General features: G+C 64.9%; 57 protein-coding genes, 2 pseudogenes and 1 riboswitch (1 of these 60 only partly in view). Of the genes and pseudogenes, 26 read left to right on the forward strand and 33 right to left on the reverse strand.

From position 1 onward, the window contains the following. Positions 1–80: 80 nt before the first annotated feature. The 7 genes from fliQ (at position 81) to CV770_RS11655 (ending at position 7911) form a co-directional block, all read left to right on the forward strand. Positions 81–344: a flagellar biosynthesis protein FliQ gene (fliQ, locus tag CV770_RS11625; protein ID WP_018321865.1), complete on the forward strand. Its 264-nt coding sequence runs from the start codon at positions 81–83 to the stop codon at positions 342–344. 17 nt (positions 345–361) lie between these two features. Beyond that, a complete protein-coding gene (fliR, locus tag CV770_RS11630; protein WP_018321866.1) occupies positions 362–1138 on the forward strand; it encodes a flagellar biosynthetic protein FliR in 777 nt (258 codons plus the stop codon). Positions 1139–1142: 4 nt separating this feature from the next. Next, positions 1143–2222 (forward strand): flagellar biosynthesis protein FlhB, encoded by a 1080-nt coding sequence (gene flhB / locus CV770_RS11635; protein ID WP_104462444.1) that lies wholly within the window; start codon positions 1143–1145, stop codon positions 2220–2222. Positions 2223–2377: 155 nt separating this feature from the next. Next, positions 2378–4957 carry a cell cycle histidine kinase CckA gene (cckA, locus tag CV770_RS11640; protein WP_104462445.1) on the forward strand — a complete coding sequence of 860 codons (2580 nt, stop codon included), beginning with the start codon at positions 2378–2380 and terminating at the stop codon, positions 4955–4957. Between the two features lie 204 nt (positions 4958–5161). After that, complete coding sequence (locus CV770_RS11645) at positions 5162–6169, forward strand: Tim44 domain-containing protein (RefSeq protein ID WP_104462446.1); 1008 nt, start codon at positions 5162–5164, stop codon at positions 6167–6169. 145 nt (positions 6170–6314) lie between these two features. Further along, entirely contained in the window at positions 6315–6998 is a 684-nt protein-coding gene (locus CV770_RS11650) for a lectin (RefSeq protein WP_104462447.1), read from the forward strand. 205 nt (positions 6999–7203) lie between these two features. Then, entirely contained in the window at positions 7204–7911 is a 708-nt protein-coding gene (locus CV770_RS11655) for a glutathione S-transferase (RefSeq protein WP_104462448.1), read from the forward strand. Between the two features lie 339 nt (positions 7912–8250). Here CV770_RS11655 and CV770_RS11660 read toward each other — a convergent pair whose 3' ends face one another. The 4 genes from CV770_RS11660 to CV770_RS11670 form a co-directional block, all read right to left on the reverse strand. Continuing rightward, the gene (locus CV770_RS11660; protein WP_091965454.1) at positions 8251–8925 is read right to left on the reverse strand and encodes a methyltransferase family protein; all 675 of its coding nucleotides are present in this window, start codon (positions 8923–8925) and stop codon (positions 8251–8253) included. A gap of 82 nt (positions 8926–9007) precedes the next feature. Next, positions 9008–10129 carry a helix-turn-helix transcriptional regulator gene (locus CV770_RS11665; RefSeq protein WP_104462449.1) on the reverse strand — a complete coding sequence of 374 codons (1122 nt, stop codon included), beginning with the start codon at positions 10127–10129 and terminating at the stop codon, positions 9008–9010. Positions 10130–10492: 363 nt separating this feature from the next. Then, a complete protein-coding gene (locus CV770_RS42540) occupies positions 10493–10666 on the reverse strand; it encodes a hypothetical protein (RefSeq protein WP_018321873.1) in 174 nt (57 codons plus the stop codon). Positions 10667–10979: 313 nt separating this feature from the next. Next, positions 10980–11453: a hypothetical protein gene (locus CV770_RS11670; RefSeq protein ID WP_091965456.1), complete on the reverse strand. Its 474-nt coding sequence runs from the start codon at positions 11451–11453 to the stop codon at positions 10980–10982. A gap of 213 nt (positions 11454–11666) precedes the next feature. Here CV770_RS11670 and CV770_RS11675 point away from each other — a divergent pair, with 213 nt between their 5' ends. Further along, on the forward strand, positions 11667–13322 hold the full coding sequence (locus CV770_RS11675) for a fumarate hydratase (protein ID WP_104462450.1): 1656 nt from the start codon (positions 11667–11669) through the stop codon (positions 13320–13322). A gap of 57 nt (positions 13323–13379) precedes the next feature. Here CV770_RS11675 and CV770_RS11680 read toward each other — a convergent pair whose 3' ends face one another. The 7 genes from CV770_RS11680 to CV770_RS11710 form a co-directional block, all read right to left on the reverse strand. Next, positions 13380–14429, reverse strand: a complete 1050-nt coding sequence (locus CV770_RS11680; protein WP_104462451.1) for a DUF3616 domain-containing protein — start codon at positions 14427–14429, stop codon at positions 13380–13382. An 85-nt stretch (positions 14430–14514) separates the two neighbouring features. Beyond that, positions 14515–15435, reverse strand: a complete 921-nt coding sequence (locus CV770_RS11685) for an SH3 domain-containing protein (RefSeq protein WP_104462452.1) — start codon at positions 15433–15435, stop codon at positions 14515–14517. Between the two features lie 14 nt (positions 15436–15449). Further along, positions 15450–15746 (reverse strand): hypothetical protein, encoded by a 297-nt coding sequence (locus CV770_RS11690; RefSeq protein ID WP_104462453.1) that lies wholly within the window; start codon positions 15744–15746, stop codon positions 15450–15452. Between the two features lie 190 nt (positions 15747–15936). Further along, complete coding sequence (locus CV770_RS11695; RefSeq protein ID WP_091965461.1) at positions 15937–16491, reverse strand: inner membrane-spanning protein YciB; 555 nt, start codon at positions 16489–16491, stop codon at positions 15937–15939. A 12-nt stretch (positions 16492–16503) separates the two neighbouring features. Next, positions 16504–17079 carry a hypothetical protein gene (locus CV770_RS11700; RefSeq protein WP_104462454.1) on the reverse strand — a complete coding sequence of 192 codons (576 nt, stop codon included), beginning with the start codon at positions 17077–17079 and terminating at the stop codon, positions 16504–16506. A gap of 76 nt (positions 17080–17155) precedes the next feature. Continuing rightward, positions 17156–17428, reverse strand: a complete 273-nt coding sequence (locus tag CV770_RS11705) for a hypothetical protein (protein ID WP_104462455.1) — start codon at positions 17426–17428, stop codon at positions 17156–17158. Between the two features lie 81 nt (positions 17429–17509). After that, a complete protein-coding gene (locus tag CV770_RS11710) occupies positions 17510–18907 on the reverse strand; it encodes a carotenoid oxygenase family protein (RefSeq protein ID WP_104462456.1) in 1398 nt (465 codons plus the stop codon). Between the two features lie 106 nt (positions 18908–19013). On the opposite strand from CV770_RS11710, the gene CV770_RS11715 reads away from it, so the two are divergent. Continuing rightward, on the forward strand, positions 19014–19742 hold the full coding sequence (locus tag CV770_RS11715; RefSeq protein WP_091965462.1) for a TetR/AcrR family transcriptional regulator: 729 nt from the start codon (positions 19014–19016) through the stop codon (positions 19740–19742). A 23-nt stretch (positions 19743–19765) separates the two neighbouring features. Here CV770_RS11715 and CV770_RS11720 read toward each other — a convergent pair whose 3' ends face one another. Then, complete coding sequence (locus tag CV770_RS11720; RefSeq protein WP_091965514.1) at positions 19766–20371, reverse strand: hypothetical protein; 606 nt, start codon at positions 20369–20371, stop codon at positions 19766–19768. Between the two features lie 162 nt (positions 20372–20533). On the opposite strand from CV770_RS11720, the gene CV770_RS11725 reads away from it, so the two are divergent. Next, positions 20534–21097 carry an SET domain-containing protein gene (locus CV770_RS11725; RefSeq protein ID WP_091965515.1) on the forward strand — a complete coding sequence of 188 codons (564 nt, stop codon included), beginning with the start codon at positions 20534–20536 and terminating at the stop codon, positions 21095–21097. 44 nt (positions 21098–21141) lie between these two features. Here the strand turns inward: CV770_RS11725 and CV770_RS11730 are convergent, their stop codons facing one another. Then, positions 21142–21540, reverse strand: coding sequence for a hypothetical protein (locus CV770_RS11730; protein ID WP_091965463.1), 399 nt, complete (start codon positions 21538–21540; stop codon positions 21142–21144). A 38-nt stretch (positions 21541–21578) separates the two neighbouring features. After that, the gene (locus CV770_RS11735) at positions 21579–21809 is read right to left on the reverse strand and encodes a hypothetical protein (protein ID WP_201759806.1); all 231 of its coding nucleotides are present in this window, start codon (positions 21807–21809) and stop codon (positions 21579–21581) included. A 101-nt stretch (positions 21810–21910) separates the two neighbouring features. On the opposite strand from CV770_RS11735, the gene CV770_RS11740 reads away from it, so the two are divergent. Next, positions 21911–22732, forward strand: a complete 822-nt coding sequence (locus CV770_RS11740; RefSeq protein ID WP_104462457.1) for a helix-turn-helix domain-containing protein — start codon at positions 21911–21913, stop codon at positions 22730–22732. Between the two features lie 40 nt (positions 22733–22772). Then, the gene (locus CV770_RS11745) at positions 22773–23597 is read left to right on the forward strand and encodes a helix-turn-helix domain-containing protein (RefSeq protein WP_091965466.1); all 825 of its coding nucleotides are present in this window, start codon (positions 22773–22775) and stop codon (positions 23595–23597) included. On the opposite strand, the gene CV770_RS11750 is transcribed toward CV770_RS11745, so the two are convergent. Continuing rightward, positions 23585–24385, reverse strand: a complete 801-nt coding sequence (locus CV770_RS11750; protein WP_091965467.1) for a thioesterase family protein — start codon at positions 24383–24385, stop codon at positions 23585–23587. The genes CV770_RS11745 and CV770_RS11750 overlap by 13 nt on opposite strands. Positions 24386–24555: 170 nt before the next feature. Here CV770_RS11750 and CV770_RS11755 point away from each other — a divergent pair, with 170 nt between their 5' ends. Continuing rightward, complete coding sequence (locus tag CV770_RS11755; protein ID WP_091965468.1) at positions 24556–25221, forward strand: DsbA family oxidoreductase; 666 nt, start codon at positions 24556–24558, stop codon at positions 25219–25221. Between the two features lie 8 nt (positions 25222–25229). Here the strand turns inward: CV770_RS11755 and CV770_RS11760 are convergent, their stop codons facing one another. The 3 genes and pseudogenes from CV770_RS11760 to CV770_RS44225 all read right to left on the reverse strand — a co-directional run. After that, positions 25230–26390 (reverse strand): GNAT family N-acetyltransferase, encoded by a 1161-nt coding sequence (locus tag CV770_RS11760; protein ID WP_091965469.1) that lies wholly within the window; start codon positions 26388–26390, stop codon positions 25230–25232. A 151-nt stretch (positions 26391–26541) separates the two neighbouring features. After that, positions 26542–27981: a cytochrome c oxidase accessory protein CcoG gene (ccoG, locus tag CV770_RS11765; protein ID WP_104462458.1), complete on the reverse strand. Its 1440-nt coding sequence runs from the start codon at positions 27979–27981 to the stop codon at positions 26542–26544. A gap of 31 nt (positions 27982–28012) precedes the next feature. Next, positions 28013–28141 (reverse strand): annotated as a pseudogene (locus tag CV770_RS44225) (transcriptional regulator); the annotation flags it as partial. A 6-nt stretch (positions 28142–28147) separates the two neighbouring features. Between CV770_RS44225 and CV770_RS11775 the strand changes: the two are divergent. Together CV770_RS11775 and CV770_RS11780 are read left to right on the forward strand one after the other, a co-directional pair. Further along, positions 28148–28576 (forward strand): YeeE/YedE family protein, encoded by a 429-nt coding sequence (locus tag CV770_RS11775; protein WP_104462459.1) that lies wholly within the window; start codon positions 28148–28150, stop codon positions 28574–28576. Positions 28577–28581: 5 nt separating this feature from the next. Further along, positions 28582–29048 (forward strand): annotated as a pseudogene (locus tag CV770_RS11780) (DUF6691 family protein). 228 nt (positions 29049–29276) lie between these two features. Here CV770_RS11780 and CV770_RS11785 read toward each other — a convergent pair. Both CV770_RS11785 and CV770_RS11790 read right to left on the reverse strand, forming a co-directional pair. Beyond that, positions 29277–29603 carry a hypothetical protein gene (locus CV770_RS11785; RefSeq protein ID WP_091965516.1) on the reverse strand — a complete coding sequence of 109 codons (327 nt, stop codon included), beginning with the start codon at positions 29601–29603 and terminating at the stop codon, positions 29277–29279. A gap of 113 nt (positions 29604–29716) precedes the next feature. Beyond that, positions 29717–30121: a hypothetical protein gene (locus CV770_RS11790; protein WP_104462460.1), complete on the reverse strand. Its 405-nt coding sequence runs from the start codon at positions 30119–30121 to the stop codon at positions 29717–29719. Between the two features lie 175 nt (positions 30122–30296). On the opposite strand from CV770_RS11790, the gene CV770_RS11795 reads away from it, so the two are divergent. Together CV770_RS11795 and CV770_RS11800 are read left to right on the forward strand one after the other, a co-directional pair. Then, the gene (locus tag CV770_RS11795; protein WP_104462461.1) at positions 30297–30521 is read left to right on the forward strand and encodes a hypothetical protein; all 225 of its coding nucleotides are present in this window, start codon (positions 30297–30299) and stop codon (positions 30519–30521) included. A gap of 13 nt (positions 30522–30534) precedes the next feature. Further along, on the forward strand, positions 30535–32571 hold the full coding sequence (locus CV770_RS11800; protein WP_245453743.1) for a pyrroloquinoline quinone-dependent dehydrogenase: 2037 nt from the start codon (positions 30535–30537) through the stop codon (positions 32569–32571). Positions 32572–32615: 44 nt separating this feature from the next. On the opposite strand, the gene CV770_RS11805 is transcribed toward CV770_RS11800, so the two are convergent. Continuing rightward, positions 32616–32858 carry a PilZ domain-containing protein gene (locus CV770_RS11805; protein WP_165637733.1) on the reverse strand — a complete coding sequence of 81 codons (243 nt, stop codon included), beginning with the start codon at positions 32856–32858 and terminating at the stop codon, positions 32616–32618. 182 nt (positions 32859–33040) lie between these two features. Between CV770_RS11805 and CV770_RS11810 the strand changes: the two genes are divergently transcribed. Beyond that, positions 33041–33334: an HdeA family protein gene (locus tag CV770_RS11810; protein WP_201759807.1), complete on the forward strand. Its 294-nt coding sequence runs from the start codon at positions 33041–33043 to the stop codon at positions 33332–33334. 130 nt (positions 33335–33464) lie between these two features. Here CV770_RS11810 and CV770_RS11815 read toward each other — a convergent pair whose 3' ends face one another. Next, positions 33465–33929, reverse strand: a complete 465-nt coding sequence (locus tag CV770_RS11815) for a PaaI family thioesterase (RefSeq protein ID WP_091965474.1) — start codon at positions 33927–33929, stop codon at positions 33465–33467. Between the two features lie 366 nt (positions 33930–34295). Between CV770_RS11815 and CV770_RS11825 the strand changes: the two genes are divergently transcribed. Both CV770_RS11825 and CV770_RS11830 read left to right on the forward strand, forming a co-directional pair. Beyond that, positions 34296–34592, forward strand: a complete 297-nt coding sequence (locus CV770_RS11825) for a hypothetical protein (protein WP_091965475.1) — start codon at positions 34296–34298, stop codon at positions 34590–34592. 104 nt (positions 34593–34696) lie between these two features. Then, on the forward strand, positions 34697–34951 hold the full coding sequence (locus CV770_RS11830; protein ID WP_091965476.1) for a hypothetical protein: 255 nt from the start codon (positions 34697–34699) through the stop codon (positions 34949–34951). A gap of 9 nt (positions 34952–34960) precedes the next feature. Here the strand turns inward: CV770_RS11830 and CV770_RS11835 are convergent, their stop codons facing one another. Beyond that, a complete protein-coding gene (locus CV770_RS11835) occupies positions 34961–35194 on the reverse strand; it encodes a DUF6894 family protein (protein ID WP_028142812.1) in 234 nt (77 codons plus the stop codon). Between the two features lie 158 nt (positions 35195–35352). Next, on the reverse strand, positions 35353–35550 hold the full coding sequence (locus CV770_RS11840) for a hypothetical protein (protein WP_104462505.1): 198 nt from the start codon (positions 35548–35550) through the stop codon (positions 35353–35355). A 355-nt stretch (positions 35551–35905) separates the two neighbouring features. Here CV770_RS11840 and CV770_RS11845 point away from each other — a divergent pair, with 355 nt between their 5' ends. Next, positions 35906–36163, forward strand: a complete 258-nt coding sequence (locus tag CV770_RS11845; RefSeq protein ID WP_104462463.1) for a DUF2798 domain-containing protein — start codon at positions 35906–35908, stop codon at positions 36161–36163. A gap of 665 nt (positions 36164–36828) precedes the next feature. Here the strand turns inward: CV770_RS11845 and CV770_RS42545 are convergent. Beyond that, positions 36829–36996, reverse strand: coding sequence for a hypothetical protein (locus CV770_RS42545; protein ID WP_018316626.1), 168 nt, complete (start codon positions 36994–36996; stop codon positions 36829–36831). A gap of 155 nt (positions 36997–37151) precedes the next feature. Further along, positions 37152–37352: a hypothetical protein gene (locus CV770_RS11850; protein WP_104462464.1), complete on the reverse strand. Its 201-nt coding sequence runs from the start codon at positions 37350–37352 to the stop codon at positions 37152–37154. Positions 37353–37650: 298 nt separating this feature from the next. On the opposite strand from CV770_RS11850, the gene recA reads away from it, so the two are divergent. Both recA and CV770_RS11860 read left to right on the forward strand, forming a co-directional pair. Then, a complete protein-coding gene (gene recA, locus CV770_RS11855) occupies positions 37651–38739 on the forward strand; it encodes a recombinase RecA (protein ID WP_091965478.1) in 1089 nt (362 codons plus the stop codon). Between the two features lie 113 nt (positions 38740–38852). Beyond that, the gene (locus tag CV770_RS11860; RefSeq protein WP_349627975.1) at positions 38853–39833 is read left to right on the forward strand and encodes a hypothetical protein; all 981 of its coding nucleotides are present in this window, start codon (positions 38853–38855) and stop codon (positions 39831–39833) included. Between the two features lie 116 nt (positions 39834–39949). Here CV770_RS11860 and gcvP read toward each other — a convergent pair whose 3' ends face one another. The 3 genes from gcvP to gcvT are packed head-to-tail and all read right to left on the reverse strand — an operon-like array spanning position 39950 to position 44362. Beyond that, entirely contained in the window at positions 39950–42817 is a 2868-nt protein-coding gene (gene gcvP, locus CV770_RS11865) for an aminomethyl-transferring glycine dehydrogenase (RefSeq protein ID WP_104462506.1), read from the reverse strand. Positions 42818–42834: 17 nt separating this feature from the next. Then, on the reverse strand, positions 42835–43203 hold the full coding sequence (gene gcvH, locus CV770_RS11870) for a glycine cleavage system protein GcvH (protein WP_104462466.1): 369 nt from the start codon (positions 43201–43203) through the stop codon (positions 42835–42837). A gap of 10 nt (positions 43204–43213) precedes the next feature. Then, entirely contained in the window at positions 43214–44362 is a 1149-nt protein-coding gene (gene gcvT, locus CV770_RS11875; protein ID WP_201759814.1) for a glycine cleavage system aminomethyltransferase GcvT, read from the reverse strand. 144 nt (positions 44363–44506) lie between these two features. Continuing rightward, a riboswitch (glycine riboswitch) is annotated at positions 44507–44597 on the reverse strand. Positions 44598–44832: 235 nt separating this feature from the next. On the opposite strand from gcvT, the gene alaS reads away from it, so the two are divergent. Both alaS and CV770_RS11885 read left to right on the forward strand, forming a co-directional pair. Continuing rightward, the gene (gene alaS / locus CV770_RS11880; protein WP_201759808.1) at positions 44833–47514 is read left to right on the forward strand and encodes an alanine--tRNA ligase; all 2682 of its coding nucleotides are present in this window, start codon (positions 44833–44835) and stop codon (positions 47512–47514) included. Positions 47515–47518: 4 nt separating this feature from the next. Continuing rightward, positions 47519–48745 carry a cyclic nucleotide-gated ion channel gene (locus CV770_RS11885; RefSeq protein WP_104462469.1) on the forward strand — a complete coding sequence of 409 codons (1227 nt, stop codon included), beginning with the start codon at positions 47519–47521 and terminating at the stop codon, positions 48743–48745. A gap of 4 nt (positions 48746–48749) precedes the next feature. Here the strand turns inward: CV770_RS11885 and CV770_RS11890 are convergent, their stop codons facing one another. Together CV770_RS11890 and CV770_RS11895 are read right to left on the reverse strand one after the other, a co-directional pair. Continuing rightward, positions 48750–49250 carry a DUF3455 domain-containing protein gene (locus CV770_RS11890; RefSeq protein WP_104462470.1) on the reverse strand — a complete coding sequence of 167 codons (501 nt, stop codon included), beginning with the start codon at positions 49248–49250 and terminating at the stop codon, positions 48750–48752. A 95-nt stretch (positions 49251–49345) separates the two neighbouring features. Then, positions 49346–50560 (reverse strand): NADP-dependent isocitrate dehydrogenase, encoded by a 1215-nt coding sequence (locus CV770_RS11895; protein ID WP_104462471.1) that lies wholly within the window; start codon positions 50558–50560, stop codon positions 49346–49348. Between the two features lie 348 nt (positions 50561–50908). On the opposite strand from CV770_RS11895, the gene CV770_RS11900 reads away from it, so the two are divergent. Further along, positions 50909–52108: a TrmJ/YjtD family RNA methyltransferase gene (locus CV770_RS11900; protein ID WP_104462472.1), complete on the forward strand. Its 1200-nt coding sequence runs from the start codon at positions 50909–50911 to the stop codon at positions 52106–52108. 194 nt (positions 52109–52302) lie between these two features. Here the strand turns inward: CV770_RS11900 and CV770_RS11905 are convergent, their stop codons facing one another. Together CV770_RS11905 and CV770_RS11910 are read right to left on the reverse strand one after the other, a co-directional pair. Further along, on the reverse strand, positions 52303–53991 hold the full coding sequence (locus tag CV770_RS11905) for an amidohydrolase (RefSeq protein ID WP_201759815.1): 1689 nt from the start codon (positions 53989–53991) through the stop codon (positions 52303–52305). A gap of 192 nt (positions 53992–54183) precedes the next feature. After that, a protein-coding gene (locus CV770_RS11910; RefSeq protein ID WP_104462473.1) for a hotdog fold domain-containing protein crosses the window boundary here: on the reverse strand, positions 54184–54831 show its 3' portion. The gene runs 108 nt beyond the window's last position; 648 of the gene's 756 nt are visible here — the last part of the coding sequence; its start codon lies beyond the right edge, outside the window; the stop codon is at positions 54184–54186.

Below are 54831 nucleotides of genomic sequence, written 5' to 3' on the forward strand. Positions count from 1 at the left end.
ACGATCGGGAGTATGGATTCCGGGCTCTCGCTACGCGAGCCCCGGAATGACGAAAAACAATTCACAGTGAGAAATCGAAAATGACCGGACCCGAGACCCTCGACGTTGCGCGCGATGCGATCTGGACGATCGTGATCGTGTCCTCCCCCCTGATGGTGGTCGGTCTGGTGGTCGGCGTCATCGTATCGCTGTTCCAGGCGCTGACGCAGATCCAGGAGCAGACGCTGATCTACGTGCCGAAGATCCTGGCCATCTTTGCCACGATGCTGCTGGCGCTGCCGTTCATGGCCGACGCGCTCCACGCCCACATGCTGCGGATCTCGTCGCGAATCATCGGCGGCTGAGGCAAGATGCGTCAATTATGCGCATCGACGTCTCGCTGCTGCCGGCGCTCGCCGCTTCCTTCATGCTCGCCTTCGCCCGGGTCGGCGCGATGGTGATGCTGTTGCCGGGGCTGGGCGAGACCAATATTCCAACGCGGATCAAGCTGTCGATCGCGCTGCTGCTCACGCTGATCATCCTGCCGCTGCATCGCAACGCCTACCAGGTCGACATGGGCTCGCTCGCGCCGCTCCTGGTCCTGATGCTGCATGAGATCGCGATCGGAATCGTGCTGGGCGCGACCGCGCGCGTGACGCTCTCGGCGCTCCAGGTTGCGGGGTCCGTTATCGCGCAGCAGATGGGACTCGGTTTCGTCACCTCGGTCGACCCGACGCAGGGCCAGCAGGGCGTGCTGGTCGGCAACTTCCTGACCATCCTCGGGGTAACGCTGCTGTTCGCCACCGACAGCCATCATCTGGTGATCGCGGCGCTGAACGACAGCTACACGATCTTCTCGCCGGGCGAGACCATATCAAGCGGCGATGTGGCCTCGCTCGCAACGCGCGCCTTTGCCGCCGCGTTCCGCCTGGGCCTGCAGCTCTCGGGGCCGTTTCTGGTGTTCGGCCTGGTCTTCAACATCGGCCTTGGCGTGCTGGCGCGGCTGATGCCGCAGATGCAGGTCTATTTCGTCGGCGTGCCGCTCTCGATCTTCGCGGGCTTCCTGGTGCTCGCGGTGGTGCTCACGGCGATGATGGGGACGTATCTGGATTACTTCATCGGTGTCATGCACCAGTTGATGCCGCTGAGGTCACGGTAGATCGATGTCAGAAGACAAGGACCCAGAGAGTCAAACAGAAGACCCGACGCAAAAGCGTCTGGACGACGCGCTCGAACGCGGCGACGTCGCCAAGAGCCAGGAGATCAACACCTGGTTCATGATGGCGGGCGGCACGCTCGTGGTCTCGACCTTCTCGGGGTCGGTGGGCAGTGGGCTGCTGACGCCGATGCGCAACCTGCTCGCCAATTCCTGGATGATCAAGACCGACGGCAAGGCTCTGCTCGCGCTGATGCAGCAGATCGAATTCGCCCTGCTTGCCGCGATCGGCGTGCCCCTGTTGATGCTGATGCTGGCGGCGATTGCCGGCAACATGCTGCAGCACCGCCTGGTCTGGTCGACCGAATCCCTGACGCCGAAGTTCAGCAAGATATCGCCCGGCGCCGGCTTCAAGCGCATCTTCGGCAAGCAGGCGGCGGCCAATTTTCTCAAGGGCATCGGCAAGCTGGTGCTGCTCGGCGTGGTCATGACCATGATCCTCTGGCCGGAGCGGCATCGCATGGAGGCGATGGTCAGGCTCGATCCGGCTGCCATGCTCGGCGCCAGCACCAGCATGACGATCCATCTGCTCGGTGCGGTGGTCGCGGCGCTCGCGATCGTCGCCATCGCCGATTACTTCTTCCAATACCGCAGCTGGTTCCAGCGGCAGAAGATGTCGCTTCAAGAGATCAAGGAAGAGTTCAAGCAGTCCGAAGGCGATCCGCACATCAAGGGCAAGATCAGGCAGTTGCGGCAGCAGCGCGCCAAGAAGCGCATGATGGCGGCGGTTCCCAAGGCCTCGGTGATCATCACCAACCCGACCCACTATTCGGTGGCGCTGTCCTACGAGCGCGGCATGACGGCTCCGATCTGCGTTGCCAAGGGCGTCGACAATCTCGCCTTCAAGATCCGGGAGATCGCACGCGAGCACGACATCCCGATCGTGGAGAACGTGCCGCTCGCCCGCGCGCTCTACGCCACCGTCGAGATCGACCAGGAAATCCCGACCGAGCACTACCATGCGGTCGCCGAAGTCATCGGCTACGTCATGCGGCTGAAGCGCGGATTCGGCGCCGGGCGAGGATAAAACACCCGAAAAGTACCGGAAATGGCCGTAATCTGGGAATCAGCGTACCTTTCGCCCCCGCTGCCCTTGCGCCTGCGGGTCCGATTCAGGCAGGGAGGACCCCACGCGCCCCGTAGCGCGTTGATTCTCTGCCGACAGGCTGCGCCAGCTCGAGAATGACCGCCGAGACCGACCACGACCTCACCCGCGAGCCCGTTGCGACGCACGAGCCGTCGCCGCGCTCGGGCAGCATTGCGCTGGTGCTGCTGGTGGCCGCCGGCCTCGTCGCCGTCGCCGTCGGGCTGATGACGCTCGGGCGGGCGCAGGCGCAGCCCTATATCCTCGGCATCCTCGCCGTGCTGGCCATGGTCGGCCTGTTCAACCTGTTCGCCTTCGCCGCCGGGATCATCCGCTTCGCCGACCGCAGTCTCGATGATCCGGTCGTAGGCCGCATCGCCGATCATGGGTTCGACGGCCTCGCCGTGACCGATCCGCGCGGCCACGTGGTCTATTCCAACGCCGCCTATCTGACGCTGACCTGCGCGACCGGTCCGCAGGACGTGCGCCCGGTCGAGCGTGTCTTCATCGGCAACCCCGACGTCTCCGAAGCCGTGTTCCGCCTGCTCAAGGCCGCGCGCGAAGGCAAGCGGCAGCAGGAAGAGGTCCGCATCTCCGGCCAGGACGGCAGCCAGGGCCGTTGGCTGCGCATGCGGGTGCGCCCGCTCGGCACCGGCAAGCGCGAGGCGAAATACGCGGTGTGGTCGATCGCCGACATCACCCGCGACCGCGAGCGCCAGGAGGACGTGTTCCAGGAGCTCCAGCACGCCATCGAATATCTCGATCACGCGCCGTGCGGCTTCTTCTCGGTCAATCCGGCCGGCGAGCTCGCTTATGTCAACGCGACGCTGGCGAACTGGCTCGACTACGACCTGGCCGAGATCGGCTCGGGCGGCCTCAAGCTGACCGACATCGTTTCCGGCGACGGCGCCTCGCTGCTCACCGCGATCGTGGCGGTGCCGGGCGAGGTGAAGACCGAGGTCTTCGACATCGACCTGCGGATGCGCACCGGCAAGACCATGCCGGTGCGGCTCTATCACAAGCTCGCCTTCGGCGCCGACGGCGCGCCGGGGCCGTCGCGCACGCTGGTGATCAGCCGCGCCCGCGACGAGCGCAGCGATCCCGACCGCGCGGCCGAAGTGCGCTTCATGCGCTTCTTCGACCATACGCCGATGGCGATCGCGACCGTCGATCGCGGCGGCAACGTGGTGCGCGCCAATGCGCGCTACGCAAAGCTCGGCCAGGCGCTCGGGCTCGACAGCGCCTCCAAGTCGATCTTCCGCGCGGTCAATGCGCGCGACCGGCACCTCCTGATCGCGGCCATCAACCAGGCCGCCGACGGCCAGGCCGACATCGCCCCGGTCGAGGTGGCGCTGGAAGGGACCAAGGAGCGCTGGGGCCAGTTCTTCGTCACGCCGGTCGATGCCGCCGAGAACGAGGCGGAAGCCGCCATCGTGCACATGCTCGAGACCACCGAGCGGCGCGCGCTGGAGAACCAGATCAATCAGTCGCAGAAGATGGAGACGGTCGGCCAGCTCGCCGGCGGCATCGCCCACGACTTCAACAACGTGCTCTCCGCCATCATGATGGCGAACGACTTCCTGCTGAACGCGCACAAGCCGACCGACCCGTCGTTCCAGGACATCATGCAGATCAAGCAGAACGCGACGCGGGCCGCGACCCTGGTGCGGCAGCTGCTGGCGTTCTCGCGGCGGCAGACGCTGCGGCCGCAGGTGCTCGATCTCGGCGACGCGCTGTCCGATCTCGCCATGCTGCTGCGCCGCCTGATCGGCGAGAAGGTCAAGCACGAGACCATCCACGGCCGCGATCTCTGGCCGGTCAAGGTCGACGTCTCCCAGTTCGAGCAGGTGATCGTCAATCTCGCGGTGAACGCGCGCGATGCCATGCCCGACGGTGGCAAGCTGATCATCCGCACCGCCAACGTCACCGCGGAAGAAGCGGCCAAGCTCGCCTACAAGGGCATGCCGGCCGCGGATTATGTCCGGATCGAGGTCGCCGATACCGGCACCGGCATTCCCGCCGACATCCGCGACAAGATTTTCGAGCCGTTCTTCTCGACCAAGGAAGTCGGCAAAGGTACGGGTCTTGGCCTTTCCACGGTCTACGGCATCGTCAAGCAGACCGGCGGCTTCATCTACGTCGATTCCGAGCCGGGCCAGGGCACCTCGTTCCACATCTTCCTGCCGCGTCACCATGCCGAGCCCGAAGCGCAGGTCGAGCAGCCGGCGGCTGTGGTGAGCGCGACCAGCGGCGCCGGGAAGGACGCCGCGGCGGCCGAGGCCAAGCCGCGCACCGATCTCACGGGGCAGGGCACCATCCTGCTGGTCGAGGACGAAGAGGGTCTGCGCGCGCTGAACGCACGCGGCCTGCGCTCGCGCGGCTACACTGTGGTCGAGGCCGAGAACGGCGTCGAGGCCATGGAAGTGCTGGAGGAGCAGAGCGGCGCGATCGATCTCGTCGTCTCAGACGTCGTCATGCCTGAGATGGACGGCCCGACGCTTTTGAAGGCGATGCGGGAGCAGAATCCTGACATCAAGTTCATCTTCGTGTCCGGCTATGCCGAGGACGCCTTCGAAAAGAGCCTGCCAGAAGGCCAGCAGTTCGACTTCCTGCCGAAGCCGTTCACGCTCAGCCAGCTCGTGGCGGCGGTCAAGGAGACGATGGCGAAGCAGGGGTGAGGGCTCCTCGCAATGACGAGGAAAGAGCGGAAATCTCATCCCAAAAACCGCCGGTATCCCGCGACCATGGTTCCCCGGCGCGCCCGGCCAAGCCCCCGCCAAATATGGGCTTTTGCCACATCCCCGCGACTGAGGGCCGCAGCCATAGGTTCCGAAACCGGCTTCACTTTTCGGGAAGTCTGCCCATCTTAGGCGGACGTCCCCATGCCGGGGATTTGGGAAACGCACATGAATTTCTCGCTACGCTCCCGCAGTCTCTTCAAGACGATCGCTGTCGTGCTGGCGCTTGCGCTGCCGACTGCGCTGGCGATCTCGTCTGCCGACGCGCGTGTCGGCGGCGGCGGCTCGTCGGGTTCGCGCGGTTCGCGCACCTATTCGGCCCCGCCCTCGACCACGACGGCGCCCGGCTCGGCCTCGCAGTTCAACCGCACCTACACCCAGCCGGGTGCAGGCATGAACTCGGCTGCCACCGCGCCCGCGCGCGGCGGCCTGTTCGGCCGCGCCGGCGGCTTCATGGGCGGCCTTGCGGCCGGCTTCCTCGGCGCCGGCCTGCTCGGCATGCTGTTCGGCGGCGGCCTGTTCGGCGGCCTCGGCGGCCTGTCTTCGATCCTGGGCCTGATCATCCAGATCGCGCTCGTGGTGCTGGTGGTGCGGCTGGCGATGTCCTGGTGGCAGCGCCGTCACACGCCGCAGGCGGCCTATGCCAATGCCGATGCGGGCGCAGGTTCCGGACCGCAGCCGAACCAGCGCGGCGGCCTTGGTGGTGGGCTTGGCGGCTTCGGCTTCGGCGCGAATGCCAATAACGCGCCGCTCGAGATCAAGCCGGACGATTACGAGGCGTTCGAGCGCCTGCTCGGCGATGTCCAGACCGCCTGGTCGAACGAGGACGTGGCCAAGCTGCACACGCTCGCGACGCCGGAGATGGTCTCCTATTTCGAGCAGGACCTCGCCCAGAACCGCGCGCGCAACGTCGTCAACAAGGTGACTGGCGTCAAGCTGCTGCAGGGCGACCTCGCGGAAGCCTGGCGCGAAGGCGAGACCGACTACGCCACGGTGGCGCTGCGCTTCGCGCTCACCGACAAGACGCTCGACCGCAACAGCGGCACGGTCGTCGCCGGCAGCGAGCAGCCGGGTGAAGTCACCGAAGTCTGGACCTTCGCCCGACGGCCCGGCAGCGGCTGGGAATTGTCGGCGATCCAGCAGACCAACTGATCGCAAAGCGATGGAGAACAAAGGGCGTCGTGCTCCGGCACGGCGCCCTTTTCTTTTGCGCCCCCTTTCACCGTGGCATCGGAATAAGTGGGGGCGCATCGGGTTGAAATCAGGCGGCCAACGACAAACACAACGGGAGGACAAGATGATCCGTATGAAGAGATCCGTGACGATTTCAGCGCTCGCTGCGGCCTCGCTTGCATTGCTTGCGGCGCCAGCCGTGCAGGCGCAGTCGGCCGACATGACGTTCTTCGTGACGTCCAATGGCCCGGGCAAGGGCGCCGATCTCGGCGGCCTGGAGGGAGCTGATGCGCAGTGCCAGAAGCTCGCCCAGACCGCCGGCGCCGGTGCGAAGACCTGGCGCGCCTATCTCTCGACGCAGGCCGCCGATGGCAAGCCGGTCGTCAACGCGCGCGATCGCATCGGCAAGGGACCGTGGCAGAATGCCAAGGGCGCGGTCATTGCCAAGGATGTTGCCGAGCTGCACGGCCCCGCCAACAACCTCACCAAGCAGACGGCGCTCAGCGAGAAGGGCGAGGGTGTCAACGGTATGGGTGACCAGCCGAACCGGCACGACGTCCTCACGGGATCGCAACCAGACGGCACCGCGTTTGCCGGTCCGGACGATCGCACGTGCAAGAACTGGACGTCGAGCACGCAAGGCACCGCGATGGTCGGCCATTTCGATCGCAAGGGCCTGCGCGATGACGAGCCGTCAAAATCCTGGAATAGCTCGCACCCCTCGCGCGGTCCCGATGGTGGCTGCTCGCAGGCCGATCTGAAGAGCACGGGCGGCGACGGGCTGCTGTATTGCTTCGCTGCGAATTGAATTAAGGCGCGAAGCTCCTTCCGTTCGTCATCGCGAGGAGCCCTTGCGACGAAGCAATCCAGAGTCTTCCGCGGAGGCAGTCTGGATTGCTTCGCTGCGCTCGCAATGACGGAGCATGTTGAACCGCTATTCCGTCTCACCCTGCCGGAACTCCGGGCTACATGTTACATTGGTCCTAACGCATCCACGCTAACGGACCTCTCCCATGAAATACGAGCTCTACTACTGGCCCGAGATCCAGGGCCGCGGCGAATATGTGCGGTTGGCGCTGGAGGAGGCGGGCGCCGCCTATGCGGACGTCGCGCGCGGGCCGCGCGGCACGGCTGCGATGATGAAGATGATGGATGCCCAGAAGGGCAGGCCGCCCTTTGCGCCGCCGTTCCTGAAGGCCGGCAAGCTCGTCATCGGCCAGACCGCCAATATCCTGCTCTATCTCGGCGCACGCCATGGGCTCGCGCCGAAGGCGGAGGCCGGGCAACTCTGGGTGCACCAGCTTCAACTCACCATCACCGACCTCGTGGTCGAGATCCACGACACCCATCATCCGCTCGGACCTTCGCTCTATTACGAGGACCAGAAGCCGCCGGCGAAGAAACGCACGGCCGATTTCTGGGACGAGCGGGTGCCAAAATATCTCGGCTATTTCGAGCAGCTTCTCGCCGAGAATGGCGGCGCCTATGTCACCGGCCGGCGGCTCACTTACGTCGATCTCTCGCTATTCCAGATCGTCGCGGGGCTGCGCTATGCCTTCCCCAAGCGCATGAAGGCATTCGAGACTGACATTCCAGGCCTCCTCGGCCTGCACGACCGCATCGCCGCGCGGCCGAACATCAAGGCCTATCTGGCGAGCGAGCGCCGCATTCCCTTCAACGAGCAGGGCATCTTCCGAAGCTATCGCGAGCTCGATGGCTAAAGCGTTCTCGAGCGAAGTGGATACCGGTTCGCGTCAAGAAAACGCGTCCAAAGAAGAAATTTTAGCCGGTCCGGAGGGAGGCTGGCGGCAGCCCCCGTTCCGGACCGGCCGCTTCGGGCGCGATCAATCGCCCGAACGCGTCGTGGCCGGCCAGCGTCTGTGGACGCTCCGGCCAGAGCGGTCGTCTGAATTATCGGGCACGGGCGAGAGGTCATGCTCGTCGGGGCAGGGCGGCTTGCAGAACATCGTCGCGTCTTTCATTGCGTGGCGTGCCGCCGCTGTCTAGCGAAGTCCGCATTCCCAGGCGTCAGCCGTTCGGAGGAGGACAGCGATGCGCGCTCACCAAACGCCGGGCATCAGGCGATAGCGCACCCGCGCCGCATAATCGGCATAGCCCGGCAGGCCCTCGCGCAAGGTGCGTTCCTCGATTCCAATGCGGATCGCGAACAGGAGGACCAGGAGCGGGACCATCACGAGTCCCCACCACGAGCCCAGCAGCAGCGGCACGCCGGCGAAGAACAGGACCATGCCGCTATACATGGGATGACGCACATGGGCGTAGGGACCGGTCGAGATCACGCGCTGGGCGCGCTCAGCCTGCAGCTTCACCACAGGCGCAGCGAACGAGTTTTCGCGGAACACCCACATCGTGAACAATGTCGAGGCGAGGAACAGCGCGAGGCCGAACGCCTGGAGCGCGACCGGCATGTCGGACGATTGAAGGCGCCGGTCGATGCCGATCAGCACCAGCCAGGCCAGCATCGCGACGACGAAGACGCTCATGAACAATTTGTCGGCTGCGGGCTGATCCTTCTGCAGCACCGGCCGCAGCCGCTCGGCGAGCAGCGCCGGATCGATCCGGTAGAGCCACCAGCCGCAGAGCGGGCCGAGCAGGGTGCATGTCGCGAGGAACACCCAGGCCGAGGGCCAGCGCAGCGTCCCTGCGGAGGCGAACAGCAGCGCGCCCATCGCGGCGGTGGTAATCGTGTTCTGCAGCAGCAGCCTGGCGATCATTGTCGATCTTGTTCTACCCCACGCCGGCGCATTGATAGCGTTCTTTCCGGCAAACATGCGGCGTGACGCGACAGAGACCAGTTCAGACCTTGATGGGCGGTGTAAAGGCCGCGATGAGCCGAACCAGATCCGCCTGTCGTTTGGTTCCAGTCTTGGCGAAGATCCTGGCGAGATGGGTCTTGATCGTCGATTCGGCAATGCCCATGCTCCTGGCCACATCGGGAACCCCGCCGATCTCGACAATGGACAGGAAGACGCGCAGCTCGGTCGGCGTCAGCTTGAACAGCTTGCGGATGAGGTCGGGCGCGACGACGGTATCGAGCGCTGCCTTGCTGACGAACAGGACGGCGCAGGCGTCGTAGCTGGCTGCGAAGCTTTGCCGGCGCCCGGCGGTCAGCGGCAGGAGATGCGCGACAAAATGCGAGCCGTCCCGGGCCGCCAGATGCAGCGAGATGCTTGCGCTCGTCATCGCGCGGTCGCCGACAACCGTGCCCGCCAGCGCCTGCCGCAGCACGCGATCGGCATTCGGGTCGGACGTCACCAGCCGGCCACGGACCGAACGAAGCACGTCGGCCTCGTCCAGAATGTCGCGCGCGCTGGCATTGGCGTGCGTGATATGAGCCTCGGCATCGAGCAGCAGGACGGCGGTTCGCAGGGCGTCGAGCGTGCGGACCGAAATCGTCTCCAATGCGTTCTGCTGCTGCAGTTTCTGTCTGACGACCATGGCCCGTTGCACATGCGGCGTGAGGTGGGAGATCACCTGATACATCCTGCGGTCGACCGGACCGCCGGCCTTCATGATCGAGAGGCGGGATATTCCCTCGGCAGATTTGTCGAGCAGGAGATTGGCGGCATCCTCGAGGCCCTGCGGCCGCGTCCATTCGTTGTAGAACATGGTGGTGCGGAATTCGTCGACGTCGATCCAGTCCCTGATGGTCTGGATCTGGCCGACCGGCGCGTGGAGCACGCTGCGCGACGGATCGAACGGTTCATAGGTTTCGATGTAGGACTGAACATAGGCGGGCTCGACACCGACGGCATGCGCGATCACGGCCTCACCGTCTGCTCCGATCCGGACCAGACCGCCGCTCTGGCCGCCCGCCAGGTCGACGATGCAACGAAGCGTCGCCGACCATCGGGAATCGTCGAGCGCTGCATCGTAGATGTCCGCCACCAGCGACAGCAGCTCTTCATTCAGTTCCATTGGCTTGTCCCATCGACGCATGCTCGTTCGGCCTCGCAGATGAGCACGCCGCATGCGGAAATTTGATGAGCCGGATCACACTTGAAGGGCGCGCTCCGAGCCGGAGCGGTGGTTTATGGCCCAATCGTGGACGAAGGGGGAATTGCCGCGGTGGGGCAGGCGGGCCGGTGCAGCGTTCGCGTGGACGCAAACAAACGCGCGCCCATGGCGGCAACGAGTGTGGTGTCAAGCAACGGCCGTCTTGCGATCATGCGCAGGTCCCGGGGCGGCCGCGCATGATGTTCCCGCTATCCGGCGAAGATGCGGCCGGACGCGAAACAGGCCCGATCGACCGGATGGCGATTCGTCCTTCGAGAAGATCGATCAGGCGAGCTGATCGATCCGCGTGCCCTGACCCGGCGGCAGCGGTGCGGGCGGCTGCGGCTTGTAGGTGGGGTCGGCGTCCTTGGTCTTGGTCTGATCGTCCTGCTGCTTGGTCGTGTCGTAGCTCGGAACCACGATCGCGATCGGCGGCGGCGCAACGGTGGAAACCTTCATCCGCAAATCCTCACACATGGAAACAACTGACCCTGCGCTGCGAGGAGCGAAAATTCCTTCAAGGCAATCGTTAAAATGCGAGCGATTGGTGTGGTAAGAGGCGCTGTTCGTGCCCCGCATCGTGCCTTATGCGAGCGACGACTAAACCCTCCTCGTCATTGCGAGGAGCTCTTGCGACGAAGCAATCCAGACCGTCACCGCGGAAGGATTCTGGATTGCTTCGCTCCGCTCGCAATGACGGAGCGAGTGGCGGACAGCGTCGCGATAGGTAGGCCGCCGAGCGCGTGGAAAGCGCGAGGAGGCGACGTCCCCTCTATTCGTCCTTGCCGCGCGTGATCGCGATGGACGCGTCCTTCTTGGTGCGGGTGCATTCCATGTTGAGTCGCCGATAGCGCATGCTGATCTTGTCGCCGCGCAGCAGACCCATCCGCTTCAGGCAGCGTGTCGCGCCCGTCGTGGTGTCGTCCTTGGTCACGGTGAAGACGATCGCCGCCATCGATCCCACCAGCGCATAGAATTCCGGCGTCGGCTTGCGATCACCCTTGGCATAGAGCTCGATGGAATATTTGTCGCCGCGGCAACCCACGGACAGCTCCTTGGCCGCCGGGTGTGTCAGATAGACGGTGTTCGCAGCACGAAAGTTCACCTTGAGGCGATCGACCTGGTTCGCCAGCTCCTTGGCACTGTCGTCGCAGCGGTCGGCGCGTGCGGGCGAAATGAGGGTCACAAGGCCGGTGATGGCGGCGGCGACCAGGATCGCGCCGCGGACGTTCAGTTTCAATGTCATGATGAAAAGCCCCTTAGGGCGCGCATTCAAGCGTCGTCGGGCGCGAAGCGCAAGGGTGGGAACGGCCTTTCCACGTGCTGTGTCAGTGCCTTCCCGAGCCCTGGGTCGGCGTCCCCCATGCGTGCCACTCCCTTTCCTTTCCGCTCAAAATGAGCTTAGAACGCTTCTATGCTGAGAGGCCCGCCAGGGCTCCAAAACCCCGAGATTCGCCCCATGAACGCTCCGACCGCCTTCCCGGACCCGTCAAAGCCCGTTCCGCCCTACAAGCACACCCCGCTGTTCCCGCTGGGCAAGGACGAGACGCCCTACAAGAAGATCACGGCCGAGGGCGTCAGGGTCGAGAAGGTCCTGGGCAAGGACATGCTGGTGGTGTCGCGCGAGGCGCTGCGGGCGCTGTCGGAGGCGGCTTTCGGCGACATCAACCATTATTTGCGTCCCGGCCATCTGAAGCAGCTCCGCGCCATCCTTGAGGACGGTGAGGCCAGCCCGAACGACAAGTTCGTCGCGCTGGACTTTTTGAAGAACGCCAACATCGCCGCCGGCGGCGTGCTGCCGATGTGCCAGGACACCGGCACTGCGATCATCATGGGCAAGAAGGGCTGCAACGTCATCACCGACGGCGACGACGAGGCGGCGTTGTCGGAAGGGGCGCGCGACGCGTACCTGCGCCGCAATCTGCGCTACTCGCAGGTCGCACCGCTCTCGATGTACGAGGAGAAGAACACCGCCAACAACATGCCGGCGCAGTGCGAGATCTACGCCGAAGGCGATGACGCCTACAAGTTCATGTTCATGGCGAAGGGCGGCGGCAGCGCCAACAAGAGCTTTCTGTTCCAGGCGACGCCCTCGGTGCTGACCAAGGACCGGCTGCTCGCTTTCCTGAAGGAAAAGATCCTCACCCTCGGCACCGCTGCTTGCCCGCCCTATCACCTCGCGATCGTGATCGGCGGCACTTCGGCCGAGCTCTGCATGAAGACGGTGAAGCTCGCCTCCGCCCGCTATCTCGACGCGCTGCCGACCCAGGGCTCGCCCGACGGCAATGCCTTCCGCGACGTCGAGATGGAGAAGGAAATCCACAAGATGACGCAATCGCTCGGCGTCGGCGCGCAGTTCGGCGGCAAGTACTTCTGCCACGACGTCCGCGTGATCCGCATGCCGCGTCATGGCGCATCGCTGCCGATCGGGCTCGGCGTGTCGTGTTCTGCCGATCGACAGGTGCTCGGCAAGATCACCAGGGACGGCGTCTATCTCGAGGAGCTCGAGCACAATCCGGCGCAGTATTTGCCGCAGGTCGAGCAGGCGCTCGGCGGCGAGGTCGTCAAGATCGATCTCAACCAGCCCATGAAGGACATTCTGGCGACGTTCTCCAAGCACCCCATCAAGACCCGGGTCTCGATGACCGGCACCATGATCGTGGCGCGCGATAGCGCCCACGCCAAGCTGCGCGAGCGGCTGGAGAAGGGCGAGCCGCTGCCGGACTACTTCAAGAACCATCCGGTCTATTACGCCGGCCCCGCCAAGACTCCCGAGGGCTATGCCTCCGGCGCGTTCGGTCCGACCACCGCCGGCCGCATGGATTCCTTCGTCGACCAGTTCCAGGCCGCCGGCGGCTCGATGGTGATGGTAGCCAAGGGCAACCGCGCTCCGGCGGTGCGCGAGGCCTGCAAGAAGTACGGCGGCTTCTATCTCGGCTCGATCGGCGGTGCCGCGGCGAACCTTGCCGAGCACTGCATCAAGAAGGTCGAGGTGCTCGAATATCCCGAGCTCGGCATGGAAGCGATCTGGCGCATCGAAGTCGTCGACTTCCCCGCCTTCATCATCATCGATGACAAGGGGAACGACTTCTTCAAGGAGCTGAATCTGGGCTAGTCAGGTCCGCGTCGTCCGCCGGCTCTCCAATCGGCGGACGATTTACGCAGCGCGCGCTCAGCGCTTTATTTTGAACGACATCGCCCCGCCATTTTCGGCGCTGTCGAACATGACAAGCACGCGAATGTTGGCTGCGTCTTCCTCGAGGGGAAGCAGAATTTCCGCTTTCGCCTCTTTTGGGGATGAGCTCAGATCGAGCGTCGCTAGGGATTTGGCAGTCTTGCTGCTACCGTCCCACAGCCAGACGCTGTAGGGAACGTCTTCGTCACGCGTTGGCCCTGCGAGGATCAAGATGCCGTTGTTCACCACGGCAAGGTCGCGGATGCCGGTATTCTCCCCGAGATCGAGCGGCGTCGAGTCGGGTTTGAGATCGTCGTCCTTGGTAAAGAGCGCGTTTGCATCGACGCTGAGCACAAAGGCCTGGCGGTTCAACGATGGACCTCGCAGCCCGAAATAGATGCGGTCGTTCCTGACTGCAATCCCTTCGACATTGACACCGCCTTCCGCGAGCGGCTTGTTGAATTTCGACCCGACGTCCTTATTCTTTTCAATCACTTCGCGAAGCCGCGGGCTCGGCTCGACGCCCTCGACCTTCTTGGCGTTGGGTTCGGTCTTGGGAGCGCCGGTTTGCGGATCCACGGCAATCCGAAACACGACATAGCTCGATAAATTCTCCTTGTCGCTCTTGCGGCTTCGGCCGTGCGAGCCGGTCACGTAGAAGAAGCCCTTTTCATACGCGACACCTTCGGCATCGGGGTCCTTGTCGTCATCCGACAGCCGGATGAGCTTCCGGGGAACGAGGATGTTCTCTTCGATCGAGAAGAACTGCGCGTATTTCTTCTCATCATTGGCAATCAGGCATGACGTGAACTTCGGCGTGGCGGGCACGCACGCCGCTCCGCTCAGGTTCATGCGTGGCTGATCCTTGAACTTGTCGTCCTTGTCGTCTTTTTCGAAGATCGAGGCGGGCTTCCAGGCGGTTGCCTCCGGGGCAACCTTCGGCGGCAATTGTTCGCCGCGCCCGGGCGACATCGCTGCTCCCAGCAGAATGCAAACGAACGCGGCTGTCAGTGATCGATGAAATGCATGCGTGATGCTGTACGGCATTTCTCCCTCCCGGGTGCAATGCTCAAATACAATCCTGAATTGTTAAGAAGACAAGAGCGAGAATGTTGCGGGAGCCGCTGTCTTCTCAGCTGCAATTGGTGACCTGGTTGGAGCACAACGCGCGCCACCAGCCGCGAACGCCGTCGTGGCTCTCGACCAGACCCCAGAAGCCGCTGCAGGCGAGCAGGCGCTTCGGCCCGCCGTCACCGTCGATCGGGCCGCCGAGCTCGCGCTGTGCCGGCATCCATTTGGCATCGACGAAGGGAGCCTGGAACAGCCCGCCCGCGCGCGTATAGCCGTTTGCGAAGCTCGCGCCGACCTTGTTGGAGGCGACCCAGCCGCGCCCGGCGTAGGGTTTGGGCGCGCTCCGCGGATATTTCTTGTCGTCCTCGTAATCCTTGCCCGGCGGCTTGGCGCCTTCGATCAGAAACCAGCCGTTCTTGGAGCCAATGATGCGGAATTCGGTGAGCCAGCCGCCGTCGGGTGTGTTCTCGGCGCCACCTAACTTCAAGCGGTAGGGCGGCGGCAGCGTGCCGAGCACGCGCGCCGTCGCCGACGGCTCGGCGCGCACGTTGAGGCCACCGGGGTCCTTGTCGATGGACCAGGCGCCGAGACTGCAGGGCTCTGTGCCCTCGGGCAGCTTTGCACGTCCGGCGGCGAGATCGGCATGCAGTTTTGCGAAATCGCTGTCGTCATTGTCGGGATCGGGCTCTGTGCGCGGCTTCAACTCGGCGGACACCGCGCGTGTCGCATCCGGTGTCAGCATGACCACGAGGGCCTGGCGCGCAGCGAACACGCTTGCCGGTGTTTTTGGATCGTTCGATGGCGCGGGGTAGACGGCGAGATATCCTATCGAGCCATCGGTTCGATAAGCGGCGCCGGCGACATAATCTGCCGGCACCATGGCGAGCGAGCTTGCGCGCCACGCCGGTTCGGTGTCATCCGCGCGCGCCGCTTGTGTCGCGACGCACAGCATGGTCGCCGCGATGAGACGATGCACGCGCATGATGCTGCGCGGCCTTAGGCGCGGGCGCCCGTGAACGGGAAGCTGCCCATCGGGCCGATGCCCATCTCGCCGTTCATGCTGTCGCCGGAGACGGTGCCGGCGAATTCGAGCGTGAGCGGCATCGGGTTGGTGATCGAGACCTTCCAGGAGACGTTGTCGCCAGAGACGGTGCCGTCGAAGATCTCGGCGGTATTACCTTCCGCGCCTTGCGTGCCCGTGAGCGTCCCGTCGGCGGCCTTGAGGCTCAGCGTCGCCTGGCGCTCGCCCATCGGCGTCGTCATGGTCAGATTCCAGTTGCCGTCTACGGCCATTCCCGTCTCCCGAACAAATCCCGGCGGGCCGCGACGATCCGCGGCCAGTCCCGGACGAGCCTATAACCCAACTCGCAGCTCCTGCCTAACCCTGCCTTGGAGGCATAGCAGCATGATCCCGAAAAGTGCGTAGCGGTTTTCGGAAAAGATCATGCTCAGACAACAACCTGAAGCGCGATCAGATCGCGCTTCAGGCGCGGGCCGCAGCGCGACGGCGACTGGTGACGATGAGCCGGAGCACGACGTACTGCACGGCGAAGGCGAGGATCTTGGCGCCGCCGGCGACCACCGTGAGGTAGAACGCCCACAGCTTCAGATCGCCCGTGGAGGCGACGACGATCATGCCGACACCGATCACGAACATCAGCGCCGCCCAGGCATAGCCTGCAGCCGTGACATATTCCGGAACGGTCTCGACGACGATCGGCGGCATGTAGCGCAGCATCCAGCCGCGCTTGAGCATGATCGCGCCGATGGCGAAATGCGCGATCGACGGCTTTGCCATCATGAAGCGGGGATCATTGGTCAGCAGTGTGATCGCGCCCAATCCGACGACGAGCGCGAGGCTCGCATACGTCATGTAATTGAGTTGCTGCCCCTTGATGCGGGCGTAGATCACCTGCGCGATCGCGCCGGCGACCGCCACCGATGTCGCCAGGATGACGTTGTCGGTGACGAGATAGATGACCAGGAAGAGGATGGCGGAGAAGAGATCGGAGCCGAGGCGGGCGAATACGTCCTTCATCGTCAATCCTGTTCAGCGGGAGTTGGGCAATGCGCGGGCGGGCGTACCGTACTTGATCTGGCGATACTCGGGATACCATTTTGTGAAGTAAATCGCGTAGTTGCGGGCGGCGAAGGCGACCGCGAGGCTCGACCAGAGCGGCACGCCGGGGACGTAGAGCAGCACGAGATTGCCAGCCGCCATCAACAGCGCGGCCACGGTCCAGGCGCCGGTGATGACGTAATTGGCATAGAGAAAGCCGGGCATCGCCGCGGTCTCGGCCGGAACCGCTTCAAGCGCGTATTGCAAAGTGAAGGGGCGGCGCACCAGCAGCGAGCCAAGCGAGATGACGAGGATGCCGATATCGACCGACAGCTTGACGCCGAGTGTTCCGAGCTTCGGGTCGATTAGCGCGAGGTAGAGGCCGATTGCGGCGAACACGATCGCCGAGCCTGCGGCCAGGGTCTTCACCGAGCGCCCGCGCGCCACATCGATTGCGACGGTGGCGAGACAGATCGCGGAGGCCAGGAACACGCTGATCGCGGCCGACGTCACCAGCATCAGGAGGCTGTAAGCGCCGTAGGGCGCGAGGATCAGGAAAATCGCCATTGCCTACCTCGGTCAGGCCGATCTTTACGATGTAAAGATCAATAATTCAGAGGCGAGGTCGGGTCAAGGAAAATCTTTACAGTGTCAAAATAACGTAGGCAACCTCCAAAAGATGAAGGGCCGCAACGGCCTGGTCGGACGCCTCGTCAACCAAATCCGCCCAGTTCAGGCGCGACAGAATGGGGAGCGCGCAGGCGATCGCGAGGCCGAGGGCGAGCAGGATGCCGCCGTTGAAGATGACGCCGTTGAAGGAGACTTGGCCGCTCCGCCGCAGATGGACCACCTCGAGTGTGAGCGCGACGCAGACCAGGGCGAGGATGGTGAGGAAGTCTGCGGTGATTGAGGGCATTTGGATACGGGCCTCTTTGGTGACACGTCCGTGCTGTGGCTCCGGGCGCGCGCCAAGTGGCGCGCCCCGGAATGACGGGAGTTACTGCGCTCCCACCCAATTGCCGTGGAAACCATCCGGCACGCGGTGGCCGAGCTGCACCAGCGCGACGGGACCCGCTTCGACATCGGTGGCATTGAACACGGCGAGGTCGCTGCGGTTCTCCCGCGCCCGCCAGACCACCGCGAGCAGCCAGCCATCGCCCTCAGTCGCATCCTTCGATCGCTCGACGAACACCGGCTCGGAGGTGGTGTCCCCGGCGGGCAGCAGATAATGGCCGAGACGCCTTCCGTTGCCGTCGACATGGACGACGCCGGAGAGCGCGCCGAACATCGGCTGGCGCGGATTGGCGCAGGCGTACCAGCCGTGGCGATTTTTCAACCCGGCGTGGCGGTCATCGATGCGCGGGAATTCGCCGGTGAGATCGTCGAGATAGGTCTGCTGGAAGCGATCGGTATTGCCGGAGAGATCGAAGGTCCAGCGGCAGTGCCGGGCGCGCGACTTCTCCGGATCGGTCGGCCGGCCGTCGGGATGCGGAAACAGCGGCGCTTCCTCGAACTGCATGACGTCGGCGATGATGCGGTTATCGTCTTCCCACGCGTTCATGATGTGGAAGACGTAGCAGGCTTCACCGCGAAACCAGACGATGTCCTTTGCCGTGCCGCTCCGCTTCATCACGCCGACATAGGCGCCCTTGTCCGGCTCCCAGGCATAGGGCGGCCGTCCGCTCATCGCGCGCTCCATGCTGCCGGTGATCGGCAGGATCGGAAACAGCACATAGTTCGCGGTGACGATGAAGTCGTGCACCATGCTGGCATAGGGCGCCTCGAACCGTTCGAAGCGCGTCGCCTTGCCGGCGGTATCGATCGAGCCGTAGGAGAGGGCAGGCGTCAGCGGCCCCGCCGCGTTGTAGCCGAAGAACACCAGCTCGCCGGTCACGGGATCGATCTTCGGATGCGCGGTGAAGCTGCCGGCGACACGGCCTTGATAGTTGTGATAGCCGCGCGTCGCCAGCGTGCCCGGCTCGATCTCGGTCGGCAGGTGCGCTTCTTCCAGCGCCAGCAGCTTGCCGGCATGGAAAATGATGTTGGTGTTGGCGACGCCGCCGTCGGTGAGATCAGTCGGCGCATCCGGCAGCTTGCGGCCGAAGCCGCCGAACAAGGCGCGGCCGGCATCGTGCTCGGCGAGCCATTTCGGCGTGCGGACCCAACGGTTGCGATAGCTGGCGCGGCCGTTCTCGAGGTGGAAGGCGTGCAGCATGCCGTCGCCGACGAACCAATGCGCGCCGGGGGAATCGAACTGCGGATTGGGACCGTTGCGATAGAGCACGCCATTCAGCTCGCGCGGCAATTCGCCAATGATCTTCAGGAATGGCGCGTCCGCTTCGAACGGGATCGGCGCGATATTGTTGCGGCGCTCGGCGACGGCGTCGTGCTGCACGGCGTATCCCTCCTTATCTTTACATCGTAAAGATCAAATAGAGCCGATCGTCGCGTCGGTCAAGCAAAATCTTTACACTGTCAATATTGCGTCATATAGCTTGCAAATGGCCAAGACCGATACCAAGAGCGAAACGGCGCGAAGTGCGCGTGCCCCCAGAAAGACGATTTCGAATGCGGCATCGCGCCCAAGGCGCGGCGCGGCGAGCGCTAAGTCCGAGACGCCGTATCACCACGGTGCCTTGCGCGAGGCGTTGCTCCAGGCTGCCGAACGGGTGCTGGAACGCGACGGGCTCGCTGGCCTCACATTGCGCGCGGTGGCGCGCGAGGCGGGCGTCTCGCATGCCGCGCCCACCCACCATTTCGGCGATCTTACTGGCCTGCTCAGCGAACTCGCGGCGGTCGGCTTCCGCCAGTTCAACGCGGCGATGGCGTCATCATGCGACGCCGCCACCACGCCGCTCGAAGCCGCGCTGGCGCGGCCCAAGGCCTATGTCGCCTATGCGCAGGCGCATCCCGGCATGTACGGCATCATGTTTCGCACCGAGCGGCTCGATTATTCCAGGCCCTCGCTGCACGAGGCGGCCGAAGCCTCTTTCGCCGGGCTTGCGAATGCGATCGGCATGATGCGGCAGGAGCAGATCAGCGAAGACGCGCTGACGCTGAGCCAGGGCGCCGCGATCGCCCGTGCCTGGTCGATGGTGCATGGCTTCACCATGCTGCTGCTCGACGGGCGGCTCAAGGATATCTTGGGACGTCTGCCCGAGGGGACGACGGCCGAGCGCCTGCTCGAGGCGATGCTGACGGCGCCCATCACCACGAAACTCCCCGCATAGCGGCCGTTTGGGCCCGCCAAGGCCTAGCGCATCGTCGCAAGCTCGACGGCGCGGCCGCGCGTGCCGATGATCTTCACCTCGTCCTTGCCGCAAGCGAAGCCGCGGGCGAAATCGTCCGCGGCCTTGCGCGCAAGCTCGTTGGCGGTGGGGTTTGCGATCGCATCGACATAGGCAACGTGACAGACCGGGCCCGGCGGCAGCCGGGTCACGACCAGCATGGCCTTGGTGTTCGGGCGGCCCTGCTTGTCGGGATCGGCATTGTCGGCGATGTGCCAGCGCTGGATGATCGCGAACGGCTTTGCGCCCACGGCGCGCCATTCGATCGTGGTCTCCGACGAATTGAACGGCGCGAACCAGACCTTGGCCGCCGGTTCCTCGGCCGCTTGCTTGCGATTGCGGCCGATCGAGACGATTTCGCGAAGATCGTCCTCGGCAATCAGCACCAGGAGGCCGTCCTTGCCCGAACATGCCCGCGTGGTGCTGCCGTCGAGCTCGCTGGGCTTGCCGATCTGGCGGCAATCCTTTGGCCCGGTCGACGTGTATGTGCTGCCCACGGTTTGGGCGGCGGCGCTGTTCAGGCCGATGCAGATCATCAAGACAGCCAGGCCTATGCAGGTGATGCGGTTCATCATGAGGCTTCGATCGCAGGGAACTCCGCACCATCAGACGTCTTCATTGTGGGCAAGGTTCAAACAGGGGTGGGATAGACCTGACAGCGGCGCGGAATCGTTCTAGAAGAGCGGCTTCGCTTGGGCTCTTCCAGCCTCGTTCGCGTCCTCCTTTACTTGATCATGCCAGCCATCTCCTCGCAAAAAACCTATCGCGTCGGCCGCTCCAAGACCGGGCTCGGCCTCTTCGCCACCAAGCCGATCAAGAAGGGCACCCGGATCATCCGCTATTTCGGACCGATCCTGGATTCGCGGATCCCCGAGCAGGACGACATCGAGAACAAGTACCTGTTCGAGCTCAACGGCCGCTGGACCATCGACGGCTCGGTGCGCAAGAACCTGGCCCGCTACATCAATCATTCCTGCCGGCCCAATGCCGAGTCCGACGTGCGGCCGCGCGAGCGCAAGGTCTTCATCCGCGCCATCAGGAACATCGAGCCGGGTGACGAGATCAATTACGATTACGGCACCGACTATTTCAAAGCCTATCTGAAGCCGATCGGTTGCAAGTGCGAGTCTTGCGAGAAGAAGCGCAAGAAGCTGCGCGCCGAGGCGCGGGCCGAGCGCGCCAAGGTGAAGGCGCGCACGGAAGCAAAGGCCAAGAAGGCGGGCACCAAAAGCACGGCGAAAAAGAAGAAGCTGAACGGCAAGCACTTCGCCGGCAAGGTCGGCCGGGCGAGGGCGTAGCCGAGGGGCGATGGCCGCGAAGGGTGCGCGGCCAAGCCCGGGCCTCAAGCCGCCACCGCACTCCCGCTTCTCCGCAATCCCACATATTGCAGCTCGGCGAACACGCCGGTGGCGATCGCCTGCGCGACGACCATGAGCGCGCCGGCAAGGTTCGGCGACACCGCGCCCGACAACAGCAGCGCAATGCTGCCGACCGTCCAGGCCGCATTGCCGATCACGACCAGCAGCACGAGTGCCTTCGCCACCGAGGCGCGTGACGCCAGCCAGCCGACCAGCGCGGCGTAGGCGATCAGGAACAGGCCGGTCTCGCGCAGCAGCGCTTCCGGCAGGTTGAACAGCGCTGCGAACGCGCTCGCGCCGAAAGTGAAGCCGAGGGCGGCGACGCCGCTGAAGATGCTATCTGCAAGCAGCGCGCGGCGCAGGAAGGTGGAAGCGTCGATCATCAGAGGTCTCCATGGTTGGGGTGGGCTCGGGGTGAAACTCAGTGCCATCCGCGCCACCAGGCGCGAAGCAGGCGGGCGAGGCGGAACGGACAAAGGCTCCTGCCGACGCCGTGCTCGAAGGCTGTGACCTGCGCGAGCACATAGTCGCCGGTCGAATGCACCAGCGGCTCCGGCATGTTGAGGCTGCGCGCCAGCATCCGCGTTGCGAAGGCCATGGCCCAGGGAACAAGGTGGTCTGCGACGGTCCGATAGAGCAGCAGCGCGATCATGGTCATCTCCTGTCGCCACTGAAGATGCGCCGACCCGAGGACCAATTCGATTACCTCGCGGGTAATGGAAGGGCCGAAATCCGCATGATAGGTTTCTGGTCATGAACGCACATGCATCCACGGCACAGGCCGACCGCAGCCAGCCGGTTCACATCGGCGACCATTTGCGCGAATGGCGGCAGCGCCGCCGCATGAGCCAGCTCGATCTCGCGGGCGAAGCCGAAATCTCGGCGCGTCACCTGAGCTTCGTCGAGACCGGCCGCGCCGCGCCCTCGCGCGACATGGTGCTGCGGCTCGCCGAGCGTCTCGACGTGCCCTTGCGCGAACGCAACGTGCTGCTGGTCGCCGCCGGCTATGCGCCGGCATTCCAGCAGCGCCCGCTGGAGGATCCCGCCTTGAAATCAGCCCGCCAGGCGATCGACCTCGTGCTGAGGGCGCACGAGCCCAATCCCGCGCTCGCGGTGGACCGGCACTGGAACCTGGTGTCGGCCAACCGCATGGTGGCGCCGCTGCTCGACGGCATTCCGCAGCGGCTGCTTGGCCAGCCCTTCAACGTGCTGCGGCTCGCCTTTCATCCCGAGGCGCTGGCGCCGCGCACGGTCAATCTCGCGGAGTGGTGTGGCCATCTTCTGGAGCGTCTACACCGGCAATGCGAGGTGACGGCCGATCCTGAGCTGATCAAGCTCTACAACGACCTCAAGAGCTATCCGATCCCGGCGCGGACGGGGCCGCTGTCGAGCGACAACGTCGCCATCCCCTTCAAGCTGCGCCATGGCGGAGAAATCCTGAGCTTCTTCTCCACCACGATGGTGTTCGGCACGCCCGTGGACATCACGTTGTCCGAGTTGGCGCTGGAGACCTTCTTCCCGGCGGACGAGCGCACCGCCGAGCGGCTGAGGCAGATGGCGGCCGGGCTGCCATAGCGGCGTTTACAGGCAGCAGCGGTCCCCGCATAATCCGCCGATGGACACACGCTCGTTTCGGCGATTGCGGCCGGCCAACCCCGTCGGCGATCTCCTGCGCGCCTGGCGCATGCGCCGAGCGTTGAGCCAGGCGGAGCTGGCGTTCGAGGCCGGCATTTCGGTCAAGCATCTGAGCTATGTCGAGACCGGCAAGGCGGCCGCGAGCCGGGAGATCCTGCTGCAGCTCGCATCCGCCCTCGATCTGTCGCTGCGCGATCGCAACGCGCTGCTCGAGGCCGGCGGCTTCGCCCGGCAATATGGCGAGCGCGACCTCGCCGCGCCCGAGCTTGCCGATGCGCGCCGCGCCATCGATCTGCTACTGCGGCGGCACGAGCCGTTTCCCGCGATCGTTACCGACCGGCGCTGGAACGTGATGCAGGCCAACCGTGCCGCCTCGCGCCTGATGACGATGCTGCTCGGCCCTGAGCGCATGCAGCGGCCGCTCAATCACATGCGCATGTTCCTGGCGCCGAACGAGCTCAAGCCGTTCGTCGAGAACTGGCCCGCGGTGGCCGCGGCTCTGCTGTCTCGTGCGCGCCAAGAGGCAATGGCCGCGCCGCTCGACGAAGCCCTGCAATCGACATGGCGCGAATTGATGCGGCTGCCGGAGCTGCCCACGCTTGGGATCGAGGACGACGCCGTGCCGGGGCCGCTCTGCGAGGTGCGCCTGCGCAAGGGCGATGTCGGCGTCTCACTGATCGGCGCGGTTCTGACTTTGGGCACGCCGCAGGATGTGACGCTGCAGGAGCTTCGCGTCGAGATGTTCATGCCTGTTGATGCCGCCTCCGAGGCGACCCTGGCCGCGCTTGCGGCTCAGGACGCCTGAGCTTGCGCGGCCTCACGCCGCTCGAAGCTCATGGCCTGCATCACCTCCGCAAACGGACCCTTGAGATCGCTGAGTGTCGCCGTGGTGAGGCCGGCGCCATTGGCGCCGACGCGCGTGGCGGCGCGGATCAGGATCCATTCGCCCTCCGGCGGACGGAAGAAGTAGAGGCTGATCTCGGGATTGATGAAGGTCCAGTCGCGCATGTCGACGATCTGCGCGACGCCGCTGGCGAAATCCGCGGCCTGCACCGCCTGGAGCAGCGGCGTGTTCGGCTCGCCCTCGACCAGCGGCGCATCGAGCCGCATCCAGGCCGCCGCCGGGCCCGGCTTCTCCAATGCGCCCTCGATCAGCCGCACCGACACGTTCTGGAAATAGCGGCTCCATTTCTGCGCGAAGGCCGGCGGCGGGCTGCCCGCCTCGGGCGCCTTGTCGACCACCATGGGCCTCGCAAAGGGATCGGCGGGAGATTCCCCGCTCGACGCGGTCAGCAGCGCCGTGCAGCGGCCGATTTCGGCCTCGCCGTCCATCAGCCGCACCTGCATGGTCTTGGCCTTGCGGCCGTCGCGCAGCAATTCGGCAACGGTCCTGAAGGCGCGCAGGCCCGCCGGTCGCCACAGATCAAAGGTCAGGCGTCGCACCGCGAAGCCGGATTTGGTGGCGAGATGCTCGACCTCGCGGGTCATCAGGGCGGTGGTGGCGCTTCCCTGCAGCATGTCCGGAGACCACGGACCGCCGGCGTGCTCCGTGGCTCGGAACTGTTGGCCTTCCGGCCTGAAAATGGCGCTCATCGCGGTCTCCCCTCGGACTTGATTGTGGCCGCAAGTATCGGGGCGGGGTGCAGCGGTCACAATAACCGCAGAGGTGAAGTCGTGAGCCATGCAGGGCCAATGTCTTGCGCCGCTCCCGGTTCGGCTTATGTTCCGGCGAACCCGTGACCCGCCCGAAGGAGGCGCCTGACATGAGCACGCTGAAACCGCTCCAGATCGATGTCGTCTCCGACGTGGTGTGCCCCTGGTGCTATATCGGCAAGCACCGGATCGAAAGTGCGCTGGCGCTCGTGCCGGACGTTCCGGTCAAGCTCAATTTCCGCCCGTTCTTCCTCAATCCCTGGGTACCGCGCGAGGGTATCAGCCGCGAGGCCTATCTCACCCAGAAGTTCGGCTCGGTCGAAGCCTATAAAGGGATCGCGGGGCGCGTCGTTACGGCCGCAAGCGAGGAGGGCCTCGTCTACAAGCCCGAGCTGGTCGCGCGTCAGCCTAACACGACCGACTGCCATCGCCTCATCCTGTGGGCGGAAGCGATCGGCAAGGCGCCCGAGATGAAGCAGCGCCTGATGGAGCTGTATTTCCGCGACGGCGGCGATCTCACCGATGTGAACGTGCTAGTGCAGGCGGCCGCCGATGTCGGCCTCGATGCCGAGGACGTGCGCCGACGCCTTGCCACCGACGAGGACGTCGCGCGCGTCTCGGCCGACGCGCAGGAGGCCGCCGAGAAGGGAATCTCCGGCGTGCCGACCTACGTGTTCGCGCAGAAATACGCCGTCTCCGGTGCGCAGGACCCGAACCTGCTCGCGCGCGCCATCCGCCAGGTCTCGGAGGAGATCAACGCGCAGGCGGCGGAATAGGCTTTCGCTTATTTGCGTAGCCGGCGGACCACGTGTCGCGCGCCCTCGTGCGCGGCATTGAGTCCGGCCAGTGCTGCGTGAATCAGGGCGACGACCGGATCGTGCCGCCGCAGCGGGATCAGCACGTCGCCGACCGCAAAACGCCCGCGCCAGATCGGGTTGATCATGGGGTGATCGGCGCTCGCGGTGGAATCCGCGCTGGCGATGCTGGAATCGGCGCAGAGATGGCGGGTGAGCTCGAGGGTTAGCTGCACGCCCGGCGAATATTTCGCAAAGTGTTCGTCGATGCCCAGCTTGAAGAAGAAGGCGCGATCCTGATGGCGGAGCACGATGCCGGCAGCGACCGGCGTCGTCCCGGCGCGAAGCGTGATGATTTCGCACTGCGCGGTCTCCGCCAGCGCCGGCACCGCGCGGCGAATGAAGGTCGCATCGCCTGCTTGCTGAACCAGCGCGGTGCCGCGCTTGCCTTTCCAGCCGCTGGCTTCGAGTTGCAGGAATGTTTCGAGTGCGGGCCCGATCTCGTCAGGCCGGCGTGCGACGTCGAATGTAACAGGGCCGTGCTCTTCGAGCCGATGGCGTTGTCGGCGCAGCTCCTTGAGCTTTTTGGTGCCGAGTGCGTCGCGCAGTAACGTTTCGTCATCCTGCGTCGCATCGAGGCTGGCGCGGATGTAGGAGGAAAGCACGCGCGGCTTCAGGCCGTCGCGGGTCAGGACCTGCCTGAGCACAGTCATCGCAGCGCCGTCGAGCGCGACGTCGTTGAGCACGAGCGCATGCGCGCCGGCCCCGCGCGCCCGCTGCAACAGTTGCGTGGCCGCCTCGATCGGGGCGTCGCGGTCGATCAGCGGGCTGCACAGGGTGCCGTAGGGATGCGCGCTCACCAGCGCGGGTAGGGGAATCTTCAGGGCGCGCCACAGCGGGATCACCGGCATCAGCCCGATCAGCCGCGACGACGTGCCATCGAACGCGGGCAACGCCGAAGCTTCGGTGCGGCCGCGCGCGGTGGCGCTGACGGCGAGCTCCCAGGCGGGCAGGTAATATCCGTTCGGCTCGATCGCCCGCTGCGCGAGTGCGCGCCATTGGCCGGGATCGATCGCAATGAGCGGGACGCGCGCGGCCATGGCATCCCCGGATGCCGGATGGATCGCTGCCTGCTGCGCGATATCGACCACGTCCCCTCGTCCCATTCACGCGGGCAAATGCCGCGTCATCTGGCCATGCTTAGCGCAAAGATTGGAAAATACCGTTGGGACGCGGCTCCAATTCGAACGGTAATGTTAACGTCTCGTTGAGCATCCGGCGCCGGATGTCCAACGCAGACCCTTACTTGTCTCCGGGCAGGAAGTGATCACGGGCGCTTGCCCATCCACCGCTGGCGGTATCGGTGATCGTGACCTCGACATCGCGCGAGGTCTTCGGCAGATCGGCGGGCCCGACCTGCACCGACAGTCTGACCTCGCGGGTCTGGTCCTGTCCGACCTCGACGACGGGCTTGTCACCGGGGGCGGCTTCGATGCCAGCAATCCGAATGCTCGCGCCGGGCAGCCCGGAGACCTCGATCGCAAACGATCGCTGTGCGCCCTTGTTGAGGATCCGCACGGTATAATCATTGCGCACGCCGCCGTCCGAGAGCTGAACGAACAGCGGATTGCGCTCGTGCAGCACGTTGACGTCCATGGTCGCGCGCGTCGCGAGGGTGTAGACCATGATGCCGCCGACGACGGCGATGGCTGCGGTATAGATCAGCGTGCGTGGGCGAACGATGCGATAGATCGGCGGCTTGCCGTCGCGCCGGCGCTGCATGTTGATGTCGGTGTCGTAGCCGATCAGGCCCTTGGGCCGGCCGATCTCGCGCATGACGTTGTCGCAGGCATCGATGCAGAGGCCGCACTGGATGCAGCCGAGTTGGATGCCGTGGCGGATGTCGACGCCGGTCGGGCAGACGTTGATGCATTGGTGGCAGTCGACGCAATCGCCGGCGAAATCGCCGTGGGCGCGGGCGGCTTCCGCCTTCTTCACGGACATGCGCGGCTCGCCGCGGTCGCGGCGATAGGTGACGTTGAGCGCCCATTCGTCGGTCAATGCCGCCTGAATGCGCGGCCATGGGCACATGTAAATGCACACCTGCTCGCGGGCGTGGCCGGCAAAGACATAGGTCGTTGCGGTCAGGATGCCGATCCAGAGATAGGCGATGAACGGGGCCTGGAAGGTGGCGAGTTCCCTCACCAGGGTCGGCGCATCGTCGAAATACAACACCCAGGCGCCGCCGGTCCACCAGGCGATTATGATCCAGAGGAAATACTTCAGCGCGACCTTCCGGATGTGGTCGAACGTCCAGTAGCGCTTGTCGCCCTGCATGCGCTCGCGCCGGTCACCTTCGACCCAGCGCTCGACCGCATAGAACAAATCGGTCCACACCGTCTGCGGGCACAAATAGCCGCACCACAGTCGCCCCGCGACTGCGTTCATCAGGAACAGTGCCATCGCCGCGATGATGAGCAGACCGGTGAAGTAATACACCTCCTGCGGCCACAGCTCGATGAAGAAGAAATAGAAGCGGCGCTGCGGCAGGTCGATCAGCACGGCCTGGTCGGGCAGGCCAGGACCGCGGTTCCAGCGCACGAACGGCAAGAGATAATAGATCCCGAGCGCGACGCAGAGGATCGCCCATTTGATGCGTCGGAACGGCCCGTGGACCGATTGCGGATAGACCTTCCTGCGCTTCTCGTAGAGAGGCCCCTCAATGAAGGTGTCGTCGGTCATGCCGCGCTCCCGCGTTAGCGCCAGCGACGTCCTAGGGTGCGCAGAAGAGGCGGTACAGCGTCTCCAGCACCACGCGGACTTCCCGGCTCGCGATGCTGTAGTATATCGTCTGGCCGTCCCGCATGGGTTTGACCAGGCTCAATGCGCGCATCTTGCGGAGGGTCGAATGATTGCGACGTCTTTCACGCCAATGGCTTCGCTCGTGGGCGGCGCGCTGATCGGCCTGTCCGCCGTTCTGCTGATGTGGGCGAAGGGACGGGTCGCCGGCGTCAGCGGCATCGCGGCACGGCTGTTTCCGCCCTATGAGGACGGCGAATTCGCTGGACGGCTCGCCTTCGTCGCCGGTCTTGTCGCTGCACCCGTGCTGGTGCGGCTCGCCACCGGAGGCCTGCCGTCGCAGACGATCGAGGCGGGAACGGCAATCCTGATTGTCGGCGGCTTGCTCACCGGCTTCGGATCGGTGTGGGGCAGCGGCTGCACCTCGGGCCACGGCGTCTGCGGCCTGTCGCGGCTTTCGCCGCGTTCGCTGGTCGCGACCGTGACCTTCATGGTAGCCGGCATGGCGACCGTCTTCGTGATGCGGCACTGGAGCTGACGCCGATGGCCATTCTCGTTCAATTCGTGATCGGCCTGATCTTCGGTCTCGGCCTCATCGTCTCCGGCATGTCCGACCCGGCGAAGGTTCTGAACTTCCTCGACGTCGGCGGCGTTCCGGCCGGGACATGGGATGCGAGCCTTGCCTTCGAATGGCCGGCGCGGTGGCGGTGACCTTCATCGGCTTCAAGCGCGTCCTGCGGCGCGCGCGTCCGTTCTTTGCCGAACGATTTTTTCTCCCCACGCGAAGCGATATCGATCTCGGAATCGTCGCAGGTCCGGCGATCTTCGGTATCGGCTGGGGATTGGCCGGTTTCTGTCCGGGGCCGGCGCTGACCGCGCTCGGGTTCGGGTCTTCTTCCGCCTTCATCTTCGTCGCGGCGATGTGTGCCGGCATGGTGCTCGCACGCTTTGTCACCCACCTGCCGTCGCTGACGCGCGTCGTTGCGCCGGCCGATCCGCTCGAAACCTGAAGTCACTGCAGCGAGTAAAATTCATGCGCAAGCCGGGGAGCGGCATTCCCGATACCATGAAGGGGTTTTCCGCACTCGCCCAGGCGCCGCCACGCCGCCGATGCGATCGCAGCCTACGAGCAGTTTCAGCAGCAATTCCGTCGCCGCCTGACGTGGTGATCTGAGTCAAGCACGCGACGGGACCGGGCGAGTTGTCTCGCCCGGTCCCGTCCATGCTGGAACTATCAACTACCAGCGGTCGCCGACACCGACGCCCACGCTGACACCGGGTGTCCGGATGCCGACGCCGGCACGCGGACCATCGTCCCAGTCGCGATAGGTGCGTCGCTCATAATAGCGATCACGCGGCATGGTCGCGTAGGAGTCGCGCACGATCACGCGCGAGCCGCCGCGGGTACGATAGCAATTGCCGGCGTCGTCGCAGACAAGCCGGACTTCCTGAATGAGATCGGAGTTCGTGTATTCGCTGGTCGAATAGATGTCCGCCGCCTTGGCACCGGTTGCCGCGGCCAGCGCGCCGACACCCGCCAACAGCGCAATCGTAAATGTCTTCATCGTGTCCTCCACCGAAACTGCCCTCGGCGGTAACAAGAAGGGGAGGCGGCGATCGTTCCCGGTGGCGATGCTGGTTTTTCCCGGAACCGGAGCTTTGTTATGCGGATTCGCTGCTAGATCGGCTCGTAGGTTTCCGTTCCACAGATGTCGTCGGCTTCCGCCCGGCGGCGATCGACCACCTTTCCGCCCGATATCGTCACGATGTAGGTCTGGGCGCCGAGCGAGGTGCCGGTCGCGGAGGTGAGCTGGGCGCGGACGCAGGCGGTCCAGCCTGGCCCGCGCACCTCGCGATGGGGCGAAGCGACGTGCACCTCGCGCGGATAGGAGGTGGTGAGGAAGACGGCATCGATCTGCTCGCGCACCACGCGCTTGACGTCGGGGGCGGGTTCAGGCGGCGGCTGCTCGGTTTCCTTCATGCGCATGAATTCCGGCACTGGCGCGCGGCTGTCGGCAACGCCGCAGGCGCCGAGCGCGATCGCGCCGGCGAGCAGCGCTGCATGAGCAATGATCCGCAACATCCGTGAAGGTCCCCTGCGGGCCAACAGATAGGCAGGAATGCGATCCGGCGAAGTCCCCGGCGATCAAGTTTTGCTGAAGTCTTTATGGAAGCCTGATGGAAACCTTGGAACTCGCGGATTTCATATTCCGGAATTGCAGGCTAAGTTTGTACCCCAGACGAGGGGGATTGCACCAATGAGGATCTTGGTCATAGCGGCTGCGGTCATGGCGCTGACGGTTGCCTCGGCGCAGGCGCAGGGCCGGCGGCCACCCAATGACGGAGCTAAACCGGCGGACAACAAGCCCAAGGTCGACGAGAAAGCCTACAAGGCCGCGCTCGAGCGCATTCCCGAGCCCAAGGACAAGTACGACCCGTGGGGCGGGGCCCGTCAGAGTGAACCCGCCAAGAAGCCGAAATAGGGCGAGGCGAGCGTTGCGGACCGGCCTGCGAATTCCGCTCGGGCTCGTTGCGCTGCTGCTGATTGCCGTGCGGCCAAGCGCGGCCTGGGAAAGTTGGGGCGGCGATGCCGGCGGCTCGCGCTTCTCCCCGCTGCAACAGATCACGCCCGACAATGTCGGCAATCTGGTCCGGGCCTTCGAATTCCGCACCGGCGATCTCACGGCGCGCCCGCCGGAGGTGATGCGGCGAACCAAATTCCAGGCAACGCCGCTGTTCGTCGAGGACAGCCTGATCTTCTGCTCGCCCTTCAACGAGGTGATTGCGCTCGATCCCGGCACGGGCGCGCAGAAATGGCGCTACGATCCGAAGATCGCGACCAATCAGCGTCCCGCCAATCGTTACGTCTGCCGTGGCGTCACCCACTGGACCGACGATGAGGCGCCCGCAAATGCCGCCTGTCGATCGCGCATCTTCATGGGCACGAACGACGTCCGCCTGATCGCGCTGGACGCGAAGACGGGAATTCCCTGTGCCGGTTTCGGCAATGCCGGCGAGGTGAAGCTCGATATCGGTATTGCCCTGGAATGGCCCGGCGAATTCCAGATCACCTCGCCGCCGGCCGTTGGCCGGGATGTCGTCGTGGTCGGCTCCTCGATCTCCGACAACCGACGCGTCGATGCGCCGAGCGGCGTCGTACGTGCGTTCGACGCGCGCACCGGCCGGGCGCGCTGGAGCTTCGAGCCGCTCAAGCGTGACGGCATCGAAGCCGGGCACGCCAATGTCTGGGCGCCGATGTCGGTCGACGCGGCACGCGGCCTGGTGTTCCTGCCGACGTCCTCGCCGTCGCCGGATTTCTGGGGCGGCAAGCGGCCGGGCAACAACGAACATGCCAATTCGGTGGTCGCATTGCGCATCGAGACCGGCGAACTCGCATGGGCATTCCAGACCGTGCATCACGATGTCTGGGATTACGATCTGGCGGCGCAGCCGACGCTCGCGCGCCTCGATGCCGGTGATGGCCAGCGCGACGTCGTGATCCAGCCGACCAAGCAAGGTTTTATCTTCGTGCTCGACCGCGACAGCGGCAAGCCGGTCTGGCCGGTGGAAGAACGCGCGGTGCCGCAGGGCGGCGCGGAAGGGGAGATGTTGTCGCCGACGCAGCCGTTTCCGACGCATGTGCCGGCGCTGACATCACAGACGATCTCGGCCGACGACGCGCTCTCGCTGTTGCCGGAACTGCGCCCCTCGTCCTGCGAGCGCCTGTTCACGGAGGCGCGCAACGAGGGTCTGTTCACGCCGCCTTCCGTGCAGGGCACGCTGGAGTTTCCTTTCACCGGCGGCGGCGTGAACTGGGGCAGCGCGGCCTTCGATCCGGTCCGGCAGATTCTCTACGCCAACACCGGGCGCGCCGTTCATCTCATCAGGCTGATCCCGCGCACGGAGGCTGCCGGATTCAATCCGCCGCCGGGGCATGATTTCGGCCAGCAGCGCGGCGCGCCGTTTGCGATGTCGCGCGCGGTGGCGATGTCGCCGCTCGGTCTGCTCTGCAACAAGCCGCCCTGGGGCGAGATGGTTGCGGTCGATCTGAAGGCCGGCAAGATCCTCTGGCGTTCGACGGTCGGGACCACCGAAGACCTGGCGCCGCTCGGCGCGCCGCTGCCCTGGGGCGCGCCTCTCGTCAACGGACTGGCGGTCACGGCGGGCGGTCTCGTCTTCAGCGGCGCGATGGATGCTTATCTGCGCGCCTTCGATGCGCGAGGCGGCAAGGAGCTGTGGCAGGGACGGCTGCCGGTGCCCGGGGTCGCCAATCCCATGACCTATCTGTGGAAGGGCGAGCAATATGTCGCGATCGGCGCCGGCGGCCACTCCGAAGTCGGCACCTCGATCGGCGATAGCGTGGTCGCGTTCCGCCTGGCGCGGCCGGGCGAGGCGCCGACATTGTGGTCGCGCACCATCGATCGTCCCGGTGGACGATTTTTCGGGGCATCCGCGGCGATCGGAATCGCGATCGCCGCGCTCGTGATCGCAAGCCTGCGCTGGCGTCGCCGTCGTCGTATCACGCAATCATAATCGTGTTGTGGATGCGATGCGAACGTTCGTTCACATCGCGCGCGCTATTGCACGAAGGCGAGGCCGACGCGCTTGTCACTGCGCCAAACTGTGCGACAATTCCGCACGAAATCGTCGCGCGCGATCGATAGCGTGAACGATTGCGGCAATGTGACGGGGGTGTCGAGGTCGATCGCCGCGCCGCCCGCTGACATGTTTCGCACGGTGCAGGGAATGCCGCTGCTTTCAAAGGTGATCGTCCCACCCTTGAAAACACGGTACCGCTGCGCTGCACGCTTCTCGATCATCCGCGTTGGTCCATCATGATGATTGTGAAGTAGTGCATAGAAATTACGTTGAACTAAACTCAATACTGGCGCTACTTGCACAGCGCTTCAGACTTCGTTTACGACGTTGACGCGGAGAATCTCTCCGCCGACTTTCCCCACACGCTCTTCTTTTATGGCGCTACGCGCCGATGGAGATACTGATGAAGACCACACTTTCGATTTTGCTCGCCGCCGCGTTCTCGCTGTCGTCGATGCCCGCCCACGCCGTCAAGTGGGACCTCTCGACCATGAGCTGCAAGCAGTTCCTCGATAGCGGCGAAGACAACATCCAGGTCGTGCTGACCTGGATGGACGGCTGGTACAAGGGCGACGAGGACAACGCGATCATCGACACCGACGTGTTCATCGAGAACGCTAAGAAGTTTGGTGCCTATTGCGGAAAGAATCCGACCGCCAGCATCGTCACCGCAGCCGACGAAGTGCTCGGAAAATAATCCCGGCAAGTCATGAAGCGTGCGGACCGAAGCGAGGATGCAATCGCGCTTCGGTCTCTTGCTTCGACACGATCGTGATGGAGAGCCGCGGTGCGCTTTGCGCCCACGCGGCTCTCTTCTTTTGAGATGCTCAGCCCGGCAGCATCGCGAACGCGCTCGATACCATCGCGATCGGTTTGTTGTCGGTCGCCGAGAGCAGCGTGACGCGGCCAAAGCTCATGGTGCGCCCGAGCCGCACCACGCGCGCGTCCGCCAGCACGTCCGACGAGGAAACCGCGCGCATGAAATGTGTGGTCTGGTCGACCGTGGTCATGGGGCGGTAGCCGCGATTGGCCGCGAGGTTCGCGATCACCATCGCGGTGTCGGCGAGCGCCATCAGGGCTTGGCCGCAGACCATGCCGCCGTTCCGGCACAAGCGCTCCGAAAACGGCATGCGCAGGAGTGCGCCGGGCTGCCAGTCCGGCGCATCCGCTGGCTGCACGTGCTCGAGGCGCTCGACCGCGAGATTGAGATCCTGGACCCAGGGCGCAATAATCTCGCCGAGGATGCGTCTGGCGTCGGAGAGGCCGAATTCGGTGTCTGGCTGCATTTGCATTGCTGGCGCGCTCTCCTGTATTGCCGGATGTTTCGACCCATTGTGCGCGCATCGGCGCGGCAAAGTCACCCGGTCTGGCGCCGGTCCCGTCGGCTTGAAAATGCCTGACTTGGCCCGATATGATGGCTTGCTCGGGGTATGGGTGGATGATGTTGCGTCGGTGTGTCCTCGTCTTTTGTATGGCCGCGCTCGGCCTCGCGCTGAGCGGGTGCACCAAATGCGGTCCGATCTGGGACGACTGGCTGCATGCGCCGAAATCGTGCAGATCGGATCGGCTCTAGCGGGCCTCGGCGGTCGCGACCGGCCGCGACAAGGATGACCAGGCACGGGCGAACCGTGCCTCCATGGATGATCAAGGAGTAGACGATGAAGCTTTTCCGTTTGGCCGCGGTGCTGGCCGTGCTGGCGGGACCTGCCTATGCGCAAATGCCCAATCTGAATTTGCTGCAGGACGCCCCGAGCAAGACCCCCGAGGAAAAGGCCGCGGAAGCCGAGCGTGACAAGGCCTACAAGGAAACGCTGAAGAAGATCCCGGATTCCAAGACCTCCAACGATCCCTGGGGCGGCATGCGCGCCGATCCGCCGAAGCAGCCGGCGGCGCCGAAGGCCTCGGCCGCAACCAGCGCGCCGAAGAAGTCCAAGAGTGGCACGGCCGCCAACTGACCGCAGCTCCGTCCGGGGGCAGCACAACGCCTTTCGGACGGGACTCCTCTTCACCCGGCTCGCGCCCTACATTGGGCTGAGCGTAGCGCGTAGAGGAGGAGGACATGGCCGACCGTCCGCGGGATCTCGCCGAGCGGATGGCGGGCCGGCGCAAGATCGCCGGCAAGCCGGGCCAAACGGTCGGCGACGGCTATCTGCGCGAGACCTTCACGCTGCCGCGCGCGGCGGCGCGGGAAAGGGCGCAGGCCTTCTTCGCCCGCTACCCCAAGGCCGGCTATATGAGCGTTGTCGAGAGCTGGCGCGAGCTGCCCGGCGGCGATATCGAATTCACCATGCGGCGGCTGCCCAGCGCGGATTGAAGCTGCTTGCTAGTCGAGGGTTTCGGCAACGATGCGGATCCGGAACACGGGCTCCTTGGTCTCGTCCAGCAGCTCCATGTGCCATTCGGAATTTTCCTGGAGCTTGCGGGCAATGCCGGCGGTCATGTCGGCGCAAACATTGGTCATCTCTTTCCAGGCCGAATTGCGATCGGCAAATTCCGTCGCCTGATCGGCGCAGCCGGAGTAACTTCCATTCCGGATTCGAAAGAAATACAACGGCATAGCTGGCACCGATCGCGCGCGTGATGGCCTCGTCCCCAGGGCCATGGGCGCGCGCAGTCCAATCCCAAACCACCGCCAGATCAATTCCGGGCGGCTACGGATGATGTTCCGCCGGGACCGCCAGCCGCGGCGCAGAAAGCGCCATCCGATGCCGACCTTCATCCGGCCGGTTCAGGCCGCTTGGCCGATCGCTTCAGCTCCCGGTCGATACGCAGCTGCACGCGCCGAATCGCCAACAGATCGATTTTCGTCTCGGTCTTGCCGGTCTTGACCTGCTCGCCAATGCGGAACTGCCACTGCCAGATTCCGGGAATCGCCGTCTTGGCGACGGTGAACTCGACGCCCCTGTGATTCATGGCGACCTCCCACGATTCACTCTCCATGACTGCAAACATGTTGGGCGTCCCAATATTTCCGGAGACAAGCAAATTTTGTCGGTAAGCCCCGGATAGCTCGGGGATATCTCGAAAGCGCGCCGGCCCCGAAACAAGCCAAGCCGGCTCTCGAAAGACGCCGGTCCGTGAGACAGTGAGGCTGTCGCATACCCGTGGTTCTCCGACCATGAACAAAGTTCCTGGGCTGCACCCGGCTGCGCCGGTGCGCCGAATCGGACGGGCCGCAGGGGCCCCCGCGGAGGGTTACCGGTTTCCGTGCAAGCGGCGGCATATGCCTTGCTTGGTCTGGCGACGGCAAAAACAGCAAGGGCCCGTCATGCTCGGCATTCCCCGCCGCTACAGTCATTTCGTCTTCGGCATCATCCAGTCCGGACTGACCTCGCTGATCGCGGCGGGAATCGCCAGCTTGCCCGCAGCCAGCGCGATGAGCTTCGTCGGGCACTGGATGGTGTCGTGGCTGATCGCCTGGGCCGCGATGCTGCCGATCGTGCTGCTGGCTGCGCCCGCGATCCGCGCCTTCTCGCTGCTCCTGACCCAGGAGGAGCGGGACCCGCGAGCCGCCCGGCAAGGATGAAAAAACCCCGCCTGGGGAGAGCCAGACGGGGCAAAAAGTTATTGGAGGCTGAGGTGCTGGGCTGCAACACCATAGCCTCATCATCCTAGCCGGCTCCGCTTACGGCAGCCTGACAGGCGGCAGATTTCCGAGCCCGACCACTGAGGCCGCAGACTGGCCCCGCACCGGTCCCAATTTCGACATCCGTTCGCACAACTGCGGACACACCGGTCGGCAAGATTCCACAGCGTTCGGCGCAGCCATGGGGGAAACGTGGCACGCCGACCACGGGGTGGCATCATGGATAACGTAGAGCGGTCATTCGCCGCCGCGACAGCGGCTGGCTTCGTGGTGCTGGTGATCGGCCTCGTGCTGCTGGCGCTGCTTTAGGACAGGCGCAGCCTTCCCCTGGATGATGGGTACGGGGTTGCCGCATTCTCAAAAACTGGAAAACAACCCCATGCACAGTAGGCCGCATGGAAATTCAGTTGTCTTTTCAATGGATTAAGTTTGGTGTCTAGATGCCGTCATGGCGCTCTGTGGGCCGGTCAAATCGGCCCGACCTGGGCCTCCCGACAGATTGCGGTGATAAGGCGACCGCCTCCCGCCGCCACCCAAGGTCTTAAAAAGGGCCGCCACCGTATCGTCGGTGCGCGTTTGTCAGCTTCGGAAGCCCCCGGCCGGATCTAGTGGATCTTGATTTCGTTCAGGGGAAGGTGGAGCTCGGCGGCGCGCTCTTGGCGGTCCTTCTTGCGGAACTCGTTTTCCGCGCGCTCGAACTTCATCAGCTCCTCCTGTGCCGCCTCCAGCAGGGGATTGCGCCTGATCGTATCGCGGTTGGTGTTGTCCGTCATGACTGAGGTCCCCAGAGTTGCGGTCCCATCCTGGAGAAGGCCCGAGACCGCGAAAAGGTTCGTTGCCGCAGGATTACGGAATTCTGACGGCGGCCGGGCCATGCGTCTTTGATGCGCGTCAGCTTCGGCCGGGGAATCACGTTGCGGCAGCCCTGCTATTTCGGCGGCTGCAGTCCGGGGGGTATGACCCAGTCGTGCAGGTGATTGGCGACGTCGGCTTGGCGGGCCTTCTTGAGCAGGGCGTCCCGCTCGGGCCCGGGCGGAAGCCTCGAGGCTTGCTCCTCGACCTGCTTCACCCATGCGGAGAGCCGGTCCTGAAGCGTCAGCTGCTGCTTGAAACGTCGCCGCCTGGACATGGCGCGCTCCTTTCCGTGCGAGGAAGGCGGGAGCGCAATCGGCGTTCTCATCACCGATAGTGGCCACGCTTCGTGCGGTGATGGCCCATTGAGGACCATTAACGGGAGCCGCGTCTGTCCAGTTGTGTGCACAACGCGAATGGGGAGGGGGACGTGGAGATGCTCACGGACAACCCCCAAATCTGCAAAAGAACATATTGCGAACCTAGAACAAATGGGGTACGTTGCTTTTATCGCCGAGCCGCCTCGCCAATCGTTTGTCCCTCACGCGAATCCTCGCCATAAGGAGCACGACCCAATGTCCGCCACTGCCCTGCGTATCGTCGAAGGATCTTCCATGGACAAGAGTAAAGCTCTGGCCGCCGCGCTCTCCCAGATCGAGCGCCAGTTCGGCAAGGGCTCGGTGATGAAGCTCGGCAAGAACGACCGGTCCATGGACATCGAGGCGGTGTCGTCAGGCTCGCTCGGGCTCGATATCGCGCTCGGCATCGGCGGCCTGCCCAAGGGACGCATCGTCGAGATCTACGGGCCGGAATCGTCGGGCAAGACCACGCTGGCGCTGCACACGGTGGCGGAAGCGCAGAAGAAGGGCGGCATCTGCGCCTTCATCGACGCCGAGCACGCGCTCGACCCGGTCTATGCCCGCAAGCTCGGCGTCAACATCGACGAGCTTCTGATCTCGCAGCCCGACACCGGCGAGCAGGCGCTGGAAATCTGCGACACGCTGGTGCGCTCGGGTGCGGTCGACGTCATGGTGATCGATTCGGTCGCCGCGCTGGTGCCGAAGGCCGAGCTCGAGGGCGAGATGGGTGATGCGCTGCCGGGTCTGCAGGCGCGTCTGATGAGCCAGGCGCTGCGCAAGCTGACCGCCTCCATCAACAAGTCCAACACCATGGTGATCTTCATCAACCAGATCCGCATGAAGATCGGTGTGATGTACGGCTCGCCGGAAACCACGACAGGCGGCAACGCGCTGAAGTTCTACGCCTCCGTCCGCCTCGACATCCGCCGCATCGGCGCGATCAAGGAGCGCGACGAAGTGGTCGGCAACACCACGCGCGTGAAGGTGGTGAAGAACAAGCTGGCGCCGCCCTTCAAGCAGGTCGAGTTCGACATCATGTACGGCGAGGGCGTCTCCAAGATGGGCGAGATCCTCGATCTCGGCGTCAAGGCCGGCATCGTCGAGAAGTCAGGCGCCTGGTTCTCCTATGACAGCCAGCGTCTCGGCCAGGGCCGCGAGAACTCGAAAGCGTTCCTGAAGGCCAACCCCGACATCACCGCCAAGATCGAGACCTCGATCCGCCAGAACTCCGGCCTGATCTCCGAGCAGATTTTGGCCGGCACGCCGGAGAGCGACGCCGACGGCGAGGAGCCGGCGGAAGAGTAAGATCTAACGCGAAGAGTTTTCGCGAGGAGCGGGCGCTGAAGACGTTGAGTTGCCGACGTCGTCAGTGCCCGTTTCGTTTTGCGTGAGGGTGGGGCGCGCCGACGATGAAACGGATGATTCTGACCAGTTCGTCCGGCGCTGGCCTCACCTATGCCGATCGCGCTGACATGGTCGTCCCGTTGATCTTTCGATTCGTATCTGGGCCCCTGCCTACGTCGCACCACCTCGAAGCGTACCTCAAGGGAGGCCGTCACATCGGCGAAGTGCGGTGGTCCGATCTTGTTGCCCGATCTCCCGAGATGGGCCTCGCGCACAAACAGCTCCCGCTAGATTGGTTCTGCAAAGCCTACGGCTTCGATCTCATCGAACTCTGGTTTGATCCGCGTCCGAACGATCAATTGCAGCTGGTCTGGATTCTCGATTACCTGCGCTCACAATCCTACATGGCCGAGCGACTTAAATTGCGGCTCGTCGATTTCGATCTGCTCGAAGCAGACGCTGTGAGGCTGCGCGATCGTGCCGTGCGGGTGTTCGACGTGACGGAGCCCGACTTCGAGGCCGCTCGCATGGCCTGGGAAGCTTATCGGGCCCCCACGCCGGAGCTCTGTTTTGGACTGCTGGGGCGTGAGTTTCCCACGCTGCCCTTCCTGAAGCCGGCGATGGAGCAATTGCTGGCAGAACTGCCGTCAACGACGACGGGACTGGGCGCGACGGAATCGCGGCTTCTCGATCTGATTGCGGCAGGCTACAGCCGCACAAAGGAGCTGTTTCAGCCGGGCGGGCTGCTCGAAACGCGCGTGTTTGACCAGTGGGAGCTTGGGCCGTTGCTCGAAGGGCTTGCCTCCGGCCCGGTGCCGGCGATCGCAGGTCTCGATCCGAAACTCGAGACGCTTCCCCCGCACGATGCGCGAGGTCGAAACGCCGCCTTTCGCCGGAGCCGGCTGTCGCTGACGGAGTTTGGCAAAGCGGTTCTGGAAGGTCGGGAGGATTTCCGCCGGTACAATCCGATTCGGCGCTGGTGGGGCGGTACGTTGCTGACCAACGATCGACTGTGGCGGTGGCAGGAGGAGAGTCGCTCGTTGATCGCGCCTTAGGTCAGGAGCCGTAGGGTGGGCAAAGGCGCGTAAGCGCCGTGCCCACGATCTTTCACATCATGCAAAGGTGGTGGGCACGCTTCGCTTTGCCCACCCTACGAGACCTCCGTTGTGTCTTACTCCGCGGCTTCCGCGTAATCGCTCACCGGCGGGCAGGAGCACACGAGGTTGCGGTCCCCATAGACGTTGTCGACGCGCCCGACCGGGCTCCAGTATTTGTCGGCCCGCGAGGTGCCGGCGGGGAAGCAGCCCTCAGCGCGGGTGTAGGCGCGCTTCCAATCATCGTCGGCGATGTCGTGAACGGTGTGCGGAGCGTGGCGCAGCGGTGAGGCCTCAATCTTGAAGCGGCCGGCTTCGACCTCGGCGATTTCTTTCCGGATCGCGATCATGGCATCACAAAAACGATCCAGCTCGGCCTTGGATTCCGATTCGGTCGGCTCGATCATCAGCGTGCCCGGCACCGGGAAGCTCATGGTCGGCGCGTGGAAGCCGTAGTCGATCAGGCGCTTGGCGATGTCGTCGACGGTGACGCCGCTCGTATTCTTCAGCGGACGGGGATCGACGATGCACTCATGGGCGACGCGGCCCTTGGCGTTCTTGTAGAGCACCGGGAAATGCGGATCGAGGCGCGCGGCGATGTAGTTGGCGTTGAGGATCGCGATCTCGGTGGCGCGCTTCAGGCCTTCACCGCCCATCATGAGGATGTAAATGTAGGAGATGGTGAGGATCGAGGCCGAACCGAACGGCGCGGCCGAGACCGGGCCGACCGGTGCGTCGCCTTGGGTCGCCGGATGACCCGGCAGGAACGGCGCCAGATGCGCCTTCACGCCGATCGGGCCCATGCCGGGGCCGCCGCCGCCATGCGGGATGCAGAAGGTCTTGTGCAGATTGAGATGGCTGACATCGGCGCCGTAATCGCCGGGCCTGGAGAGACCGACCTGCGCATTGAGGTTGGCGCCGTCGAGATACACCTGGCCGCCATGGCCGTGCACGATGTCGCAGATCTCGCGAATGTGCTCCTCGAACACGCCGTGCGTCGAGGGATAGGTGATCATGACCGCAGCGAGATCGTTCGCATGCTTCTCGGCTTTGGCGCGGAGATCATTGACGTCGACGTCGCCGTTCTTCTCGCAGGCAACCACCACCACGTCCATGCCGACCATCGCGGCCGAAGCCGGGTTGGTGCCGTGGGCGGAGGAGGGGATCAGGCAGATCTTGCGGTGCGTCTCGCCACGCGCGGCATGGTAGCCACGAATGGCAAGAAGTCCGGCATATTCGCCCTGCGCGCCCGAGTTCGGCTGCAGCGAGATCGCGTCATAGCCGGTGATGTCGCACAGCCATTTTTCCAGGCGCGCGATCAGTGCGTGATAGCCCTTGGCCTGCTCGCGCGGGACGAACGGATGCAGCGAGCCGAACTCCGGCCAGGTCAGCGGCATCATCTCGGTGGTCGCGTTCAGCTTCATGGTGCAGGATCCCAGCGGGATCATCGCACGGTCGAGCGCGAGGTCGCGGTCACTGAGCTTGCGCATGTAGCGCAGCATCTCGGTCTCCGAGCGATGCGCGTGGAAGACGGGATGGGTGAGGAAGGAGGTCGCACGCTTCAGCACCTCCGGCAGCGCCTCGCGCGTGGTCGCCTCCAACTCGGCATAGGCGAGCTTGCCGCCGAAGGCGCGCCAGACCGCTTCGACCGTCGCGGGCGTCGTGGTCTCGTCGAGCGCGATGCGCAAGCTGGTGGCGCCGACGCCGAGATTGATCTTCTCGGCCGCCGCGCGTGCGACGATTTCGGCGCGCTTGGCGCCGGCATCGACGCTGATCGTGTCGAAGAAGTTTTCGCTATCAGGCGCGAAGCCGAGCTTGCGCAGGCCGCTCGCGAGCACGGCGGCGCGGCGATGCACATTGCGGGCGATCTGCGTCAGCCCTTCGGGGCCGTGATAGACCGCATACATCGAGGCGATCACGGCGAGCAGCACCTGCGCGGTGCAGATGTTGGAGGTCGCCTTCTCGCGGCGAATGTGCTGTTCGCGGGTCTGCAACGCGAGGCGATAGGCAGGCATCCCGCGGGAATCCACGGAGAGGCCGACGATGCGGCCGGGCAGCGAGCGCTTCAGCGCATCGCGCACCGCCATGTAGGCCGCGTGCGGTCCGCCATAACCCATCGGCACGCCAAAACGCTGCGCGGAGCCGATCGCGATGTCGGCGCCGAGTTCGCCGGGCGAGGCGAGCAGCGTCAGGGCCAGCAGATCGGCGGCAACGATCGCGAGCGCGCCCTTGGCCTTCAATGTTGCGATCGCGGGCCTGAGGTCGCGCACCGCGCCTGAAGAGCCCGGATATTGCAGCAGCGCGCCGAGCACGTCGGCCTTGTCGAGATCGGTGAGGGGATCGCCGACGATCAGGGTCCAGCCCAGCGGCTCGGCGCGGGTGCGCATCACAGCCAGCGTCTGCGGATGTACGTCCTTGTCGACGAAGAAGGCCTGCGCCTTGACCTGAGAGTGCCGCTCCGCGAGCGCCATCGCTTCCGCCGCGGCGGTGGCCTCGTCCAGCAGCGAGGCGTTGGCGACGTCGAGCCCGGTGAGGTCGCAGATCATGGTCTGGAAGTTGAGCAGCGCCTCCAGCCGGCCCTGGCTGATCTCGGGCTGGTAGGGCGTGTAGGCCGTGTACCAGGCCGGGTTCTCCAGGATGTTGCGCTGGATCACCGCGGGCAGGATCGTGCCGGAATAGCCTTGGCCGATCAGCGAGGTGAAGACCTGGTTCTGGGCTGCGAGTTCGCCCATATGCGCGATCGCCTCGGTCTCGCTGAGCGGCTTGCCGAGGTCGAGCGGGGCGGCCTGCCGGATCGAGGCCGGCAGCGTCTCCGCCATCAGGGCGTCGACGCTCTTGGCGCTGACGGTTTCGAGCATGGCGGTGACATCGCGCGCCGACGGGCCGATATGGCGGCGAACGAAACTGGCGGCGGCGTCGCCGTTGGTTTTGCGGTGCGCGGTCATCGCTTGCTCCATCGTCCTTAAGCCGTATGTGCCTTGTACGCGGCTTCATCCATCAGGCCGCCGAGTTCGCCCTTGTCGGCCATCTTGATCTTGAAGAACCACGCCTTGCCTTGCGCGTCCGAGTTCACCAGCGCCGGCTCGGCCGCGAGCTCGGCGTTGGTCTCGAGCACTTCGCCGCTAATCGGCGCGTAGACGTCGGAAGCCGCCTTGACCGATTCAACGACGGCGGCGGCTTCCGCCTTCTTCAGGGTGCGGCCGACCTTGGGCAGTTCGACGAACACGACGTCGCCGAGCTGCTGCTGGGCGTAGTCGGTGATGCCGACGGTGGCGACGTCGCCCTCGATGGCGAGCCATTCATGGTCGGAGGTGTACAGCGTCGTGGTCATTCTCGAATCCTCAGCGTTTGTAGGTGTTCTTGACGAAGGGCATGGCCGCGACAGCGACCGGCAGACGCTGGCCGCGCACCTCGGCGAAGAGTTGTGTGCCGAGCGCGCTCGATGCGGTGGGCACATAGCCCATCGCGACCGGCGCATTCAGGCTTGGGCCGAAACCGCCCGATGTGACTTGTCCAATCGGCTCGCCGCCGGCGCTGTCAGCAAACAGTCGCGCGCCCTCGCGGACCGGCGCGCGTCCCTGGGCAAGCAGGCCGACGCGGCGGCGGGCCGCGCCGTTGTCGAAATGGGCGAGGATTTTTTCGGCGCCGGGAAAGCCGCCGGCGCGCGCGCCGCCGCTGCGGCGCGACTTCTGCACCGACCATTCCAGCGCGGCCTCAACCGCCGTGGTCATGGTGTCGATGTCGTGGCCGTAGAGGCAGAGCCCGGCTTCCAGCCGCAGGCTGTCTCGGGCGCCCAGGCCGATCGGCAGCACGTCGGGATTGTCCAGCAGCATCTTGGCGAGGCGTCCGGCATCGGCGGCCGGAACCGATATCTCAAAACCGTCCTCACCGGTGTAGCCCGAGCGCGAGACGAAGCACTTGATCCCGGCGACCTCATGCGGGCCGGCATCCATGAACTTCATGGCGGGCGCCTCTGCACACAATTTCGCCAGCGCCGCCTCGGCCTTCGGCCCCTGCAGCGCAATCAGCGCACGGTCTGTGAGGGAATCGATGACGCAGTCGCCAGAGAGATTCGCGCGCAGATGCGCCTCGTCGGCGTCCTTGCAGGCGGCGTTGACGACCAGGAAGAGGTGATCGCCGAAATTGGCGACCATCAGGTCGTCGAGAATGCCGCCGCCTTCATTGGTGAACTGGGCGTAGCGTTGCCGTCCCGGCGCGATCGCCACGATATCCTGCGGCACCAGCCGTTCCAGCGCGCGGGCGGCGTCTTCGACCCTGCCGGATTTCGGCCTGAGCGCGATCTGGCCCATATGGGAGACGTCGAACAGGCCGGCGGAGGCTCGGGTATGGAGGTGCTCCTTCAGCACGCCCGCGGGGTATTGCACGGGCATGTCATAGCCCGCGAACGGCACCATCTTGCCGCCCAGGGAGACATGAAGCCCATGAAGGGGCGTACGTTTCAGGGAATCTTGGTCGTCGTGCGCTAGCATCACAGGGGCCCTCGGCGGTTCCCCCGGGACGATTCCCTGAGGACACCGGTCGAAGCCCCATCTGTCGCTGTGCCTGAGAGTATTATCCCGTCGGCGGGTGCCATCCGGGTCTAAACCCGTCGGCGCCTCTTTCCAGATGCTGTCAAAGCCACGCGGTCCTTTTGCCTGAGAGTTTCCGGGGCGGTTGCTCCTTCGGCGCCGGCTGCCTAAAGCCGGTCTCTCCCGACGTGGCCGTACGATACAGATGGGTACAGACCACAGGGCGGTCAAGCCTGTCAACGCGTCCGCTTGCCCTATCAACGGGATTGCGAAGGGGATTGAGCGGCTGCGGCAACCCTCTGATCTCCTTGCACAGTTTCTGGACAGCGAAGCTGGCCTTGTCTAAAAGCGCTGTGGCCCGCAGATATCAGCCTTAACGTTCCGGTTTGGATGGCGAGAAAGCGGGTCCAAGCACACCCGATTGGATGAACATGAGCGGCGTCAACGAGATCAGGTCGACCTTTCTGAACTTCTTTGCCGAGAACGGCCACGAGATCGTGTCGTCCTCGCCATTGGTGCCGCGCAACGATCCGACGTTGATGTTCACCAATGCCGGCATGGTGCAGTTCAAGAACGTCTTCACCGGCGTCGAGAAGCGGCCCTATCAGCGCGCGACCACGTCGCAGAAATGCGTGCGCGCCGGCGGCAAGCACAACGACCTCGACAATGTCGGCTACACCGCGCGCCATCTCACCTTCTTCGAGATGCTCGGCAACTTCTCGTTCGGCGACTATTTCAAGGAGCGCGCGATCGAGCTCGCCTGGACGCTGATCACCAAGGATTTCGGGCTCAACAAGGACAAGCTGCTCGTCACCGTCTACCACACCGACGACGAGGCGCACGGACTCTGGAAGAAGATCGCCGGCTTCTCCGACGACCGCATCATCCGCATTCCGACCTCGGACAATTTCTGGGCGATGGGCGACACCGGCCCGTGCGGCCCGTGCTCGGAGATCTTCATCGACCGTGGCGATCACATCTGGGGCGGACCTCCGGGCTCGCCGGAAGAGGACGGCGACCGCTTCCTCGAATTCTGGAATCTCGTGTTCATGCAATATGAGCAGGTGACGAAGGAGGAGCGCGTGGATCTGCCGCGTCCCTCGATCGACACCGGCATGGGCCTGGAGCGTATGGCCTGCATCATGCAGGGCGTCGACAGCGTGTTCGAGACCGACCTGTTCCGCCATTTGATCGACGCGACGTCGTCGGCGCTCGGCAGCGGGCCGAACGAGCAGACCGTCGCCTCGTTCCGCGTCATCGCCGACCATCTGCGCTCCTCGGCTTTCCTGGTCGCGGACGGCGTGCTGCCCTCGAACGAGGGCCGCGGCTACGTGCTGCGCCGGATCATGCGCCGCGCGATGCGCCATGCGCAGTTGCTGGGTGCGAAAGAGCCGCTGATGCATCGGCTGGTCTGGGCGCTGGTGCGCGAGATGGGCCAGGCCTATCCCGACCTGATGCGCGCGGAGAATCTGATCGAGGAAACGCTGCGGCTGGAAGAGACCCGCTTCCGCAAGACGCTGACCCGCGGCCTCGCCATCCTCGACGAGAAGAGCGCGTCGTTGAAAAAGGGCGACATGTTCGATGGCGACGTCGCCTTCACGCTGTACGACACCTACGGCTTCCCGCTCGACCTGACGCAGGACGCGCTAAAGTCGCGCGGCATCAGCGTCGACCAGGCTTCCTTCTCCGATGCGATGGAGCGGCAGAAGGCCAAGGCGCGCGAGTCCTGGAAGGGGTCCGGGGAAGCTGCGTCCGAGGCGATCTGGTTCCCGCTGCGCGAAAAGCTCGGGGCCACCGAATTCCTGGGCTATGAGACCGAGAGCGCTGAAGGCGTGGTGTCGGCGCTGGTGAAGGACGGTGCGGAGGTCGCCAGCCTGAAGGCCGGCGACACCGGTGCGATCGTGCTGAACCAGACGCCGTTCTACGCGGAGTCCGGCGGCCAAGTCGGCGACATCGGCGTGCTCACGGGCGAGGGCGGCATCAAGTTCCGCGTCACCGACACGCAGAAGAAGCTCGGCGATTTCTTCGTGCATGTCGGCAACGTGGAGAGCGGCGAGCTGAAGCTCGGCACCGCGCTGCAGCTTGAGGTCGATCATTCCAGGCGCTCCTCGATCCGCGCGCATCATTCGGCGACGCATCTCATCCACGAGGCGCTGCGCCAGGTGCTCGGCGACCACATCGCCCAGCGCGGCTCGATGGTTGCGCCAGATCGCCTGCGCTTCGACTTCGTGCATCCGAAGCCGATCACGGCGGAGGAGCTGGCCCGCGTCGAGGACATCGCCAACGACGTGGTGCTGGAGAATGACGAGGTCACCACCCGCGTGATGGGCGTGGATGAAGCCCGCGAAGCCGGAGCGCGTGCGCTGTTCGGCGAGAAATACGGTGACGAGGTCCGCGTCGTCTCGATGGGCAGGACCGCGCGCGAGCGCGGCGCCAACGCGCTCGGCTGGTCGGTCGAGCTCTGCGGCGGCACCCATGTGCGGCGCACCGGCGACATCGGCCTGATCACGCTCACCGGCGAGAGCGCGGTTGCTTCGGGCGTGCGCCGCATCGAGGCGCTGACCGGCAATTATGCGCGCAGGCACGCCAACGAGACCATGGCGCTGGCCAAGACTGCGGCGAACGAGCTGCGCACCTCGCTCGACGACGTCCCGGCGCGCATCACCGCGCTGATGGAGGAGCGCAAGAAGCTCGAGCGCGAGCTCTCCGACGCCCGCAAGAAGCTGGCGATGGGCGGTGGCGCTTCGGCCGCCAGCAATGGCGCAGCCAGCGGCGTGCGCGAGGTCGGCAACGTCAAGCTGATGGCGCGCGCGGTCGAGGGCATCGAGATGAAGGATCTCAAGAGCCTCGCCGACGACGGCAAGAAGCAGATCGGCTCCGGCGTGGTCGCCATCGTCGGCGTCACCGAGGACGGCAAGGCCGGCATCGTGGTCGGCGTCACCGCGGACCTCACCTCGCGCTTCAACGCGGTCAACCTCGTGCGTGTCGCCTCCGAGGCGCTCGGCGGCAAGGGCGGCGGTGGCCGGCCCGACATGGCGCAGGCCGGCGGCCCTGATGGCGCAAAGGCGACCGAGGCGCTGAGCGCGATCGAAAAAGCGATGGCGGGCGCGTGAGGCCGTGCGCCCCGTTCCGCGAGGACGTGGCTCAGCCGATCCGAACTTGAGGGATCGCCTCTACGAATTGCTGGAGCACGATCCGCTGGCTTATTCAGCCGGGTCGCGCTTCATCCAGATCATCATCGGCGTCATCGTGCTCAATGTGGCTGCGATGATCCTCGCCTCGGTGCCGGAGCTGGACGCGCAGTTTGGCACGGTGTTCTCGGCCATCACCATCCTGTCCGTGATCGTGTTCGCGCTGGAATATGCCGCACGTCTCTGGACCGTGGCGGGCCACACCCAGCGCAAGGGCTCCGCGCTGTCCGACCGGCTCGGCTACGCCGTCTCGGCGCTCGGCATCATCGACCTCATGGCGTTCCTGCCCGCGGCAATCGTGCTCGCCAACGGCCGGCACGCGACGCTGGCGGCGCTCGGCGTGCTGCCGTTCTTCAAGCTGATACGGTACTCGCCGGCGATGCGCTCGCTGCTCGCGGCTGTCCATGCCGAGCGGCGGGCGCTGATCGGCTGCGTCGTCATCCTGATCGGCGCGGTCTTGACGTTCGCCTCGCTGCTCTACGCCATCGAGCGCGACGTGCAGCCGGACAAGCTCGGCACTATCCCGCAGGCGATGTGGTGGGCGATCGTGACGCTCGGCACCGTCGGCTACGGCGACGTCGTGCCGGTGACGCCGCTCGGCAAGCTGGTCTCCACCTTCGCCATCATCAGCGGCTTCGCCATGATCGCGCTGCCGGTCGCGATCATCTCCACCGCCTTTGCCGAAGAGGTGAAGCGGCGCGATTTCGTCGTCACCTGGGGCATGCTGGCGCGGGTGCCGCTGTTCTCGCATCTGTCGGCCGCGGAGATCGCCGACATCATGCGGCTCTTGCGCGCGCGCACCATCGAGCAGGGCGAGATCCTGGTCCGCCGCGGCGATACGGCCTCGTCGATGTATTTCATCACCGCCGGCGAGGTCGAGATCGCGCTGCCGAGCCAGCATGTGCACCTCACGGACGGCACCTTCTTCGGCGAGATCGCGCTGCTGCATAAAACAAAACGCAGCGGCACGGTGACGGCGACGCGCAAGACGCGCCTCTTGGTGCTCGACGCCCAGGATTTTCACGCCTTGATCGAACGCATGCCGACGCTCGCCGACCACGTCCACACCACCGCCAAGGCGAGACTCGCCGATACCGGCGACCTCGCGCTGGCCGAACTCGCTCAGGCGGAGAAGGAAAATACCGACCGCTGAGCGGTCAGCCCTTCTTCAGGAAGACATACTCGGCCGAGTAGGGTGCGCTCCTGAACTCGCCGGCCTTCTCGCACGCGCCGTCGAGCTTGCCACCATGGGTGTTGATGCGCTGCACGGTGGTAACGGGCGTCAGCACGCCGCTGCCGCGGCGGGCGGTCACTTCCAGCTTCAGCCAGGGGATATCGGCCGCGGTGGTGCCCGGCGCGTTTCCGATCGCCTTACCGACGACGGCGCTGCCGTCGGCGTGCTCCCAGTTCGGTCCGGCATAGTGTCGTCCAACGGTCTTCCCATCGGAGAGCAGCGTTGCGATTGGCTCGCGAAAGGTCCAGGCGAGCTTGCCCTCAGCGCCGGCCTTGCACTCATAGACCTGCGCACCCTCGGCGTGGACGCTGAGCACGACGCTCTCGCCTGATACGGCGATGGCCTCGGGAAGCGGCTCGGCAGCTCCGGCCGGTCCGATAAGGGCTGCGAGCAGCATGGTGGGGCCGGCAAGCTTGATGAACATGGTGGCATCTCCGCGCAAGGTCTCAAAAGAAACGGGCCGCGCTGTTGCGCGGCCCGTGATGATGTCTGGCCCAGTCGGGCGAAATTGCGGTCGGCTCAGGCCGCCAGCTCCTTGGTGAGGTTTTCCGCGACCTTGTCGAGGAAGCCGGTGGTCGAGAGCCAGCGCTGGTCGGCGCCGACCAGCAGCGCGAGGTCCTTGGTCATGTAGCCGGCCTCGACGGTGTCGACGCAGACCTTCTCCAGCGTGTTGGCGAACTTGGCGAGCTCGGCATTGTTGTCGAGCTTGGCGCGGTGCGACAGGCCGCGGGTCCAGGCGAAGATCGACGCGATCGAGTTGGTCGAGGTCTCCTTGCCCTTCTGATGCTCGCGGTAGTGGCGGGTCACCGTGCCGTGGGCGGCTTCCGCTTCCACGGTCTTGCCGTCGGGGGTGAGCAGCACCGAGGTCATCAGGCCGAGCGAGCCGTAGCCCTGCGCGACCGTGTCGGACTGCACGTCGCCGTCGTAGTTCTTGCAGGCCCAGACATAGCCGCCGGACCATTTCAGCGCCGAGGCCACCATGTCGTCGATCAGGCGGTGCTCGTAGGTCAGGCCCTTGGCCTCGAATTCCCTCTTGAACTCGCGGTCGTAGATGTCCTGGAAGATGTCCTTGAAGCGGCCGTCATAGACCTTCAGAATCGTATTCTTGGTCGAGAGATAGACCGGATAGTTGCGCAGCAGGCCGTAATTGAGCGAGGCGCGGGCGAAGTCGATGATGGAGTCGTCGAGGTTGTACATTCCCATCGCGACGCCGGCGTCGGGAGACTTGAACACTTCCTTCTCGATGACGGTGCCGTCCTCCCCGACGAACTTCATCGACAGGGTGCCCTTGCCGGGGAACTTGAAGTCGGTGGCGCGGTACTGGTCGCCATAGGCATGGCGGCCGATGATGATCGGCTTGGTCCAGCCGGGAACCAGGCGGGGCACGTTCTTGCAGATGATCGGCTCGCGGAAGATCACGCCGCCGAGGATGTTGCGGATGGTGCCGTTCGGCGACTTCCACATCTGCTTGAGGTTGAACTCCTTCACCCGGGCCTCGTCAGGGGTGATGGTGGCGCACTTGACGCCGACGCCGACCTTCTTGATCGCCTCGGCGGCGTCGATGGTGACCTGATCGTTGGTATGGTCGCGGTACTCCATGCCCAGGTCGAAATACATCAGCTCGACATCCAGGAACGGGGTGATCAGCTTGTCCTTGATGTACTGCCAGATGATCCGGGTCATCTCGTCGCCATCGAGCTCGACGACGGGATTGGATACCTTGATTTTTGCCATGATCGGGGAAGCCTCTTGGGAACGGCGCTTTTGGCGCGCCACGGGAATATCCGCCGCCTCTTAGCACCGCCGCGCGGCGGGCGAAAGCCAAGGGATTATGCACTTTTAGCCGATCCAGCTTGCCCAGATGGGGGGCGGGGCCGCCCTGCCGCAGGGCCGGATCCGAGGATCCGGAGGAGATTCAAAAGTCGATTCCAACCCGTTATTTCCCTTGAGAATTTCGTCAGGACAGGCAAACGAGGCGGACAGCGCCGGCCGGCCCAAGGACGACTTGGGAAAGGCCGGCTTGAATCAATTCCTGAGAGTGCCCTGGCAAGGCCTTGAGACGAAGAGTGAAAGCGAAACGAGATGTCGGGGACTGACAAGAGCAAGGCGGGTTTGTCCCTCGACGGTCCCATCGTCATCCTGGTCGAGCCGCAGCTGGGCGAAAACATCGGCATGGCCGCGCGCGCCATGGGCAATTTTGCCCTCGGCGCCTTGCGCATCGTCAACCCCAGGGACGGCTGGCCCAACATCGCGGCACAGCGCGCCGCCGCCGGCGCCGACCACATTCTGGAAAAGGTCGAATTGTTCGGCACGGTCGAAGACGCCGTCGCCGATCTCGATCTGCTGTTCGCCACCACCGCGCGCCCCCACGACCAGGCCAAGCCGGTGGTCGGGCCGGAGGAAGCTGCCAGCGAGATCGCGGGTCACGTCGCGACCGGCGGCAGGTGCGGTATCCTGTTCGGCCGCGAGCGCTGGGGGCTGACCAACGAGGAGGTCGGGCTCTCCAACCGCATCATCACCTTCCCGGTCAACCCGGGCTTCGCCTCGCTCAACCTCGCCCAGGCCGTGCTGCTGGTCGGCTATGAATGGTTCAAGCGAGCGACCTCGGGCGAGCTGCCGCACGCCATGCCGGAGCGCTCCGAGCGCGCCTCGCAGCACCAGATGCAGGCGTTCTTCGACAACCTCATCCGCGAACTCGACAAGGTGGAATTTTTGCGCCCCGCCGAGAAGCGCGACACCATGCTGGTCAACCTGCGCAACATCTTCAGTCGGATGGAGCCGACCAAGCAGGACATGCACACCCTGCACGGGGTGATCATGGCGATCGCGGAAGGGCGCAAGGGCCCGGCCAAGGGCGGCGTGCTCGATGGCGAGCAGGCGACGCGCCTGCGCGCGCTTTTGGCCGAGCACGGGCAGGGCGGCGGCGTGCCCGACAGCGGCTCGACCGTGCGCGGCCTCGCCCGCCTGCTTCGCCGCAACCCGACCGACGCCGAGCGCCTGCTCTGGCAGGCGCTGACACGTGATCGCCGCTTCGCAGGCCAGTTCAAGCGCCAGACCCCGGTCGGCCGCCACATCCCGGACTTCGTCTCGTTCCCGCACCGGATCGCGATCGAGCTGGTCAACCCGGGCGAGGGCGAGGCGATCGCGGCAGACCGTGCGTCGCGGCAGGCCTGGCTGGAGGCGCGGGACTATCGCGTGCTGGAGATTCGCGCGGCGGATGTGGAGCGGGATCTGGAGGCCGAGCTGGCGCGGCTGCAGGAGATGATGGAGCAGAGCGCGTAGATTGCGGCGCGTGACGGTCTCGTAGGGTGGGCAAAGCTTTCGACGTAGCTCGAAGAGCGAAGGCGAAAGCGTGCCCACCATCTCGACCGACGAGGCCGGGACCAGAGTCGTGGGCACGGCGCTGCGCGCCTTGCCCACCCTCCGAAACTCGTGCCGAATTTGGGCCAACCGCACCCTGGCCAATCAGCGCCGGTTCAGCGCTGAAAGACAACCTTGCCGCCGACCAGGGTCAGGTCCACCTTGATGTCCTTGATCTGCTCCTCCGGCACGGCCGTGTAGTCAGCGGAGAGCACCACGATGTCCGCAAGCTTTCCGGGCTCAATGGTCCCTTTACGTGCTTCATCGAACGTGTAGCGCGAGGCCGCGCTGCTGTAGAGCCGCAGGGCGTGCTCGCGCGTAATGGCTTCTGCCGCGCCGTAGATGTTTCCGTTGGGGTCCTTCCTGGTCACCATGATGTACATGTTGAGGAAGGGGTTGATCGGGTTGACGGGAAAGTCCGTCCCGGCACCGAGACTATTGAGCCCCATTTTTTCGATCAACGTCCTGGTCGGTACGGCGCGGTCAGCGGTCGCTTTTCCGAGAAATCGTTCGACGGTCGCTGCCTTATCCCACATGAAAGCGTTCTGGAAATCGACACGGGCTCCCAGCTTTTGCGCACGCTCCATCTGTTCTGGCCGGATCAGGCTGGCGTGAATGAGGACGAAGCGACGGTCTCGGATCGATTTCTCCTTATCCGCTGCCTCGAACGCATCGAGCACCTGGTCAATACCAAGGTCACCCACCACGTGGACACCGACCCGCCAGTCGTAACGGTTGCAGATGGAGATGAGTTGTTTCAATCGCTCAGGTGTCTGCTGCGCAACGCCATGATAGTTGTCATGTGAATCGGGATACACTTCGCGCATGAGCGCTGTCTTCAGCGTCATGCCGCCGTCGTAGAAGATCTTGATTCCCGCGAACTTCAGCCAATCGTCGCCAAAGCCGGAAGAGGCCCCGTTGCCTGCCATGATCGCTTCCCACGCGGTCAGATCGGCCGGGGGCTCCGGTCGAAACATCACGCCGGTGCGCAATGTGGCTTTCCCGGAGGCGACATGCTTCTGCAGCATGCGGATATCGCGTGCCTCTGTCGCGCCTTCGACCACGCTCGTGATACCGAAGCTGTTCAGCACACCTTCGGCAATCGTGAATTGCCGCATCTCATCGTCTTCTGTCCAGGGCGGCACCGCCTTCTCGACCCGATCGATCGCCGTCTCCACCAGCACCCCGGTCAATTCACCGGCCGCGTCGCGCTCAAACTTTCCCCCGCTCGGATCCGCGGTGGTCTTGTCGATTCCGACCCGCTGTAGAGCCATGCTGTTCGCCATCGAGAAATGCCCGACGGTGCGAAGATAGACCGGATTGTCTGGAGCAACGCTATCGATCTCCTGCCTGGTCAGATATCGCTTCTCGGCCAATTGTGAAGGCGGATGCCACGCGCCACCTACAATCCACTCGCCCGGCTTCTTCTTCGCAGCAAATGCCTTGATGGCCTCGAGCGCTTCCGCGACCGTCTTGGCTCGGCCCATGATGACGACATAGTCGCCCAGTCCAGCGGCCTTGAAGTGAGCGTGTGTATCGATCAATCCGGGGATGACGGTCCTGCCAGACACATCGAGCACGCGGGTCCGGGCGCCGGCGAGCGCCCTCACCGAAGCACTGGTGCCGGTTGCGACGATCTTTCCATCTGCGATGGCGACTGCCTCCGTGACGGTAGATCGGTCGTCCAACGTCAGAACCTTTCCGTTGATGAGGACCAGGTCAGGCGCGTTGAGCTCCGGCTGTTGCGCCTCAACATTTGCGACGCCAGCGAACCACATGCCCGCGGCAACGATTGCAAATGCCATTAACTTGCGAACCATCACGTCCCCCTGGATCTTGTTTTTCTGGACGAAGATTTTCAAGGGTATCTTTGATCAAACACAGGTTCAACGCTTCTCAAGGTCTGGCAGCGTCCACATGGTGGGCAAAGCGGATCGCGCCCCGGGCCAGCCGAGCGGCTGGCAGGCCCGGGCTGGTGCCAGGCGCTCGTGTCGCCCTTACGAAAGACGCCCGAGCTGCACGTCGCGCTCCACCGCAATCCATGTCGTCCGTGCCAACGCCAGCAATCTCCCGGCTTCATCATGAAGCGCGGCGTCGGCCATGCGCTTGCGGCCGTCGCGGCCGGTGGACCAGGCGGTGATGATGCAGCGCTCGCCGGGGCGGGGGCGGACTTCAATGCGGGCTGACATCCGTCCGAGCAGCAGCGGGGTCTTCTCGAAGCTGCCGCGTTGTGGATCGTAGTTGCAGGCAAAGCCGGTCGGGCAGTCGAGCGCGGACCAGAGGAATTCGGGCGCGATGAGGCCATCCTCGGCGGCGAGATTCGGATCGGGTGCCCAGCTCGCGGCGAGAACGGCGTTCCGCGCATGACGGCGGAGCGGGCCGGCGAAGATGCGCAGGCCGTCGCCTTTCGCCCTTGCGGGACCGCAGACGAAACAGTTTGGCAGCGGATGCTCGTGCGGATTGAACAGTGCGAGCAATTCGGCCGCGCGGGCTTCCGGCAAGTTAGCTGTCTCGATCTGCGCAAGCTCGACGCTCACGGCGCGCCCTGTCGCGACCACCTTGTCGCCGTCGCGGAGCTCCCATGTGTCGCCGTCCGTCGCGATGGCATCGAGCGGCGTGTCCAGCGGGGGCGGCGCGCGCAGCGT

The organism is Bradyrhizobium sp. AC87j1, assembly GCF_002936975.1.
GTDB classification, from domain to species: Bacteria; Pseudomonadota; Alphaproteobacteria; order Rhizobiales; family Xanthobacteraceae; genus Bradyrhizobium; species Bradyrhizobium shewense.

Bases quoted from the DNA above. Each gene is read 5' to 3' on its own strand.
- CV770_RS11720 (WP_091965514.1), bottom strand. From the start codon at position 20,371: ATGAACCGCATCACCTGCATAGGCCTGGCTGTCTTGATGATCTGCATC.
- CV770_RS11805 (WP_165637733.1), bottom strand. From the start codon at position 32,858: ATGATCGAGAAGCGTGCAGCGCAGCGGTACCGTGTTTTCAAGGGTGGG.
- CV770_RS11695 (WP_091965461.1), bottom strand. From the start codon at position 16,491: ATGAAGGACGTATTCGCCCGCCTCGGCTCCGATCTCTTCTCCGCCATC.
- CV770_RS11645 (WP_104462446.1), top strand. From the start codon at position 5,162: ATGCCGGGGATTTGGGAAACGCACATGAATTTCTCGCTACGCTCCCGC.
- CV770_RS11715 (WP_091965462.1), top strand. From the start codon at position 19,014: ATGGCCAAGACCGATACCAAGAGCGAAACGGCGCGAAGTGCGCGTGCC.
- CV770_RS11845 (WP_104462463.1), top strand. From the start codon at position 35,906: ATGCTCGGCATTCCCCGCCGCTACAGTCATTTCGTCTTCGGCATCATC.
- flhB (WP_104462444.1), top strand. From the start codon at position 1,143: ATGTCAGAAGACAAGGACCCAGAGAGTCAAACAGAAGACCCGACGCAA.
- CV770_RS11895 (WP_104462471.1), bottom strand. From the start codon at position 50,560: ATGGCAAAAATCAAGGTATCCAATCCCGTCGTCGAGCTCGATGGCGAC.
- fliQ (WP_018321865.1), top strand. From the start codon at position 81: ATGACCGGACCCGAGACCCTCGACGTTGCGCGCGATGCGATCTGGACG.
- CV770_RS11745 (WP_091965466.1), top strand. From the start codon at position 22,773: ATGGACACACGCTCGTTTCGGCGATTGCGGCCGGCCAACCCCGTCGGC.
- CV770_RS11830 (WP_091965476.1), top strand. From the start codon at position 34,697: ATGGCCGACCGTCCGCGGGATCTCGCCGAGCGGATGGCGGGCCGGCGC.
- gcvT (WP_201759814.1), bottom strand. From the start codon at position 44,362: ATGCTAGCGCACGACGACCAAGATTCCCTGAAACGTACGCCCCTTCAT.
- alaS (WP_201759808.1), top strand. From the start codon at position 44,833: ATGAGCGGCGTCAACGAGATCAGGTCGACCTTTCTGAACTTCTTTGCC.
- CV770_RS11810 (WP_201759807.1), top strand. From the start codon at position 33,041: ATGAAGACCACACTTTCGATTTTGCTCGCCGCCGCGTTCTCGCTGTCG.
- CV770_RS11775 (WP_104462459.1), top strand. From the start codon at position 28,148: ATGATTGCGACGTCTTTCACGCCAATGGCTTCGCTCGTGGGCGGCGCG.
- CV770_RS11665 (WP_104462449.1), bottom strand. From the start codon at position 10,129: ATGGAACTGAATGAAGAGCTGCTGTCGCTGGTGGCGGACATCTACGAT.
- CV770_RS11785 (WP_091965516.1), bottom strand. From the start codon at position 29,603: ATGAAGACATTTACGATTGCGCTGTTGGCGGGTGTCGGCGCGCTGGCC.
- cckA (WP_104462445.1), top strand. From the start codon at position 2,378: ATGACCGCCGAGACCGACCACGACCTCACCCGCGAGCCCGTTGCGACG.
- CV770_RS11670 (WP_091965456.1), bottom strand. From the start codon at position 11,453: ATGACATTGAAACTGAACGTCCGCGGCGCGATCCTGGTCGCCGCCGCC.
- CV770_RS11790 (WP_104462460.1), bottom strand. From the start codon at position 30,121: ATGTTGCGGATCATTGCTCATGCAGCGCTGCTCGCCGGCGCGATCGCG.
- CV770_RS42540 (WP_018321873.1), bottom strand. From the start codon at position 10,666: ATGAAGGTTTCCACCGTTGCGCCGCCGCCGATCGCGATCGTGGTTCCG.
- CV770_RS11675 (WP_104462450.1), top strand. From the start codon at position 11,667: ATGAACGCTCCGACCGCCTTCCCGGACCCGTCAAAGCCCGTTCCGCCC.
- CV770_RS11655 (WP_104462448.1), top strand. From the start codon at position 7,204: ATGAAATACGAGCTCTACTACTGGCCCGAGATCCAGGGCCGCGGCGAA.
- CV770_RS11685 (WP_104462452.1), bottom strand. From the start codon at position 15,435: ATGCGCGTGCATCGTCTCATCGCGGCGACCATGCTGTGCGTCGCGACA.
- CV770_RS11835 (WP_028142812.1), bottom strand. From the start codon at position 35,194: ATGCCGTTGTATTTCTTTCGAATCCGGAATGGAAGTTACTCCGGCTGC.
- CV770_RS11650 (WP_104462447.1), top strand. From the start codon at position 6,315: ATGATCCGTATGAAGAGATCCGTGACGATTTCAGCGCTCGCTGCGGCC.
- recA (WP_091965478.1), top strand. From the start codon at position 37,651: ATGTCCGCCACTGCCCTGCGTATCGTCGAAGGATCTTCCATGGACAAG.
- CV770_RS11795 (WP_104462461.1), top strand. From the start codon at position 30,297: ATGAGGATCTTGGTCATAGCGGCTGCGGTCATGGCGCTGACGGTTGCC.
- CV770_RS11750 (WP_091965467.1), bottom strand. From the start codon at position 24,385: ATGAGCGCCATTTTCAGGCCGGAAGGCCAACAGTTCCGAGCCACGGAG.
- CV770_RS11755 (WP_091965468.1), top strand. From the start codon at position 24,556: ATGAGCACGCTGAAACCGCTCCAGATCGATGTCGTCTCCGACGTGGTG.
- CV770_RS11850 (WP_104462464.1), bottom strand. From the start codon at position 37,352: ATGTCCAGGCGGCGACGTTTCAAGCAGCAGCTGACGCTTCAGGACCGG.
- CV770_RS11725 (WP_091965515.1), top strand. From the start codon at position 20,534: ATGCCAGCCATCTCCTCGCAAAAAACCTATCGCGTCGGCCGCTCCAAG.
- gcvP (WP_104462506.1), bottom strand. From the start codon at position 42,817: ATGACCGCGCACCGCAAAACCAACGGCGACGCCGCCGCCAGTTTCGTT.
- fliR (WP_018321866.1), top strand. From the start codon at position 362: ATGCGCATCGACGTCTCGCTGCTGCCGGCGCTCGCCGCTTCCTTCATG.
- CV770_RS11705 (WP_104462455.1), bottom strand. From the start codon at position 17,428: ATGCCCTCAATCACCGCAGACTTCCTCACCATCCTCGCCCTGGTCTGC.
- CV770_RS42545 (WP_018316626.1), bottom strand. From the start codon at position 36,996: ATGACGGACAACACCAACCGCGATACGATCAGGCGCAATCCCCTGCTG.
- CV770_RS11680 (WP_104462451.1), bottom strand. From the start codon at position 14,429: ATGCCGTACAGCATCACGCATGCATTTCATCGATCACTGACAGCCGCG.
- CV770_RS11815 (WP_091965474.1), bottom strand. From the start codon at position 33,929: ATGCAAATGCAGCCAGACACCGAATTCGGCCTCTCCGACGCCAGACGC.
- CV770_RS11825 (WP_091965475.1), top strand. From the start codon at position 34,296: ATGAAGCTTTTCCGTTTGGCCGCGGTGCTGGCCGTGCTGGCGGGACCT.
- CV770_RS11840 (WP_104462505.1), bottom strand. From the start codon at position 35,550: ATGAATCACAGGGGCGTCGAGTTCACCGTCGCCAAGACGGCGATTCCC.
- CV770_RS11740 (WP_104462457.1), top strand. From the start codon at position 21,911: ATGAACGCACATGCATCCACGGCACAGGCCGACCGCAGCCAGCCGGTT.
- CV770_RS11690 (WP_104462453.1), bottom strand. From the start codon at position 15,746: ATGGCCGTAGACGGCAACTGGAATCTGACCATGACGACGCCGATGGGC.
- CV770_RS11735 (WP_201759806.1), bottom strand. From the start codon at position 21,809: ATGATCGCGCTGCTGCTCTATCGGACCGTCGCAGACCACCTTGTTCCC.
- ccoG (WP_104462458.1), bottom strand. From the start codon at position 27,981: ATGACCGACGACACCTTCATTGAGGGGCCTCTCTACGAGAAGCGCAGG.
- CV770_RS11730 (WP_091965463.1), bottom strand. From the start codon at position 21,540: ATGATCGACGCTTCCACCTTCCTGCGCCGCGCGCTGCTTGCAGATAGC.
- CV770_RS11660 (WP_091965454.1), bottom strand. From the start codon at position 8,925: ATGATCGCCAGGCTGCTGCTGCAGAACACGATTACCACCGCCGCGATG.
- CV770_RS11905 (WP_201759815.1), bottom strand. From the start codon at position 53,991: ATGGCATTTGCAATCGTTGCCGCGGGCATGTGGTTCGCTGGCGTCGCA.
- CV770_RS11860 (WP_349627975.1), top strand. From the start codon at position 38,853: ATGATTCTGACCAGTTCGTCCGGCGCTGGCCTCACCTATGCCGATCGC.
- CV770_RS11890 (WP_104462470.1), bottom strand. From the start codon at position 49,250: ATGTTCATCAAGCTTGCCGGCCCCACCATGCTGCTCGCAGCCCTTATC.
- CV770_RS11700 (WP_104462454.1), bottom strand. From the start codon at position 17,079: ATGGCGATTTTCCTGATCCTCGCGCCCTACGGCGCTTACAGCCTCCTG.
- CV770_RS11900 (WP_104462472.1), top strand. From the start codon at position 50,909: ATGTCGGGGACTGACAAGAGCAAGGCGGGTTTGTCCCTCGACGGTCCC.
- gcvH (WP_104462466.1), bottom strand. From the start codon at position 43,203: ATGACCACGACGCTGTACACCTCCGACCATGAATGGCTCGCCATCGAG.